Raw genomic sequence first — 55,702 nt, forward strand, 5'->3', positions numbered from 1 at the left:
GGAGATGAGTATAAGAGGCAGCCTCCCACCCCCATGAAGCGCCTGGCCATCTATTGCGGGTCCGCGACCCCCGCCGACCCCGTCTATATCGACTCCGCCCGCGCCGTCGGCCGTGCGCTGGCGGAGCGCGGCATCGGCGTCGTCTATGGCGGCGGCAGGCTCGGCCTGATGGGCGCGGTCGCCGATGGCGCGATCGAGGCGGGCGGCGACGTGATCGGCGTCATCCCGACCGCGCTGGTCAAGGCGGAGGCGGCGCATCGCGGCCTCACCGAACTGCACGTCGTCGACACGATGCACCAGCGCAAGCAGGCGTTTACCGACCTGTCCGACGGCTTCGTCACCATCCCCGGCGGCACCGGCACGATGGACGAATTGTGGGAGGCGATGAGCTGGGCGCAGCTCGGCTATCACGCCAAGCCGGTCGGGCTGCTCAACACCGCCGGCTATTACGACCATCTGATCGCGTTCGTCGACAAGATGGCCGAGGTCGGCTTCATGCGCCCTATGCACCGCGACATCCTGCTGGTCGCCGACACGCTCGACATGCTGCTGGACAAGATGGCCGCGCACACGCCGGTGCAGGCGATCATCCACATGGCTGCCACCGACCTTTGATCCCGCCGCGTGCCGAGCTGGTCGCGCACGCCCGCGACACGATCGCGCGCGGCTCGAAGAGCTTCGCGGCGGCGAGCAAGCTGTTCGATCCCCGGACCCGTGAGCGCGCCTGGCTGCTCTACGCCTGGTGCCGGGCCTGCGACGACCTGGCCGACGGGCAGGATATGGGCCACGGGATGCAGCGGCTGGACGATGCGCCCGCCCGCCTGCTGACGATCCGCGAACGCACCGCACGGGCGCTGGCGGGACAGCCGACCGGCGATCCGGCGTTCGACGCGCTGGGCGTGGTCGCCGCCGAAACCGGCCTGCCGCACGCACTCGTGTACGACGTGATCGACGGGTTTCAGCTCGACGCCGATGGCTGGCAACCGGTGAGCGAAGCCGACCTGTACCAATATTGCTACCATGTCGCCGGCGCGGTCGGCGGGCTGATGGCCGTGGTGATGGGCGTGCCGGCGCACGAAACGGACACGCTCGACCGCGCCTGCGACCTGGGGCTGGCGTTCCAGCTCGCCAATATCGCCCGCGACGTGGCGGAGGATGCGGAGGCTGGCCGCTGCTACCTGCCGCGCGACTGGCTGGCCGAACAGGGCATCGATCCCGCCGATCCGATGGCGACGCCCGACCGGGTGGCGGCGCTGGCCCGGCGGATGGCAACCCGCGCCGCCCTCCACGAAGACAGCGCCCGCGTCGGCGCGGCGCGGCTGCCCTGGCGGTCGGCCTGGGCGGTGCTCGCCGCTGCCGACATCTATGGCGGCATCGCGCGCAAGGTCGCCGCCGCCGGCCCCGCCGCGTGGGACAAGCGGCAGAGCACGTCGAAGGGCGAAAAGATCGCCGCCATCGCCCGCGCCTTCGTGGCCGCCCGCTGGCGCCCCGCGCCGGACACCCCGCGCGACCCGGTACTGTGGACCCGCACCGCCTGACACCCGCGTCACCCCGGGCTTGACCCGGGGTCCCGCTTCTTCTGCTACCATTCGAGAAAAGCGGGACCCCGGATCAAGTCCGGGGTGACGTAGGGGCCGGAGGAAACGTTACTCCTCCTCCTTCACCTTGTCCGTCGCCACGGTAATGTCCCGCCCCAGCAGCGCCTGCACGTAAATCCGCTGCACCAGCACGAACACGACGATCGTCAGCGGCGCCGCCAGCAGCACGCCGATGAACCCGAACAACAGCCCCATGCCGATGACCGAGAACAGCAGCACGGCGGGCGGCACGTCGACCGCATGTTTCTGGACGATGGGTTGCAGGATATTGCCCTGGATCTGCTGGACGATCAGGAACAGCACGATCGTCCACAACGCGGTCGACGGCGACTGGGTAAAGGCCAGCAGCACCGCGGGCACGCCGGCGATGATCGGCCCGACGAACGGCACGATGTCCATCAACCCGGCGATCAGCCCCAGCCCGATCGCGGCCGGCACGCCCAGCAGCGACAGCCCCGCCCCGGTCAGCACCGCGACGACGATGATCGCCACCGCCTCGCCCTTCATCCATCCGCGCAGGCCGCCGGCGGCGTCGTCCACCGCCTTGCGCGCGACGCCTTCGGCCTTGGGCGGCACCAGCGTCACCAGCCCCCGGCGATAGAGTTCGGGATCGGCCGCCAGGAAAATCGCCCCGACCAGCACCAGCACCGCATCCGACAGGCCCGACCCGATCGACAGGGCATAGCCGCCCGCGCGCGACATGATCGTCGACAGGTCGCTGCTGCCCTGCGTCAGCAATTCGCGCGACGGCTCGCCCAGTCCCCAGCTGTCGAGCTGACGCTGCACCGCCTGGAATGCCGCCGGGATCTGTTCCTGGATCGTGTCGAACTGCTGCGCCAGCTGCGCGCCGAACGCATAGAAGATGCCGATCACCGTACCGAGCAGCAGGATGACCGACAGCGCCAGGGCCAACCCGCGCGGCAGCCGCGTCCATCGCTCGATCCGGTTGGCCACCGCGCTGAACAGCACCGCGATCGTCGTCGCGGCGAACACCAGCAGCACCAGCCGCATCATGCTGACCAACAGCCACGCCGCGCCAACGATCGCCAGCACCATCACCGTCATCGCCGCGACCCGGCCGTAACCGGGCGTCGCGCGCTGCGTATCGTTGTCGGCCATCCCGCTTTTCCCCTTATGCGCCCTCCAACGGTCGGAACGCCGCCGCGTTCCGGTTCGGCTGCGTTACAATGTCATCCTTTTTGCGGATCGTTCGCAATTGGATTGCATCCTCCATGTTCGTTCGCTAATGCGAGCGAATTGCATCAATACATCGGGGGTGGTGTGAAGCGGTTTTGGATGTCGGTCGCGGGCGCGGCCATGGTTTCGGTTCCGGCACTGGCACAGGACCGCGCAGACCCGCCCGCCGATGACGAGATCATCGTGCAGGGCCGCGCCCAGCAACTCTACCGCACGCTCATCACCACCGTTGGCAAATCGGCACAGGACCCGCTCGACATTCCGCAGGCGTTGCAGGTCATCAATGCCGACCTGTTCGTCGATCAGGGCGCGCGCGACGCGACCGACATCTATCGCAATATCTCGGGCGTCAGCGCGTTCAGCTATGCCGGCGTCACCTTTCGCGGCTTCCGCCAGGACCAGTCCTTCTACGATGGACAGCGCGGCAATCCGTTCATCGGCTTTTCGGTCCCGCAACTGTTCAACATCGGCCGGGTCGAGGTGCTCAAGGGTCCGGCCGGGCTGTTCTTCGGCCCCGGATCGCCCGGCGGCATCATCAATTACGTGTCGAAGACGCCGTCGGACCGCGCCGCGCTGCGCACCGTCGTCACCGCCGGCAATTACGACCGGTTCGGCATCTCGGCGGAGGCGACCGACCGGATCGATGCCGATGGCGTGGTCAGCTACCGCCTCGGCGGCTTCTACGAAGCGATGCGGCCCTATCGCTTCAACACGCTGAACAAATCGCTGATCGGCGATGCCGGCCTGTCGATCCGCACCAATCCCGGCGGGCTGCTGACGGTGCAGGTCACGACCTATGACAATTATCTGCGCGCCAATCGGCTGCGCGGGGTGCTGGTCGACGATAGCGGGCGCTTCCTCGGCTCGATCCGCTGGAACGCCAATGAAAAGAGCGACTTCCTGCACCTGACCTCGACCGCGACCCAGGCGCGCTATGCGACCGCGATCGGCGACGCGATCACGTTCGATGTCGGCGCCCGCTACTTCAAGGCGACCGAGCGGCAGAAATATCATGAGCCGCGCGGACGCAACGCCGCCAACCCCGATCTGGTGCTGCGCGAATTCCGCGATCAGGTCCGCCCGGTCGACGGCCTGTCCTTCGCCGCCAATGCGACCGCGACCACGACGCTGCTCGGCATGGAGCATCGGTTCCAGCTCGGCGGCGACTGGTTTCGCGAAACCAACATCCTGCAATCGCGCATCCTGCGCAGCGGCGTGCTGCCCTTGAGCCTGAGCCGCCCGGTCTATGGCCGATCGGACGGGGATGCGGCGCGGGCGATGGCGCTGCCCTTCACCGTCACCGACACCCGCTCGACCCGCTACGGCGTCTATGCGCAGGATCAAGTCAGCCTGACCGACCGGCTGCTGCTGGTGGGCGGGCTGCGCTACGACCGGTTCGACGATGGCGTAACCGTCGCCACCGGCAACCGCGTCACCGCCCGCTCGCGCTATGCCGACAGCGACGTCACCTTCCGCGGCGGCGCGATCTACCAGCCGCGCACCGACCTGTCGCTCTATGTCAGCTGGTCGCAGGGGTTCGAACCGCAGGCCAGCGCGTCGCAGGCGACCGATGCCGGCGGCCCGTTCGCGCCGGTCACCGGCAACCAGTGGGAAGGCGGCGTCAAATCGCGCCTGTTCGACGGCCGGCTGCAGGCGAATGCCGCGCTGTACCGCATCGTCCGCGAAAACATCCTGCAGGTCGATCCCGCGCTGCCCCCGGTCAACGGCGTCGATCAGCTGCGCCCGATCGGGCAGGTGACCAGCAAGGGGTTCGAACTCGACCTGACCACCGACCTCACCCGCAACTGGGTGCTGCTGGCCAATTATGGGTATAATGACGCGCGGATCACCGCCACCGCGCCGGGACAGGCGATCACCAACGCGGTCGGCACCCGCTTCGCCAATGCCCCCGCGCACAAGCTCGGCTTCTGGACCCGCTATCAGCTGCCGGTGATCCGGACCGCCCTTGCGTTCGGCGGCGAACATGTCTCGCGCCGCATCAGCCTCGCCGGACAGGCGGTCCGGCCCTACACCATCTTCGACGCGTCGATCACGCAGCAGCTGGGCTTTGCCGAACTGATGCTCCGGGTCGATAACCTCTTCGACACGGTGTACGCCGCCTCGGGCTTCTCGGCCCAGACCGGCCACTTCCCCGGCGACCCGCGCACCGTTTTCGCCGAACTACGCGCGAAGTTCTGACGCGACCTATCTCCCTCCCATCGTCACCCCGGGCTCGACCCGGGGTCCCGCTTCTTCTTCGCCCCCCCGGATCAAACCGGAGGCAACGAACCCCAGGCATCGATCGCCGCCCAGCCGGCAATCCCCTTCAGCGTCCGCGCCCGTGCCGCCGTCATCCCGCCCAGCGCGATGACCGGCACGCGCGCACCCAGGATCAGCCGCTGGAACCGCACCCGCCCCAGCGCCCGCGCATCGGGATGCGACCGGGTGGGAAAGACGGGCGAGACGAAGATGCCATCGATCCCCGCCCGCTCGGCGGCGATGCGTTCGCGCATCGAATGCACCGGCCGCGTCGCCAACCCCTTGGTTTTGCGCGCCTTTCGTCCGTGCACCCCGTCGCCACCCCGCAGCGGCGGCCCGGCGACCAGCAGCACCAGCCCCCGCGCCCGCGCGATCCGCCGCACCTGTGTAAACTTCCGCCGCCGTTCCCCTTCGGGTGTGGCATAATGCCGGAACACGACACCACTCCCCCGCGGCAACTTCGCCACCATCGCCGGCAATGCCTCGCCCAGCCGTTCATCGGTCATCAGCCAGCGGGTCGGCAAAGGGTGGCGGCGGCGCATGGCGGCCTCTATAGCGCGCGCGATGACCAAAACCGACACCCCGCTCGGCCTCGTTCGCGACCGGATCGCCCATGCCGAATCGATCGCCCGCCGCCCCCGCGGCGCGACGACGCTGATCGCGGTCAGCAAGACCCACGACGCCGCCGCGATCCAGCCGCTGATCGACGCCGGACAGCGCGTGTTCGGCGAAAACCGGGTACAGGAAGCGCAAGGCAAATGGCCCGCTTTGCAGGAGCTTACGCCCGGCATCGAACTGCATCTGGTCGGTCAGCTCCAGTCGAACAAGGCCGAGGATGCGGTTCGCCTGTTCGACGCGATCCATTCGGTCGACCGCCCCTCGCTGGTCGCAGCGCTGGCCAAGGCGATCGACAAGACCGGCCGCGCGCCCGCCTGTTTCCTCCAGGTCGATATCGGCGACGAACCGCAAAAGGGCGGCTGCGCGCTGTCCGACCTGCCCGCGCTGCTGGCCGAGGCGAAGGCCGCCGGGCTGCCCGTCGCCGGGCTGATGTGCGTCCCCCCCGCCGGCCTCGACGCCGCCCCCTATTTCGCGCTGACCGCCAAGCTCGCCCGCGACCATGGCCTCACCGGCCTCAGCATGGGCATGTCCGACGATTTCGAAACCGCCGTGACGCTCGGCGCGACCCATGTCCGCATCGGCTCCGCCCTGTTCGGCGCGCGGGGCCAGTAAAGGAACGATGATGACCCGTCCGAAAGCCCTGTTGTTCGACTTTGACGGCGTGCTGCTGGAAAGCGAATTTGCCGGCAACCGCCAGATCGCTGACTTCCTGACCCAGGCGGGCCATCCGACCAGCGCCGCCGATTCCATGGCCAATTTCATGGGCCTGTCGGGCGACCACTTCACCCAGGCGATCGAGAAATGGGTCGGCGGCCCGGTGCCCGACGGCTTCTGGGACGCGCGCGCCATCGAGGATGCCCGCGTGCTGGCAGAGGGGGTCGAGGCGGTGGCCGGGGCGGTCGCCTTCGTCCGGTCGCTCCCCGCCGACCTGCCGCGCGCGATCGTGTCGTCCAGCACGACCCACTGGATCGCGACGCATCTGGACCATCTCGGCATCCGCGACGCGTTCGGCGACCATATCTACAGCGGCAAGGAGCATGTCGCGAACGGCAAGCCCGCGCCCGACCTCTATCGGTACGGGGCGAAGCAGCTCGGCGTCGCGATCGAGGACTGCGCGATCCTCGAGGATTCGCCGGTCGGTGTCACCGGCGCCGTTGCATCCGGCGCCCGCGTGATCGGGCTGTGCGCCGGGTCCCATTGCGGCGTCGGCCATGACGACCGCCTGCGCGCGCTCGGCGTGACCGAGATCGCGCATGGCTTCGACGAGGTGGCGCGGTTGCTCGGGCTGGAACCGGTGTCGGTCTGAGTGTGGCCGGACGGTTGGTCCACGTAATGGCGTAAGCGAGTAGCAGGTGGTTTTCACGCGGAGGCGCGGAGACGCGAAGAAGAAGATTAGATTTCGCGCAGAGGCGCAGAGGCGCAGAGAGGTTGCGTTTGCCGCGTCCTCATCCGCGCCAGCGGCCTCATCTTAAGCCGAAGCGGGCGCGACGGTCTACCGATCGAGCGCAAGGTGGCAGCAAACGCAACCTCTCTGCGCCTCTGCGCGAACCAATTTCTTCTTCTATTCGAGCCAGCGGGAACACTGGAGGGCGGCACCAACCGCAACCCCTTCGCGCCTCCGCGTGACCCCCATTCTTCTTTCCGAAGCCGGGCCGTTACTGGCCCTTCTTCGCCGCCTGTTCCGCCGCGGCCGGATCGACCGACGGCGCGCCCGATGCCGGGGTCGCGGCGTTGACGACGTCGGCGGTGTTGGCCGGAGCCCCCTCCGCGACATTGCCCTCCGCCTCGGCCGGCGCCGCCTCGGCACCCGCGGCGGGAGCGGCCGGCAGCGGCAGGTTCGATCCCTGCGAATTGAGATAGGCGATGACGTTCGCCCGGTCCTCGGCGCTGCCCAGACCCGCAAAGGTCATCTTGGTGCCCGGCGCATATTTGCGCGGGGACGTCAGCCACGCATTCATCGAATCGAAGTCCCAGTTGCCCGGGATACCGGTCAGCGCGCTCGAATAGGCGAATCCCGGAATATGGCCGTGCTTCTTGCCCAGCACGCCCCACAGGTTCGGACCGATGCCGTTGGCCCCGCCCTGGTTCACCGTGTGGCAGGCGGCGCATTTCTTGAACACTTCCGCGCCCTTGGCGACGTCGGCGGTGGCGAGCAGCGTGGCGATCGGCACGGCGGCGGCAGCGCCACCCCCGGCTTCGGCGGCGCCCTCGACCGGATAGCCCGGCTTTTCCGGCGGACCGGAGTGAAACACCATGCCGCTGGCGATGGAAAGTCCGAGGGCAGCGGCGCAACCGGCCAATACCCAACCTGCGATGGTGTTCGTCCGGTCGTCCATGCCCTGAGCCGTCTCACCTAAATGTGGTTCTGTTTGGGGCCATGCTTAGAGGCGGCATCCGATACTGGCAAGACAGGGTTGCCGCCTGCCCCCGCGACCGATAATCGCCGCACCCCATGCAGAAATACGCCGCACCCGCGCGCCCGCTGGTGGCGCAGATGATCGAAGCCGCCGCGCGCGACCCGAATCGCACCGTCGCCTTTCAGGGCGCACCCGGCGCCAATTCGCATGTCGCGCTGACACAGGCGTTTCCCGACGGCCTGCCGCTGCCCTGTTTCGGCTTTGCCGATGCGATCGATGCGGTGCGTGTCGGACAGGCGGACTGCGCGATCATCCCGATCGAAAATTCGCTGCATGGGCGCGTGGCGGACATGCATTTCCTGCTGCCCGAATCCGGGCTGGTCATCACCGGCGAACATTTCCTGCCGATTCGCCATGCGCTGATGGGTCTGGGCCCGGTCGAGGGCATTCGTCAGGCGATGAGCCACGAACAGGCGCTGGGCCAATGCCGCCACTGGCTGAGCGCGCGCGGGATCGAGCCGGTAGCGCATCCCGACACCGCGGGTGCGGCGGCATCGGTCGCGGCGATCGGCGACCCGACGGTGGCGGCACTCGCCCCCCCGGCGGCAGCCGAGCTGTACGGGCTGCAACTGCTGGCCGACGACATTGCCGATGCCGACCATAATACGACCCGCTTCGTCGTCCTCGCCCGCGCCGCGCCGCCCGAACTGCCCGAGGGGCCGTGCATGACGACTTTGGTGTTCGAGGTGAAGAACCTACCCGCCGCGCTCTACAAGGCGATGGGCGGCTTCGCGACCAACGGCGTCAACATGACGAAGCTGGAAAGCTACCAGCGCGGCGGCACCTTCGCCGCGACGGAGTTCTTCTGCGACATCGAAGGACGGCCGGGCGAGCCGCATGTCGACCGCGCGCTCGACGAACTGCGGTTCCACAGCAAATGGGTGCGGTTGCTGGGGAGCTACGGGCGGGCAAGGGAGCGGGGGTAGAATTTCCCTCTGCGCACCCCGTTCGGTTCGAGCAGCTTCGAGCCTGTCGAGAAGCGTCCGTCGAGAACCTATTGCTTGGGGCAACCCCTTCTCGACTTCGGTTCTCGACAAGCTCGAACCTGCGCTCGAAGCAAACGGCGGCGAGGTGAAGGGGGCTTAAGTCACCCCACCACCCACGCCATCAACAGACTCCGCGCAATCGCATGGCCCGGCGGCGCGATGAACCGCGTCGTATCCCCGGCCAGCGCCGCGCGAACCTCGTCCCGCGTCGCCCAGAACGCGTCCTCCAGCTCGGTCGCATCGATCCGGAGTGCATCGTCCGCCGCCGTCGCGATGCACGCGATCATCAGCTGCGACGGAAACGGCCAGGGCTGGCTGGCGACATAGCGCACGCCGGCAACCGCGACACCCGCTTCCTCCAGCACCTCGCGCGCGACCGCTTCCTCGATTGATTCCCCGACCTCGACGAATCCGGCCAGCGCCGAATAGCGTCCTGCCGGCCAGCTCGGCTGGCGACCCAGCAGCACGCGGTCGTCATGCTCGACCGCCATGATGACCACCGGGTCGGTCCGCGGAAAATGCAGCGCGCCGCATCCCGGACACGACCGCGCCCAACCGCCACGCGCGACGACGCTCGCATGGCCGCACCGCGCACAGAAACCATGCCGCGAATGCCAGTCGACCAGGCTGCGCGCGATGCCGTAGAGCGCGACGTCAGCCGCCGGCATCTCCGCCAGCGCGGCCATCAGCGCGGGCGACCGCATAGCCGGCGCGCTGCCGTCGCCCTCGCCCGCCACGAACAGCGGCGCGCCCTCCAGATAGCCGAGCAGCAGCGCATCGCGGCGCGCCGGGTCCATCGCAGCCAGCTGCAGCGCCCCGTCCTCCGCCACCGGCGGCTCCAATCCGGTCAGCACCAGCAGCCGCGCCGCCGGATCGGCCAGGCACCGGGCGAATGCGGCCGGATCGTCGCGCTCATTGTCGGCACGGACCAGCGCCACGCCGGTAAAGCCGATCATCGCACCGGCCCGGCAAGATCGCTGGCCAATGCCTTCACCAGATCGTCGCGCAGCGGCCATTTGTCCGCCGGGAAGTAATTGACCATGAGGGTCCCGCGCACCTGCCGCACCGGATCGACGAACGCGACCGTGCCGGCCGCCCCGCCCCAGCCATAGGTGCCCTTGCCCGGCCGTCCGGGCAGCGTTTCCAGATACACCGAACCGCCCGCGCCAAAGCCCATTTTCGGCCCCGCCTGCCCACCGGTAGCCCCGTCGACCCCGCCAAAGGTCACGCCGGCCGGCAACAGGTTCGACATGCCCAGCGCCACCGTGGCCGGTTTCATCACCCGCTTGCCGTTCAACGTGCCGCCATTCTGGAGCATGTGAAGAAACCGGTCGTAATCCGCCGCCGACATGACGAGACCCGCTCCGCCATAGGGGAAGCTCGGCGGCGACAGCCAGACCGACGTGGCGCCCGGATCGACCGGCACCAGATTGTCGCCGGCCCAGGCATAGTTGGTGACCAACCGCCCCTTCTGCGCCGCCGGGACCGTCCAATAGGTCGACGTCATGCCCAGCGGACCGAACATCCGCGTCTGCAAGAACCGCTCGAACGACATGCCCGAAGCCACCTCGATCACCCGACCCAGTACGTCCAGCCCGATCGAATAGCTCCACTTCGTCCCCGGTTCGGCGATCAGCGGCAGGGTGGCGACGCGGTTGGCGAATTCCTCCAGCGATTTCGGCCGTGCCTGCGCCATCGCGACCTCGGCCTGCGCGTTGACCGCTGCCGGCACGATGCCCAACCGCTCATATTCCTTGAGCAACGGCCCCTTGGTCACGATGCTGTAGCCAAGGCCGGCGGTGTGGGTCAGCAGATGGCGCACGGTGATCGGCGTGGTCGCCGGCCGGCTGGCGAGGCTCTTGTCGGGGTCGGTCAGCACCTTCATCGACTTGAAGCCGGGGATGAAGTCGCTGATCGGCTGGTCGAGCTTCAGCTTGCCGTCCTCGACCAGCATCATCGCCGCCATGCCGGTGATCGGCTTGGTCATCGAATAGACGCGCCACAGCGTATCGACATTGGCCGACGCGGCATTGGCGTCGGTGGCGACCCGGCCGGCGGCATGCGCGCTGGTCCAGTCCGGCCCGCCGACGATCACCACCATGCCCGGCGCCTTCTTCTGCGCGACATAGCTGCGGACCATCCCGTCGGTTGCGGGCAGTGCACGGACCGCCGGGCGGGCGGGCGCGCGCGGCGGAGCGGCCTGTGCCCAAGCCACCGCCGGCTGCACCAGCAACAGCGCGCCGGTCAGCGCCAGCATATTTCGGACCCGGTTCTCACCCCTCATCGCATTCCCTCCACAGCCGTTATCGCCCGCGCGAACAGCGTCGGCATGCCGGCGGCTTCAAGGTCCGCGACCGGCCACCATTCGCCCTGCGCGGTGTCGTCGACTGCATCCGCCACCATGACGGTGCAGGCAAGATCGAAATGGGTAAAACCATGGCGGACCAGACCGATGGCGCGCCAGTCGGCGGCGAACGGCGCGCCTTCGGCGCCCGGATCGCTATCGCTCCACGGCCCGGTCGGCAGCGCGCGCATACCGCCCAGCATCCCCTTGTCCGGCCGCCGCACCAGCAGCACCCGCCCGTCCCGTTCCGCCCAGAACAGCGTGCCGAATCGCTGCGGCTTCGCCTTCTTCACAGCCTTGACCGGAAAGGCGTCGGGCGTGCCCATCGCATAGGCCGCGCAATCGTCGCGCAGGGGGCAGAGCAGGCAGCGCGGCGAGCGGGCGGTGCAGACCATCGACCCCAGGTCCATCATCGCCTGCGCGAAATCGCCCGCGCGGGCGTCCGGCGTGATCGTATCGGTGCCCGCGCGGATCGCCGGGCGGGCACCGGGCAAGGGCTCCGCAACCGCGAACAAGCGCGACACGACCCGCTCGACATTGGCATCGACCACCACCGCCCGCCGGCCAAAGGCGATCGCCGCGATCGCCGCCGCCGTATAGTCGCCGATCCCCGGCAGCTTGCGCAGATCGCTTTCGGTGTCGGGCAGCCCGCCCCGCGCCGCGACGACCCGCGCGCAGGCCAGCAGGTTGCGGGCGCGGGCATAATAGCCCAGCCCCGCCCATGCCGCCATGACATCGGCATCGTCCGCCGCCGCCAGCGCCGCGAACGACGGCCAGCGCGCGGTCCACGCCTCGAAATAGGGCCGCACGCTCGCCACCTGCGTCTGCTGGAGCATCACCTCCGATAGCCACACGCGGTACGGATCGGGCGCTGCCGTTCCGGGCGGGCTGCGCCACGGCAGGGAACGATGGTTGCGATCATACCAGTCGAGCAACCGTTCGGCGACAGAGAGATGCTTGGCGTCCACGTCGGCTCTATGGCATGGGATGCCGACAATGACGACGCGCCCCCGCCCCCATGCGACGATTCCCGAACCCCGCCGGCGTGGCGGTGCGCGGCCCGTGGCCGAATTGCTGCCCGATATCGGCGGCGCGGCGTTCCGCAAGTTCGGTTTCGTCCAGTCGGCGGTGGTGAGCCGCTGGGGCGAGATCGTCGGCGAACGCTTCGCCCGCGTGTCCGCCCCCGAATCGATCCGCTTCCCGCCGGGCAAGCGCGCCGACGGAACGCTGACGCTGATCGTATCGGGCGCGCATGGCACGATGATGCAGCATATCGCGCCCGAAATCGTCGAGCGGGTGAATCGCTTCTTCGGCTATCCGGCGGTCGCCCGGCTCCAGTTCCGGCACGGCGAGGTCCGCCCGCGCCGCCCGGTGCCGCCGCGCCGTGAACCGCCGCCGGTCCCGGCCGAAATGCACGAAAGCCTGCGCGACATCGCCGATCCCGAGCTGCGCGAGGTGCTTGCCGCACTCGCCGGTGCGGTCGCCGCCCCGCCGCCCCCCGCCATTCCGATCCTCGGCAAGGTCCGCTGATGCGTATCCTCATCCTGCTCTGTTCGTTCATCCTCGCGCTGTTCGGGATGCCCCCGGCCAAGGCGCAGGCCCCGGCCAAGGCGGCGACCGCGCGCAACTGGACCAACAGCGTCACGATGCTGCCGACCGGCGGCATCGCGGTCGGCAATCCGATGGCGCGGGTGCAACTGGTCGAATGGGCCAGCTATACCTGTTCGCACTGCGCCGCCTTCGCCCGCGATGCGAAGCCCGAGCTGACCGCGCTGACCCGCTCCGGCAAGGTACGCGTCGAATATCGCACGCTCCCGCGCGACGCGCTCGACCTGACCGCCGCGCTACTCGCGCGCTGTGGCGGGGCGAACCGCTTCCTGGCGGCGCATGACGCGATCTTCGCGCAGCAGAGCGCGATGCTCGACAAGGCCGAGGCATTCGCCGCGACGCCGCCCGCGCAGCAGCCGACCCCGACCATCGGCAAGCGGCTGGAACAGCTCGCCGCTGCCACCGGGCTGCGCACGCTGGTGCGGGGACAGGGCGTGGACGATGCGAAGATCACCGCCTGCCTGAACGACGAAGCCGCACAGAAGCGGGTGATCGCCATTGCCGAAGCGGCGCAGGCGGCCGGCGTCGAAGGCACACCCAGCTTCGAGGTCAACGGCAAGAAGGTCGAAGCCCATGACTGGGCGACGCTCAAGCCGTTCCTGACCGCCTCCTGATCCTTAGAAGAGAGTAGATCCCATGCGTTTCGCCTTCCCCCTGATCGCGCTTGGCCTGTTGTCGGCCTGTGGCGGTGGTGATTCCGGCACCGGCACCAATGGCAGCGCCGCCGCGCCGGTCGCCAATGTCGCCGCGCCGGCCGGCAAGAAATGGACCGACATGGTCGCGGTCACGCCGGAGGGCGGCTATCGCATCGGTAACCCCGACGCGGCGGTGAAGCTGGTCGAATATGGTTCGCGCACCTGCCCGACCTGCGGGGCCTTTGCCCGCGAAGGCAACGAACCGCTCATCAACAACTATGTCTCGACCGGCAAGGTGAGCTTCGAATTCCGCGACTTCGCGGTGCACGGCGCGCCCGATCTGGCGGCGGCGGTGCTCGGCCGCTGCAACGGCACGGCGACCTTCTTCCCGCTACTCGAAGCCATGTATCAGGACCAGGCGGCGACGCTGGAGCGGATGCAGGCGATCCCGCAGGCCGAACAGGCGCGGTTGCAGTCGATCCCGCCCTTGCAGGCGGTTACCGGCTGGGCCGATGCCGCCGGCTTCGTCGATTTCGTCAAGCAGCGCGGCGTGCCCGAGGCGAAGGCGCGCCAGTGCCTCGCCGACCAGAACCTGCTGCAACAGGTGGTGAAGATCACCGAAGAAGGCGGCGCGACCGTCACCGGCACCCCGACCTTCCTGATCAATGGCGAAAAGGTCGAGAATGCGGTGACTTGGCCACAGATCGAGGCAGCGCTGAAGGGCGCCGGCGCCTGACCCCATGGCCGCGGGTGACGACGCGGCCACTTCACGCGCGCCGGGGCTGACGCTCCGACGACTGCGGCTGAGCGGATTCAAGAGCTTCGTCGACCCCGCCGATCTGGTGATCGAACGCGGGCTGACCGGCGTGGTCGGCCCCAATGGCTGCGGCAAGTCGAACCTGCTCGAAGCGCTGCGCTGGACCATGGGCGAGAACAGCGTGAAATCGCTGCGCGGCGCCGGCATGGACGATGTCATCTTTGCCGGCACCGAAACCCGCCCGCCCCGCGACTTTGCCGAGGTCGCGATTCTTGCCGAGGATGCAGCGGGCGACGAGGTCGAGATCGTCCGCCGGATCGAACGCGGTGCCGGCTCCGCCTATCGTATCAACGGTCGCGACGTGCGGGCGAAGGACGTGTCGCTGCTGTTCGCCGATGCCGCGACCGGCGCGCATTCGCCCGCGCTCGTCAGCCAGAACCGGATCGGCGCGGTCATCGCCGCCCGCCCCGCCGAACGCCGCGCGATGCTGGAGGACGCCGCCGGCATCTCCGGGTTGCATATTCGCCGCAAGGATGCCGAGGGAAAGCTGCGCGCCACGGAGACCAATCTCGACCGGCTGGGCGAAATGGCGCAGGAACAGGATGCCCGCGCCGCCGTCCTCCGGCGGCAGGCGCGGATCGCCGCCCGCTATCGCGAACTGACCGACGCGATCCGCATCGCCGAGGCGCGCGCCATCTATGCCCGCTGGCGCGATGCCGCCACCGCCGCCGATGCCGCCAGGGCGGAGGCGAACGCCGCCGAAACCCTCGTCGCCAGCCACGGCAGCGCGCAGGCGGAGTCGCTCGCCGAACAAACCGCCGCGACGCAGGCCTTGGCCGCCGCCCGCGCGACCGCGCAGGAACTGCGGCAGCGCGCGGCCGATGCCGGCCATGCCCGCGAACGGTTGCAGGCGCAGGCCCATGCCGCGACCCGGCGGCTGGCCGATCTGGAGGCGCAGGCCACGCGGCTGAGCGAGGATCGCGCGCGCGAGGCGGCTCTGGCCGGCGATGCCGCCAATGCAGCGGCGCGGCTGACCGACGAGATCGCGCGGCTGACGCAGGCTATCGCCGATGCGGCGGCACGCCTCCCCGAACTGGACGGGGCGCTGGTCCGGGCGACCGAGGCCGCGATGGCCGCCGATGCCGCCCATGGCGAAGCGGTCGCGGCCCAGGCCGCCGAACTGGCCGAGGCTCGCGTCGCCGCCGCCGCACAGGACGCAGCGCGCATCCGCCTCGACCGCGCGCGCCGCGACGAAGCGCGTGCGCTCGCCGAACAGGGGGCATTGCCGGCGCTCGCACCGCTGACCGTCGAGCGGACGGCAGCCGTCGAGCGTCGCGCGGCAGCACTGGCCAGCGCCGACACCGCCCGCACCACCATCGCCCATGCCGATGCCGCCGAACGATCCGCGCAGGAGGCGCGCGGCCGGGCACAGGCCGACCGCGCGACCGCCGCCGCCGAACTCGCCGCGTTGGACGGGGAGATCGGCGCGCTCGAACGCGCGCTCCGGCGAAGCGGGCGGGCGCGGATCATCGATTCGGTACGCGTCGAGCCGGGGTTCGAAGCGGCATTGGCGGCGGCGCTGGGCGACGATCTCGACGCCGGGACCGATCCGGCGGACGACCGCTATTGGGAGGATGCCGGGAACAGGGCCGATGGTCCGCCGGTGCCGCACGGCATCGGGCGACTATCGGCGCAGGTTGCCGCCCCCGCGCTCGCCCGGCGTTTGGCGCAGGTGCTGGTCGTGGAACGCGACGAGGGCACGACGCTGGCGGTCGGGCAACGGCTGGTGACGCTCGACGGGGCGATGCGCCGCTGGGACGGCCTGCGTGCCCGAGCCGGATCGGGGGCCGCCGCCGCCGAACGCCTCGCCCGCGCCAACCGGCTGCGGGCGTTGGGGCAGGAACGCCCGGCACTGATCACCCGCCGCGACACCGCCGACGCGGCACTCGCCGCCGCCGATGCCGCGATCGCCGATGCGCGAACGACCCTCGCCGCCGCCCGCCGCACGCTCGAACAGGCCGAAGCGCAGGCCCGCGAGGCATTGCGCGCCGAAGATCGCGCCACCGCCGCGATCGAACGGGCACAGGCGCGCGCCGACGACGTTGCCGCCCGTCTGCAACGCCTCCGCGCCGACCTGATCGAGGCGCAGGACGAGAGCGACCGCGCCGATGCCGCGCTTGGCCAGCTACCCAATCGCAGCGCGACCGCCGGCCGCGTCGCGGCGCTGGCGGGCGCAGCGGCGACCGCGCGGACGCAGATGGCCGACGCCCGCTCGGCCCGTTCCGCGCTCGACGCCGCCCTCAGGCGCGACCGCGAACGGCTGGAGACGGCGAAGACCGAACTGTCCGCGTGGCGATCGCGCGCTACCGATGCCGATCACCGCATTGCCGAGGTCGAGGCGCGAGCCGCCACGCTCGCCGCCGACCGCGCGGCGTTGCGCGACCGGCCAGCGGCCCTTGCCGCGGAGCTGGCGCAGGTCGATGGCGCGCTCGGCGATCTACGCCGCGCCGCGACCGAGGCGGCTACGCTCGAAACCGCGGCCGAAACCCGCCTGCGCGCCGCCGAGCGGGCGGGCAGTACCATCGCCGAATCGCTCGCCTCGGCCCGCGAACGCCGCGCCGGCGCGTCCGCGCGGGCCGACGCGCAGGAACAGCGCCGGCTGGAAATGGGGCGGTTGTCGGGCGAACGCTTCCAATGCCCCCCGCCGCTGCTGCCGCGCATCGGCTTTGTCGGCACGGAGGTGGGCGATGCGACCGACGAGAGTGCCGCGCACGACCGGCTGCTCGCCGACCGCGACCGGATCGGCCCGGTCAATTTGATCGCCGACACCGAACTGGCCGAACTGGAAGCGGCACAGGGCGAGACCACCGCCGAACGTGCCGAACTGGCCGAAGCGGTACAGCGGCTGCGCGGATCGATCGGCACGCTCAACCGCGAAGGGCGCGCGCGGCTGCTGACGGCGTTCGACGCGGTCGACGGCCATTTCCGCCGCCTGTTCGGCGCGCTGTTCGACGGCGGGCAGGCGCAGCTCGCGCTGGTCGATTCGGACGATCCGTTGGAAGCGGGCCTCGAAATCCTCGCCCAGCCGCCGGGCAAGCGGCTGCAATCGCTGACCCTGCTGTCGGGCGGCGAACAGGCGCTGACCGCCGTCGCGCTGATCTTCGCGCTGTTCCTGACCAACCCGTCGCCAATCTGCGTGCTCGACGAGGTCGACGCGCCGCTGGACGATGCCAATATCGATCGCTTCTGCGACCTGCTCGACCGCATGGCCGCCGATACCGACACCCGCTACCTGATCGTGACCCACAATGCCGCGACGATGAGCCGGATGCACCGGCTGTTCGGCGTGACGATGGTCGAACGCGGGGTCAGCCGGCTGGTATCGGTCGATCTGGGCGGCGCGACGGGACTGCTCGCGGCGGAGTAGAACAGCCCCCCACACAACCAAGAAACGTCACCCCAGCGTAGGCTGGGGTCTCGCGCGGCGAGGAGCGCGTTTCACAACGGGGAGACCCAGCCTGCGCTGAGGTGACGTCGACTTTCGTTACTGCCCCGCCTTCACCACCGCGCGAAACTCTTCCCGCGTGATCCGGCCGTCCTTGTTCTGGTCCATCAGCGCGAAGGCGGTGGCGAGGCCGGCGGCTGCCTGCCCTTTCTGCGACGGGTCCTGCTTCGCCGCTTCGGCATCGATCTGGGCGCTCATCACGTCGAACTCGGCCTTGCTGATCGTGCCGTCCTTGTCCTTGTCGAAAATGCCGAAAAACTCGGTCTCGTCCTCGGCCGCCGGTTCGACCACCGGCGCGGGCGGGGTTGCCGGGGCGGGCGCGGGAGCGGTCTGCAGCGCAAGGGCAAGGACGGCGAGGAACATCGGGTTTCTTTCCGAAAAGGGGAAATGTGCGACACGATTGCACCGCATTCGCGCCTGCGCAAGCGCGTGTCCTTGCGCGGCGGCCCCGCGTCGCCTAACCGCGCGCCGAACCACTGCATTCCCAAGGAGCCGCCCATGGCCGAGTCCATCAATCGCGTCGTCCTCGCCTATTCGGGCGGCCTCGACACCAGCGTCATCCTCAAATGGCTGCAGCAGGAATATAATTGCGAAGTCGTGACCTTCACCGCCGACCTCGGCCAGGGCGAGGAACTCGAGCCGGCGCGCAAGAAGGCCGAGCTGATGGGCATCAAGCCCGAGCATATCTTCATCGACGACCTGCGCGAGGAATTTGTCCGCGACTTCGTGTTCCCGATGATGCGGTCGAACGCGCTGTATGAAGGGCTGTACCTGCTCGGCACCTCCATCGCACGCCCGCTGATCGCCAAGCGCCAGATCGAGATCGCGAAGGCGGTCAATGCCGACGCGGTCAGCCATGGCGCGACCGGCAAGGGCAACGACCAGGTCCGCTTCGAACTCGGCTATTATGCGCTGCAGCCCGACATCAAGGTCATCGCGCCGTGGCGCGAATGGGACCTGACCAGCCGCAGCGCGCTGATCGCCTTCGCCGAACAGCACCAGATTCCGGTGCCCAAGGACAAGCGCGGCGAATCGCCCTTCTCGACCGACGCGAACCTGCTGCACACCTCGTCCGAGGGGAAGGTGCTGGAGGATCCGTGGGACGAGGTGCCCGACTACGTCTTCTCGCGCACGGTGAACCCGGAGGATGCGCCCGATACGCCGCAGGTCATCACCGTCGCGTTCGAACGCGGTGACGCGGTCGCGGTCGATGGTGAGGGCATGTCGCCCGCCACGCTGCTCGCCAAGCTCAACGAACTCGGCCGTGCGCACGGTATCGGCCGGCTCGACCTGGTCGAGAACCGCTTCGTCGGCATGAAGTCGCGCGGCATGTACGAAACGCCGGGCGGCACGATCCTGCACGCCGCGCACCGGGCGATCGAACAGATCACGCTCGACCGCGGTGCCGCGCACCTGAAGGACGAACTGGCCCCGCGCTATGCCGAGCTGGTCTATAACGGCTTCTGGTTCTCGCCGGAGCGCGAGATGCTGCAGGCGGCGATCGACCACAGCCAGCACAAGGTGTCGGGCGAAGTCCGCCTCAAGCTGTACAAGGGCGGGGTCCATGTCATCGGCCGCCGGTCGCCCAATTCGCTCTACAGCGAAAAGGTCGTGACGTTCGAGGACGATCAGGGCGCCTATGACCAGCGCGACGCGGCCGGCTTCATCAAGCTGAACGCGCTGCGCCTGCGCCTGCTCGGCCGGCGGGATCGCTGATCGACGTAAGATTGCCTTAACCACATTTTAGCCACTCGCATGGCACCGACCGTTTCGAACGAAGCGGGGGAGTTGTGCGGGTGGCTAGCGACAATGTGGACGTGGCGATCGTCGGCGCCGGTCCGGCCGGCCTTACCGCCGCCTATCTGCTGACCAAGGCCGGGCTGTCGGTCACCGTCATCGAACAGGACCCGCGCTATGTCGGCGGGATCAGCCGCACCGTCGAGCATGACGGTTTCCGCTTCGATATCGGCGGCCACCGCTTCTTTTCGAAATCGCAGGAAGTCGTGGCGCTGTGGAACGAGATTCTGCCCGACGACTTCATCGACCGCCCGCGGATGAGCCGCATCTTCTATGGCGGCAAATTCTACAGCTATCCGCTGCGCGCGTTCGAGGCGCTCGGCAATCTCGGCCTCGTCACCTCCGCGCTGTGCATGGCGAGCTATGCCAAGGCCAAGCTGTTCCCCCGCCGTACGGTCGCCTCGTTCGAGGACTGGGTCGTCAACCAGTTCGGCCACAAACTCTATTCGATCTTCTTCAAGACCTATACCGAGAAGGTGTGGGGCATGCCGTGCGACACCATGTCGGCGGACTGGGCGGCGCAGCGGATCAAGGGGCTGAGCCTCGGCGCGGCGGTGCTCGACGGGCTCAAGCGGTCGCTGGGTCTCAACCGCAAACCCAATGACGGCATGGCGGCCAAGACCCTGCTCGAAAGCTTCCGCTATCCGCGCAAGGGGCCGGGGATGATGTGGGAAGCAGCGCGCGACCATGTCGTCGCGGGCGGCAATACCGTGCTGATGGGCCATGCGCTGCGCACGCTGGAACATGATGTGGCGGCGGATCGCTGGCGGATGGTGGCGACCGACCGCGCCGACGATTCGACGCGGATTATCACCGCGCGCCACGTCATCTCCTCGGCGCCGCTTCGTGAACTCGCCTCGCGCATCCATCCGCTGCCCGCGACGCTGCCCGACGCCAGCGCCCTGCGCTACCGCGACTTCCTGACCGTCGCGCTGATGATCCGGTCGAGCGACCTGTTCCCCGACAACTGGATCTACATCCACGACAACCGGGTGAAGGTCGGCCGCGTCCAGAATTTCCGCAGCTGGTCGCCCGAAATGGTGCCCGATCCAGCCATCGCGTGCGTCGGCCTCGAATATTTCTGCTTCGAGGGCGACGGGCTATGGGCCAGCAGCGACGACGATCTGATCGCGCAGGCGACGCGCGAACTGGCGACGCTCAAGCTGGTCGATGCCAAGGACGTGGTCGGCGGTGCGGTCGTGCGCCAGCCGAAAGCCTATCCGGTCTATGACGAAGGCTATGCCGACCGGGTCGAGGCGCTGCGCACCGAACTGGAAACCCGTTTCCCGACGCTGCACATGGTCGGTCGCAACGGCATGCACCGCTACAATAACCAGGATCATGCGATGATGACGGCGATGCTGACCGTCCGCAACATCCTCGCCGGCGCGCGCATCCACGATGTGTGGCAGGTGAACGAGGACGCCGAATATCACGAGGCGGGCCGCGAAGGCGAACAGGCCGCCCTCGCCAGCGTCCGCGCGGTGCCGACCGCGATCCGGGCGGCGGCGTGAGCGAGGCGGCGGGGCGCGACACGCCCTCGCCGGTCGCGGTCTGGGGGTTCGTTTCGCTGGTCCTGATCCTGTGCGCGATCCCGCGCATCGGTCCGCTGCGCATGTACGATCCCGACGACATCATGCGCCTGCTCGAAGTACGCGCGCTGCTCGACGGGCAGAGCTGGTGGGACGTCGGACAGCATGGCTTTGCAGGTCCGGGGCTGACGATGCACTGGTCGCGGCTGGTCGACCTGCCGCTGGCGGCGGTCGTCCTCGCGCTGCGCGGCATCGTCGGGGACGCCGCTGCCGAGCGGATCGCGGCGATCGCCGTCCCGCTCGTCACGCTGGGTGTCGTCATGACACTGGTCGCGGCGATCACCCGCCGGCTGGCCGGGCGGCCAGCGGCACTGGCCGCGATGGTCATGGTGCCGCTGACGACGCCATTGCTCAGCCAGCTGCAACCGCTGCGCATCGACCATCATGGCTGGCAGATCGCCAGCGGGCTGCTGGCTGCCGCCGCGCTGATCCTGCGCCGCGACGGGCGCAGCGGGATCGTCGCGGGACTGGGTGGCGCGCTGCTCGTCACGATTTCGTTCGAAGGATTCGCCTTCCTCCTCGCGCTGATTGCCGCGGCGGGGCTGGCCTGGGTATTCGTGCCGGCGCGGGCGGCGCAGACGCGCGGCTTCGGCCTGACGATGGCGCTGGCCACGCTGCTGCTCCACCTCGTCACCCGTGGTCCCGGTTGGGCCAGCCCGGCCTGCGACGCGATCGACCCGGCATGGCTGGCGACGATCGGCATCGCCGGGATCGGCCTCGCTCTGGCGACGCTGGCCCCGCTGCGGTCGCCCGTCGGGCGGTTCGCGCTGCTGGCCGTGACCGGCGCGGCGACGGTCGCGACGATGGCGCTGCTCGCCAGCGAGTGCGCCCGCGGGCCGTTCGGAATGCTCGATCCGCTGACCTACCGCGTCTGGTTCCTCAATATCGCCGAGGGGCTGCCGGTCTGGCATCAATATTGGCCGACGATCGCCGGCAGCTTCACCTTGACGGCGGTCGCGGTCGTGGTGACCCTGCGTCGGGTGCTGGCGGCACCGGGGCACCGGCGGGAGCCCTGGACGATCCTGCTCGGCCTGCTGATCGCGGCCACGCTGTGCGGCCTTATCGTGCTGCGATCCGCCGCGCTCGCCAATGCGCTCGCCATTCCCCCGGTGGCGGCGATCGTCGCCGACCGCCTCGCCCGCGCGCGGGCCATCGTGCCGCCGCTCCGCCGCCTCGCCGCCCTGCTGGGTGTCGCGGCGATCGCGGCGCCGGGACTGGTGCTGACCGGCATCCTGTTGCTGCTGGGCGTGCCGGACCGTGCGGTCGTATCGATCCCGCGGCCCTATCTGACTGGGGAAAAGCCCGTCTGCCCACGCCAGCCCGACGTCGTACCGCTGGCAGCGCTGCCGGCAGGCGCCACGATCCTCGCCCCGCTCGATATCGGGCCGGCGATCGTCGCATCGAGCCGCCTCCGGCCGATCGCCAGCGGCTATCATCGCAACGCCCCCGCCATGCGGTTCGTCATCGCCAGCTTCATGGCCCGGCCCGACCTGTCGCGCAGCGCGATCCTCGGGCGCGGGGTCGATTATGTCGTCGGCTGTCCGGGCATTTCGGAAAATCTGGCCTATGCCAATGCCGCCCCCCACGGCCTGTGGGCGCGGCTGGAGCGGGGCGAGCGTTTCGACTGGTTGCAACCGGTCGCAATTCCCGACTCGCCAATATTGGTATGGCGGGTGGTCCGCCCTCTTGCGAGCCCGCCTGCCTAGCCCGTAAGGACGCAAGGGTATGACCCGATCCGCCGAACAGCTCCGTTGGTGGCAGACGCGCTGGTTCGTCGCACTGATGGCGGTGCTGGCGGCGGTGCCGCTGCTATGGCCCGACATCCCGCCGATGGTCGACCTGCCGGGACATATGGGCCGCTACCGCGTCCAGCAGATGTGGGACACCGGACAGGCGCCCTGGTTCCATGACTGGTATAATTTCGACTGGAGCCTGATCGGCAATCTCGGCGTCGACCTGCTCGTCTGGCTGCTCGAACCGCTGATCGGGCTCGAACCTGCCGTCAAGCTCATCATCCTGACGATCCCGGCGCTGACCGCCGTTGGCCTGTTGTGGATCGCGCGCGAAGTGCATGGCCGCATCCCGGCGACCGCGCTGTTCGCGCTGCCGATCGTCTACAGCTTTCCGTTCCATTTCGGCTTCGCCAATTTCGTGCTTTCGATGGCGCTGGCGCTCAACGCCTTCGCGCTATGGCTGCGACTGGGGCGGCAGGGGCGGCTGGTGCTGCGCGGGGTGGTGTTCGTACCCGTAGCCGGACTGATCTGGCTGACCCACACCTTCGGCTGGGGCACGCTGGGCGTGCTGGCCGCCTCGGCCGAGCTGATCCGCGAGCATGACAAGCGTCGCAACTGGTTCGCCGCCGCCTTCCATGCCGGGCTCCATTGCCTCGTCCTTGCGCCCCCTGCGCTGCTGATGCTGCTGTGGCGCTCGGGCGGCCATGTCGGCGGACAGACCGCCGACTGGTTCAACTGGCGCGCGAAGATGCAGTGGATGACGATGACGCTGCGCGACCGCTGGCAGCTCTACGACCTCGCTTCGGTCGCCGTCTTCTACCTCGTCCTGTTCAAGGGGTTGCGCGATCCGAACATCGGCTATTCGCGCAATCTGGGCCTGTCTGCGCTGTTCCTGATCGCCGTCTATGTCCTGTTGCCGCGCATCGTGTTCGGGTCGGCCTATGCCGATATGCGGCTGGTCCCCTATCTGTTCGGGATCAGCCTGATCGCGCTCCGGCCCAAGCCCGGCCTGTCGATCCGTCATGCCGGGGTGCTGGCGGCGATCGGCCTGGCGATCTTCGTCGGGCGGATGGCTGCGACCACCTACAGCTTCTGGCTGTACGACCGCGATTACGACCGCGAACTGGCGGCGTTGGACCATGTGCCGGTCGGCGCGCGGCTGGTCACGTTCGTTGGTGAGACCTGCTACAACGAATGGCGCATGACCCGGCTGCAGCATCTGCCCGGCATCGCGCTCGCCCGGCGCCAGGCCTATGCCAACGACCAATGGTCGATGGCCGGTGGGCAGCTGCTGACGGTCCGGTACAAGGAAGCACGCGGCTTCTCGCACGATCCGTCCGAACTGGTGACCGACGTCAAATGCCCCCGCGAATATTGGCGGCCGATCGCCGGTGCGCTGTACAAATTCCCGCGCGACGCGTTCGATTATGTCTGGCTGATCCGCCCGCCCCAATATGACCGGCGACTGGAACAGGGGCTGGTGCCGCTGTGGCGGAGCGGCCGCAGCGCGGTCTTCCGGATCGACCATAGCGTCCCGCCGCCCGACCTGACATGGAGCGATCTGGGCAATCGTCCGTTCGCCAAACCCCGCCGTCATCCGTCGCGACAGATGGCGGCCAACGAACCGGTAAGGAAAAACTGATGGACCTGCTGAACAACGCCTTGAAGCTGGCCGGCCAATTCGACCTGCCCGCCATCGCCGAAAAGGCGGGGATTTCGCAGGAACAGGTACAGACCGTCCTCGGCCTGCTCGCCAAGTTCGCCGGCCATGCCGACCCGGCGCAGGAAGCCGCCGACCATAGCGGCGTGTCGCGCCATCAGATCGAGGCGATCCTGTCCGAAGTCGGCGGTCCCGATGCGCTGGGCCAGTTCGCGCAGCTGCTCGGCCTCGACGTCAATCCCGGCGCGCTCGGCGGGATCGGCGACATGCTGCCCGGCGGGCTGGGTGGCCTGATGGGGAAGAAGTAAGGCGAGCTACGCAGCCTGCTTCTCTCCTTGGCCATGGACGTCATCCCGGCGAAGGCGGGGATCTCCCGGTAACAGGGCGAGACAGGAGCCGCTGGAGACCCCAGCCTGCGCTGGGGTGACGTTTTTGGCCGGGGCGACTGGACCCTACGCCCGCCGAAACGGCGTCAGCTCGCTCAGAAATTCCTGTTCCTGCCCAACCGCCGCCCGCTCCCGATCCAGGAAGTCCGCCACCGCGCGGCGAAAGCCGGGATCGGGCAGGAAATGGGCCGACCACGTCGTTACCGGCACATAGCCCCGCGCCAGCTTGTGCTCGCCTTGGGCGCCGGCCTCGACCCGCTGCAACCGCCGCGCGATGGCGGCGTCGATCGCCTGATAATAGCATAGCTCGAAATGGAGGAACGGCACCTCCTCCACCGCCCCCCAATAGCGGCCGTACAGCGCGTCGCCGCCGATCAGGTTCAGCGCCCCGGCGATCGGCCGCCCGCCCCGCTCGGCGAGGATCAGCAACACCGCGTCCGGCATCGTTTCCGACAGCAACGAGAAGAAGGGGCGGGTGAGATAGGGGCGGCCCCATTTGCGGCTGCCGGTATCCTGATAGAAGGTCCAGAAGGCGTCCCAATGCGCCTCGGTCAGTTCGCGCCCGGTCAGGTGCCGGACGGTCAGCCCGTCCAGCGCGGCGGCGCGTTCCTTGCGGATCGCCTTGCGCTTGCGGCTGGCCAGATCGTTCAGGAAATCCTCAAAGCTCTCATAGCCGCGATTGGCCCAGTGAAACTGCGTGCCCGCCCGCGTCAGCCAGCCCGCCGCTTCGAACGCCGGCAGCTGCGCTTCCTCCACGAACGTCGCATGGGCCGACGACAGCCCGTTCTGCCGCACCACTGCCTCGACCGCGCCGATCAGCGCGGCGGCATCGGCCCCGTCGCGCAACAGCAGCCGGGGGCCGGGCACCGGGGTGAACGGTGCCGCGATCTGCAGCTTGGGATAATAATCGCCCCCGGCCCGCTCCCACGCATCGGCCCAGCTATGGTCGAACACATATTCGCCCTGGCTGTGCCCCTTGGCATAGGCCGGCGCGATGGCGGCAGGCACGCCGTCGGCATCGTCGACGATGATCGGCAGCGGTTGCCACCCCGATCCCGGCCCGACGCTGCCCGATTCCTCCAGTGCCGACAGGAAGGCGTGGCGGAGGAACGGATTGCCCGTGCCCGCGCAGGCATCCCACTGGTCGGCAGGCACGGCGCGGACGCCCTCGGCGATACGAGCGGTGATGGTGGTCACGGACGGCAAGATAGGGGGTGATGATGGAGTCCGGTAGCCCTCATACCCATCGTCATCCCGGCGAAGGCCGGGATCCATGGATACGGGCCGCTTCGCAAGGTTCGCGACGTCGGTCTGTCCATCGATTTCGGCCTTCGCCGGAATGACGATCCTGTCAGTCCTTCGCCACCTTCAACGCCTCCTTGAACATCAACTCCCGCCGCGGCACCGGAATCTTGATCCCATGCTCGCCGAACAGGTCCCACAACCGGTTGAGCACGTCGGACCGCACATTGCCCACCCCCTGCTCGGGATCGCTGATCCACGCCAATATCTCATGCTCGACCGCATATTCGCCATAGGAGATCAGCCAGACATTGGGCGCCGGGCTGCGCAGCACGCGCGGGCTTTCGGTCGCCGCCTGCAGCATCAGCTTCTGTGCGAGCCTGAGGTCGGTTTCATACCCTACCCCGACCGGAATGCGCACACGCACGTTGCGGTCGGAAAAGGACCAGTTCTCCACCTCCTGGGTCATCAGGTTTTCGTTGGGGATCAGGTGTTCCTTGCCGTCGCGGGTGATGACCGACACCGCGCGCACGCCGATCTTGTTGACCCAGCCGAAGCTGTCGCCGACGACGATCACGTCGCCCGGCTTGATCGACCGGTCCATCAACAGGATGATGCCCGCGATCAGGTTACCGACCGTCTTCTGCAACCCGAAGCCGACCGCGAGGCCCAGCCCGCCCGAAAAGATCGCGAAGGTCGTGAGATCGATGCCGAGCAGGTCGATGCCGAAGAAGAAGGCGGTGATGACCACCGCGATCGACGCCAGCTTCTGCGCCAGCAGTTTCTGTGCGGGGTCGAGGCTCCGCGCCTGCCCGACCGCATGGCTGACCAGCTTGTTGGCAACGCGCACCACGGCATAGAGCACGACGGCGGTCAGCAGCGCACTGACCAGCGCCAGCAGCGACAGGCGCCTGCGCCCTACCGAGAAACCGATCGCGTCGAGCGTGGTGGTGATCGGCTCCAGCCCGCCGACCGATCCGGCCAGCACCGCGACGAACAGGATCGACGCCACCGCCCATGCCAGCCACCGGGCAAGGTTGACGCCGCGCAGCAGCTGCATCGCCAGCCGCGCAACGGCCGCCGCCAGCGCAACCCCGACGACGATATCGCCCAATGCCCCCCAGTCGCGGACCTGCGCCACCAGCGCGAGCGCCACGACCGCCACCAGGTGCCGGACGATATCGCACATCCGCGATGCGAGGCCGACGGCATGGTCGCCGACCCGCTGCCGCCACAAATCGGTCAGGTGCGGCCCCGCCCAGCGCCCGGCCAGCCAGCCAAGCAGCAGCGACAGCAGCACCAGCCCCAGGACGATGCCGGCTTCGATCAGTTCCCGCCCGTCCGCCACCGGCAATCCCTGTCCGGCCAGCCCGGCGGCAAGGTCGTTCACGGCGCCGCCCGGAACCGCGCGAGGCCCGCGGCAAGATCGGCCATCAGATCGTCACTATTCTCCAGCCCGATCTGCAACCGGATCATCGGTCCTTCCGCTTGGCGCCGCGTGACGCTGCGATAGCGATGCGGATCGATCGGCAGCGCGAGGCTTTCGAACCCGCCCCAGCTATAGCCGATCCCGAACAGCTTCAGCCCGTCGATCAGCGCTACCCGACCGGCATCGCTGCCACCGTTCAGGACGAAGGCGAACAGCCCGGCGCTGCCCCGGAAATCGCGCCGGAAAATGTCGTGCCCCGGACAGCCGGGCAACGCCGGATGCAGCACCCGCGCCACCTCGGGCTGTTCGGCCAGCCACCGCGCGATGCGGATCGACGATTCTCCATGCTGTTTCAGCCGCACCGCCATGGTGCGCAGGCCTCGCGCACCGAGCGCCGCATCGTCCGGCCCGACATGCTGGCCCAGTTGATAGGTCGCATCGCGCAGGCGCTGCCAGTGCGATGCGACGGCGGTGGCCGATCCCAGCATCGCGTCGGAATGGCCGACGACATATTTGGTGCAGGCCATAATCGTCACGTCGACGCCATGCGCCATCGCCGGGAACAGCAGCGGCGTGGCCCAGGTGTTGTCGAGGATGGTCGTGATGCCGCGTTCGCGCGCGATCGCCGTCATCGCCGGCACGTCCTGCACTTCGAAGGTGAGGCTGCCCGGGCTTTCGAGGAACAGCACCTTGGTCGCCGGCGTCATCAGATCGGCGATCCCCGCGCCGACGACCGGATCGTACAGCGTCGTCTCGATGCCGATCGTCTTCAACATGCCGTGTGCGAAGGCGCGGGTCGGGTCATAGGCGCTGTCGGGCAGCAGCAGATGATCGCCGGGCTTCAGGAATGCGAGCAACGCGGTGGTGATCGCCGCGACGCCCGACGGATAGAGCAACGTGCCCTCGGCCCCCGGCTCCAGTTCGGTCAGCGCCGCGGCCAACGACCATTGCGTCGGGGTGCCGCGCCGGCCGTAATAGAGCCGGTGATGGGTATCCTTGCCCGCCGCCGCGCGCAGGTCGGCGACGTCGTCGTACAGGATCGTCGAGGCCCGCCAGACGGGAACGTTGACCACCCCGCCGGTCCATTCGTCGCGGCGTCCGCCGGTGACGACCTGTGTCTCGGGCGCGTGGCTCGGGTCGGAAGCGCTCATGCCGTCACCTTCGGCGTCTGCGGATCGGCGGCCCATTCGGTCCAGCTGCCGTCATACAGCGCGGCATCGCGGCCGAGCAGATGCAGCGCGAAGGCGGGGATCGCGGCGGTGATGCCCGACCCGCAGGTGGTGGTGATCGGCCGGTCGAGATCGATTCCCGCTTCGGCGAACAGACCGCCGAGTTCGTCGGGCGACCGCCACGTCCCGTCCTCGCGAAAGAAGCGGGCGTAATGCAGGTTGATGCTGCCCGGAATATGGCCCGACGGCAGCCCGCGCGGATCGGCCTCGCTCCCGTCGAACCGTGCCGGCGATCGGGCATCCACGAGTTGCGTGCCCTCTTTCTCCAGCCCCGCCAGCACCATCGCCTTGGTCCGCACGGCGGCCAGATCGGGATCGGCCGCGACGCGGGTCGGGGTCGTCACGCTCTCGCCTGTCTCGACCGGTCGCCCCTCGGCCTGCCATTTGCCAAGGCCACCATCGAGGATCGCCACCGGCAGCCCGCGGGCGAAGCGCCGCAGCAGCCACCAGCCCCTTGCCGCGGTGCGATGCGGCGAATTGTCGTACAGCACCACCTGCACATCGTCGGTCAGGCCCAATTCGCCCAGCCGTCCCGCCACCTTGTCGGCGGCGGGCAGCGACGTCGCCTGCCCGGTCGACAGCGCGCGCAGGTCAAGGAACCGCGCACCCGGAATGTGGGCCACGGCGAATTCGGCGGCTTCGTCGCGGGGCGGATCGGGCTGAACGGGCACGAAGGTCGCGTCGAGGACGACGAGGCCGGGGGTACCGAGCCGATCGGCGAGCCATGCGGTGGAGACGAGCGGTTGCATGGGAGGAAGGCTTAGGCGTGCGACGCGGCGGGTCAAGCGCCGGAGCAAAAGACGGCAGCGTATCGTACCCCTGCGCAGGCGAGATCCAGGGCCAAGTAAGCCGCTGGCCCGTTTTGGCTCTGGATCCCCGCCTGCGCGGGGATACGCTTACCCCGCATATTTCGGTAGCTTGTCCAAGGCCTGCAAAAACCCCTTCGCCTGGCCGCGCAGTTCCTGCCGGGTCTCCTCAGCCATCTTGTCCCACGTCCGGTATGGCATCGCCATGCGCGGATTGTTGCCCAGCTTCTCGCGATTGCGCGCGATGAAGTCCCAGTACAGCGCGTTGAACGGGCATGCATCGGGACCGGTACGCTGCTTCACGTCATAGCGGCAGGGACCGCAATAATCCGACATCCGGTCGATATAGGCCCCCGACGAGGCATAGGGCTTCGACCCCAGCAGCCCGCCATCGCCGAACTGGCTCATCCCCAGCGTATTGGGCAGTTCGACCCATTCATAGGCATCGGCATAGACCTCCAGATACCAGCGATGCACCTGTTGCGGCTCGGCGCCGATCAGCAGCGCGAAATTGCCGGTGACCATCAACCGCTGGATATGATGGGCATAGGCATGGTCCAGCGTCTGCCCGATCGCCTGGGACAGGCAGTGCATGTCGGTCTCCCCGGTCCAGTAGAAGCCCGGCAGGTCGCGTTTGGCGCCGAGAAAGTTGCGGGTGACATAGTCCGGCCCCTCACGCCAATAGATGCCGCGGACGAATTCGCGCCAGCCGATGATCTGCCGGATGAACCCTTCCGCCGCGTTGATCGGCACCTTGCCCGCATCATATTCCTTCTCGACCGCCTTGCAGAGGTCGAGCGGATCGAGCAGCCCGGCATTGATGTATGGCGAAAGAACGGCGTGCCACAGATAGGGCTCGCCGGTCAGCATCGCGTCCTGATTGTCACCGAAGCCGGGCAGCGCATGGGTGAGGAAGGCACGTTGCTGGCGCAACGCATCCTTGCGCGTCACTGCGAAGTCGAACCCGTCGAGCGTGCCGACATGGTCGCCGAACCGGTCGGCGACCAGCGCCAGCACGTCCTGCGTCACCGCATCTGGCTTGAACGACAGCGGGCGGGGGATCAGCAGGTCGCGGCGTGCGGGTTTGCGATTGTCGCGGTCGAAATTCCATTTGCCCCCGACCGGCTTCGCCCCGTCCATCAGCAGCCCGGTCTCACGCCGCATCTCGCGATAGAAGAACTCCATGCGCAGCTCGCGCCGGTCGTCTGCCCAGGCGTTGAACCGGTCGTGCGAGCAAATGAAGCGCGTGTCGGGGCGGATCGCGACGGGAATGCCGAAGATCGTCTCCCACGCCTCCAGCATCACCTGCACCCGCCATTCGCCGGCTTCGGTGACGACGATCCGCGTCGGATCATGCCGCTCGACCGCGCGGGCAATCTCTCCGGTAAAGCTGCCGGCATTGTCGGGATCGTCGAGCCGGACATAATCGACGCTCCAGCCCGCCTCTTCCAAGGCGGCAGCATGGTGGCGCATCGCGGCGAACAGGAACGCGATCTTCTTGGGGTGATGGCGGACATAGGTCGCTTCCTCCACCACCTCCATCATCAGGATCGTGGTGTCATCGGGGTCGGCATCGGCCAGCGACGACAGATGGAACGACAATTGGTCGCCCAGTATCGGGATCAGCACCCGTTCCATTTGTGCGCCGTCCCTTCTACATGGGGGCCATGGACCCGAAATTCCTTGGCCAGGCCAGCCCGCTTCCGACCACTCCGGAAGCCGCCGAACTCGATTATGTTCCCAACCCGCGCAGCACGCCCTATCTGGTGCGCTTCACCGCGCCGGAATTCACCTCGCTCTGCCCGGTGACCGGCCAGCCGGATTTCGCGCATCTGGTGATCGACTATGTGCCCGGGGAGACGATCGTCGAATCGAAATCGCTGAAGCTCTTCCTTGGCAGCTTCCGCAACCATGCCGCCTTCCACGAGGATTGCACCGTCGGCATCGCCGAACGGCTGGTGGCGGAAATGCAGCCGGTATGGCTGCGCATCGGCGGCTATTGGTATCCGCGCGGGGGCATTCCGATCGACGTGTTCTGGCAGTCGGGGGAACCTCCCAAGGCGGTATGGATTCCGGATCAGGACGTGCCGGGATATCGCGGCCGGGGCTGATCGTCGCAGCCGCGACACGGTTCGCCACGGAATCGTGTCGCAGCGCACAATGGTATGCAACCATTCATCCTGTCGAAATGTTTCTGTTTGCGGACACCGCCGGTTATCGCGCGGATATTGCAACGCACAGAGGAACGCAGATGGACCACGGGGTCGCCCTGGATTCGCTTGATCGCATCGCGCTGATCGGTAATTTCCTGCCGCGCAAATGCGGGCTCGCGACCTTTACCACCGATACGTTCAACGCGTTGCGCGATCGCTATCCCGCGCTGGCGGTCGACGTCTATGCGATGGACGACCGGCTCGGCGCCTATGCCTATCCGCCGGAAGTTACCCACGCGATCGCGCAGAACGACCGCATCGCGTATCTCGACGCGGCACGCCGGATCGAGGCGAGTGGCGCGCAGGCGGTGTGGGTCCAGCACGAATATGGCATTTATGGCGGTCCGGCGGGCGAGCATATCGTCGCGCTGCTCGACCGGGTGAACGTGCCCGTCGTCGTCACGCTGCACACCATCCTCGAACATCCCAATGCCGACGAACGCCGCGTGCTCGAAGCGCTGCTGCGCCGCGCGTCCAAGATCATCGTCATGGCCGACAAGGGTCGCGACATCCTGATGCGGGTGCACGGCACCGACGCGCGCAAGATCGCGATGATCCCGCACGGCGTGCACGACCGTCCGTTCGTCCAGCCCGAATCGATGAAGGCCCGCTTCGGCTGGAGCGGTCGCCCGGTCATCCTGACCTTCGGCCTGCTCGCCCCGAACAAGGGGATCGAGACGATGATCGAGGCGATGCCGACGGTCGCTGCGTCGCATCCCGATGCACTCTATGTCGTGCTGGGCGCTACCCACCCCCATCTGGTCGCCCATGAAGGCGAAGCCTATCGCGACCGGCTGAAGGCGCAGGCGGCGTCGCTGGGCGTGGCCGACAATGTCTGCTTCCTCGACGGCTTCGTCGAACAGGACGAACTGCTCGATTATCTTCAGGCCGCCGACCTGTACGTTACTCCGTACAGCAACCCGGCGCAGATCACCTCGGGCACGCTGTCCTATGCCGTCGGCGTGGGCAAGGTCGTGGTATCGACCCCTTATGTCCACGCGACCGAAATCCTGGCGGACGACCATGGCGTCCTCGTCGATTTCGGCGACTCGGCGGCATTCGCGCGTGAGATCGTCGACCTGCTGGGCAATGACGCCCGTCGCGACGGCCTCGCTGCCCGTGCCTATGCCCGCGGTCGGACGATGCTGTTCCCCTGCCTTGCGGAAGCCGCGATGACGGAGGTTGCACGCGCCGTCGCGGCGCGTCCCCGGCGGGTGCGCACCAGCGCCGACCTGACCGCGCTGAAGCCCGACTTCGCGGCGGTCGAGCGGATGAGCGATGCGACCGGCATGTTGCAGCATTCGATCTATTCGGTGCCCGACCGCCGGCACGGCTATTGCATTGACGATAACGCCCGCGCGCTGATCCTGATGTCGCAGATCGAGGACCTTGACCCTGTCGTCCGCGACAAATGGACAACCATCTATGCGTCGTTCCTGCAATATGCGTGGAACCCGGACCGTCGCCGGTTCCGCAACTTCATGAATTTCGACCGGACCTGGTGCGAGGATGAAGGGTCGGAGGACTCCAACGGCCGCACCTTGTGGGCGCTGGCGATCACCGCGCGCGATGCGCAGGCACGCAAGCATCGCGACTGGGCGATGTCGCTTTACGAACAGACCGCCTCGATCGCGCTCGACCTCGACAGCCCGCGCGCGCGTGCCTTTGCCATGCTCGGCGCGGTAGCGATGCTGGAGGTCAATCCGGGCCATGCGCTCTCCACGGAGATCGCGACCCGCTTCGGCGAGGAACTGGTCACCCTGCTCGACGCGAGCCGTCGTCCCGAATGGGGCTGGTTCGAAATCGTGCTGGCCTATGACAATGCCCGCCTGCCCGAAGCGATGATCCGCGCCGGCAAGGCGCTGGGGCGCGAAGATTTCGTCAAGGTCGGGATCGACACGCTCGACTGGATCGTCGCCCGCCAGACCTCGCCCGAAGGCCGCTTCCGCGCGGTCGGCACCGAGAGCTTCGGCCGGCCCTTCGCCGAACCGCTGCCCTTCGACCAGCAGCCGCTGGAGGCGCAGGCGACGGTCGAAGCCTGCGTCGCCGCATGGGACGCGACCGGCGATGCCAAGTGGCGTGACGAGGCGGTGAAGGCCTATAACTGGTATCTCGGCGCCAACGACCTCGACCTGCCGCTGGCGACCGCCCATGATGGCGGCTGTTTCGACGGGCTGATGCCCACCGGATTGAACCGCAATCAGGGGGCGGAGTCGATTCTCGCGCTGCAATTGGCATCCTGTGCGATTTCCGCCCTTTCAAAGGGCCGCGCTTCCGTGGCAGACCCGCGCCGCGCCGTGGCCTGAATCCGGCCGCGGCTTCGGCCGGGAATAGTTGGACGCGCGAATGCTGGAACTCTACAACCACCCCCTCCGGCTGTACGCCGATCCCTCGCGCGTGGTGGTGCGCCCGTTTCACATCGCTTGGCAGCGCAATGGTTCGGCCCCCAGCCGGACCGAGCGGCTGGTCGGCGAAGTGCTGGCGATGACGCCTGCCGAAACGCGCGCGCAACTCGAAACCGTGCTCAAGGATTTCGAGGCACGTCACTGGCAGACGCGCCGGGTGTTCATGACTCGCTATGACGAGATCGAAGCGGTGCTCGGCCTCGACGGCAGCACGATCAGCGATGAGAAGCGCCAGCTGATCGGTGCCTATTTCTGCCATGAATATAGCTATGCCGCCGCCGCGCTGATGAATCCTAGCGCGGTGCCGCATTTCGACCAGTCGGGCATGCCGGAAGGGTCGCTCCGCATACTGATGTCGCTGCGCGCGGTTGGCGAAGGCCATATCTCGTCAGTGGCGTTCCGCGAAGGCATCATCACCGACGAGAACGAACTGGTGCTGGCGCCCGAGCCGCCCTTCGCCACCGCCGCCGATGCGGTCGGCGACGAGGACGAAGCACCCGAGGGCGAAGTGACCGTCTATCGCCACCGCGACTCGACGCTGTCCGGCACGGTGATCTTCCCGATCACCCAGGCGCAGTCGAAGGGGCTGGAGGACATGCGCCTCGTCCACTTCACCCATGACGACGGCACCGCCGAGTGGCTCGGCACCTATACCGCTTATAACGGGTCGATGATCCAGTCGGAGCTGCTGCGCACCCGCGACTTCCGCGCGTTCGACCTGGTGCCGATGACCGGCAGCGCGGCGCGCAACAAGGGCATGGGCCTGTTCCCGCGCAAGGTGAACGGCCAATATATGATGATCGGGCGGCAGGACGGGGAAAACCTGTTCCTGATCAAGTCCGACACGCTGACCCATTGGGACGAGGGGGAGCTGCTGTTGAAGCCCGTCTACCCGTGGGAGCTGGTGCAGATCGGCAATTGCGGCCCGCCGATCGAGATCGATCAGGGCTGGCTGCTGCTGACCCACGGCGTCGGCGCGATGCGCAAATATGCGATCGGCGCGGTGCTGCTCGACAAGGACGATCCGTCCAAGGTCATCGGTCGCACCCGCGAACCGATCCTCGCGGCGGCGAACGAGGACCGCGAGGGCTATGTGCCCAACGTCGTCTATTCGTGCGGCGCACTGCGCCATGGCGACCGGATATTCATTCCCTATGGCGTGGCCGATAGCTCGGTGGCGTTCGCATTCGTGACGATCGAGGCGCTGCTCGCCGCGATGTGAGGCGCCATCGGGCGGTGGCTACAACCGGTGCAGCGCCTGCGTCGCGCTGCCCAGCACCGCCGCCCGTGCGCGCAGGCTCGCGACCAGAAACTCGGTCTGCGCGTGCAGGAAACGGCGCGGCGTGGTGCCGAGCACCGCATGGGCATCGCGCAGGAAATGCGACGCGCTGACATAGCCCGGATCGATCCGCGAATAGTCGAGGTCGCCTTTCGCCTCGATCAGCGGCACCAGCGACCGGAGGAAGCGCGCGCGGATCAGCAGCGTCTTCGGCACGAAGCCGAAATGCCGCTTGCACAACCGCCGCAGCCGTTCGGGCGACAGGCCCCATTCCGCCGCCGTGTCCGCCACCGCATTGGGACGATCATCGGTCACCATGCGGGCGATGCTGCGAATCTGGTCTTCGTCGGCGACCCGTGGCCCGAGTTCGGCGAGCAGGAAGCGGTCGAGCGCCGGCTTCACGCCATGTTCGTCGCGCACCGCCGACAGCAACGTCACCAGCCGGTCGGCAAAGCCCGGTCGCGCGGCGGCCGATAGCGGCTCGATCCGGTCGGCATAACGATCCGCCGGCCCGTCGAAGAAACGCGACCAGCCGAGCGCACTGATGCCGAAACCGATCATCGCCCCGCCATTCGTGACGGTGTGGATCGCATGGCTGGTCGGCCCGAACAGGCTGGCCTGCGGCAACGGGTCGCTGCGGAACCGGCCGATCGATACCGCGATCGGACCGGCGTTCAGCGTGACGCGGACATTCGCCGTACCGGGCAGGAACCAGTTTTCGAGGCCCATCGCACCCGGCCCGCTAGCGGCGTACAGGTGATAGCCGGTAACATAATCCGCCAGCCGGGGATCGGGCGCGTCATAGCGGATCGCCATGCCGGGTCGCATGTCGAACAGCGATGGGGGGATGCCGGGCGTCTCCGTCCCGCCGGTGATATCCTGTACATCCATGACGTTACCCGCGGAACAACCCGCCCAGAACGCCGCGCAGCAGCCCCCCGACCAGGCCGCCGCTCTTGGCGCGACCGCCGCGCGTCGTACCGAACACCTGCTTGCCGATCTCGTTGACGACGATGCGCCCGACCGCCGACCCGGCCGATCGGGTCGCCGATTGCGTGGCGCGGGTCCATGGGTTGTTCGCCGCCTCGCGCTCGGCAGCACGTACGGCGCGTTCCTCTTCTCGCGCGGCGCGGTCGGCGTTGCGTTGGTCTGCGATGCGCTGGCGCTCCGCTTCCTTGGCGAGGCGGGCGTCCTCCTTCGCCTTGAGCGCAGCTTCCTTGTCGGCGGCGGCCTGCGCCTTGGTCGCGGCGGCGGCGGCGGCAGCCTCGTCGGCCTTGGCGTCCAGCAGCTCGGCGGCGGATTCACGATCGATCGCGGTGTCGTAGCGGTCGCCGACCGCGTCGGTCTGCATCAGTATGCCGCGTTCGACCGCCGTGACCGGCCCGACGCGCGAGCGGGGCGGCCGGATCAACGTGCGTTCGACCGGGCTGGGTGAACCATCGGCCTGCAAGACCGACACCAGCGCCTCGCCGGTCTTCAGTTCGGTGATGGCCTGTGCCACGTCCAGCCTGGGATTGGGGCGGAAGGTTTCGGCGGCGGCGCGGATCGCGCGCGCTTCCTTGGGCGTGAAGGCGCGCAGCGCATGCTGCACGCGGTTGCCCAACTGTCCGGCGATCGCGTCGGGAATGTCGATCGGGTTCTGCGTCACGAAATAGATGCCGACGCCCTTCGACCGGATCAGGCGGACGACCTGTTCCACCTTGTCGACCAGCGCATCGGGCGCATCGTCGAACAGCAGATGTGCCTCGTCGAAGAAGAACACCAGCTTCGGCTTGTCGGGGTCGCCCACCTCGGGCAGCGTTTCGAACAATTCGGACAACAGCCACAACAGGAAGGTGGCGTAGAGCCGGGGCGAGGCCATCAGCTTGTCGGCGGCGAGCACCGACACGATGCCGCGCCCATCGTCGGCGACACGCATGAAGTCCGCCAGGTCGAGCGCGGGTTCGCCGAAGAAGCGGTCGCCGCCCTGCCCCCGCAGCTGCAGCAGCGCCCGCTGGATCGCGCCGACCGATTGCTTGCTGACATTGCCGTAGCGGGTGGTCAGTTCATCGGCCCGTTCGGCGACATGGGCCAGCATCGCTTGCAAATCGTCGAGGTCGAGCAGCAGCAGCCCTTCCGCGTCGGCGACATGGAAGGCGATGGTCAGCACCCCGTCCTGCACGTCGCTCAGGTTGAGCATGCGCCCGAGCAGCACCGGCCCCATTTCCGACACGGTGGCGCGGATCGGATGGCCCGCCTCGCCGAACAGGTCCCAGAACACGACCGGGGTGTCGCGATACTGCCAGTCGCTGTCACCGATCGCGGCGGCGCGTTCGGCAAAGGCGGCATGCGGCATGGCGGTCGAGCTGCCCGCCATGGCGATGCCCGACAGGTCGCCCTTCACGTCCGCCACGAACACCGGCACCCCGGCGGCGGAGAAATTTTCGGCCAGCCCCTGCAACGTCACCGTCTTGCCGGTACCGGTCGCGCCGGCGATCAGGCCGTGGCGATTGGCGCGTTTCAGGACCAGCGACTGGCGGATGCCGTCGGCGGTAGCGCCGATAAAGAGTTCGGTGTCGGTCATGGCCTGCCCTTCATACTGCGCCGATATGTACCGCGTTTCGGGCAAGGGTCCATCATGGCTGGCGGACAAAGAAAAGGGGCGGTGGATCGCTCCACCGCCCCCATCGCCACCGTTACTTGGCGGCGTCGATGCCGACCGGCACGAACTGCGCGAAGAGCGATCCGGGCAGCTGGGCATAGATCAGCACCTGCTTGGCACCGGATGCGCGCGCCTGCTGAATCGCACGGGCCAGTTCAGCTTCGGACGTCACCGGCTGACGATTGACGCTCTGGATCACCACGCCACGGCGCAGACCCTTGGTCGCGGCATCGCTGTTCGGATCGACATCCGCGACGACGACACCGCGGATGGTCGAATCGAGCCGCAACTGCCGGGCGATCGCCGGGGTCAGCGGCTGTACGACCAGCCCGGCGGTCGCCGCCAGATTGGTGCTGGCGCGCGGCGTCGTCGGCGCGGTGTCGGGATCGAACTGTTCGGTCTGCGCCGCCAGCTGATCGTTCGAGGGGCGAGTGCCGAGCGTTACCGCAATCTGCTGACGACGGCCGTCCCGCAGCACGTCGAGGTTGACGCGGCTGCCCGGCGCCTCGTTGCCGACCAGATAGGTCAGCGACTGCTGCGGCGTGATTTCCTTGCCGTTGACTGCGAGGATGACGTCGCCCGGACGAATGCCGGCACGCGCCGCCGGTTCGCCCGGCGAGACGCCGTTCACCAGCGCACCGCGATCCTTGGTGATGTTCAGCGCGGTGGCGATGTCGGCGCTGATTTCCTGCTGCGTCAGACCCAGATAGCCGCGCGCAACGGACTGTCCCTTCATCAGCTTGTCGACGATCGGTTTGGCCTGTTCGGCCGGGATCGCGAAGCCGATGCCGATATTGCCGCCGGTCGGCGACAGGATCTGCGAATTGATGCCGATGACATTGCCCTGCATGTCGAACATCGGCCCGCCCGAATTGCCGCGGTTGATCGCGGCGTCGGTCTGGATGAAGCGATCATACGGCCCCTGTCCGACGCGGTTCAGTGCCGACACGATGCCGGCGGTGACCGTGCCCGACTGGCCCAGCGGATTGCCGATGGTCAAAATCCAGTCGCCGACCCGCGTCTGGCGCGAATCACCGAAGCGCACATAGGGGAAGGTCGCGCCGTCGATCTTCAGCACCGCGAGGTCCGACAGCTCGTCGCGGCCGACCAGTCGCGCCTTATATTCCTTCTGATCGGCCAGCGTCACGGTGATCGATTCGACCGTGGCACCCTGTGCGCCCGCCGACACCACATGGTTGTTGGTGACGATATAGCCGTCGCTGGAGATCAGGAACCCCGAGCCGAGCGACTGCGCCTCCTGCGTCCGGGGCGTCGCCCCCCCGCCACGTCCGCCGAAGAACTGCTCGAACGGCGTGCCCGAGAAGGGGTTCGCCTGCTGCGGCACGGTGATGCGCTGCGTGGTCGAGATATTGACGACCGCCGGCGACAGGCGCGTCACCATGTCGGCAAAGCTCATCGGCGCGCCGGCGCGCGGGGCGGAGACTGCGTTGATCGCCCCCGGCTCGTTCTGCGCGGTCTGGGCGTCCGACGGGTTGAGGGTCAAGGTGGCGGCAGCGCCGCCCAGCAAGAGTGCGGAAGTAATGGCGTAGGCGTAACGCACGGTTGGATGGTCCTCTCGAATATGGCTCGCAACCCCTTCGGGAACGAACCTGCCACTACGTTGCTGAACGCGGTTTGAATGTCCGGGAGCGCCCTAGCGTTCCCGGCCACCGAATTCGCGGAGATAGCCGTTCTCCGGCGACAGGATGATCGACGTCGTTCCGCTCTGCCCCGGCGCGCCGGCAAAGGTCGCGCGATAGGACTGCATCGCCCGCCAGAAGGCGTAGAAATCGGCGTCCTTGCCGAAGCTGGCGGCATAGATGCGTGCCGCTTCCGCCTCGGCATTGGCGCGCACGACCTGCGCGTCGCGCTGCCCCTGTGCCTGGATCGTCGCCGCTTCCTGTTCGCGGGCCGACCGCATCCGCGCCAGCGCCGATTGCAGCGGGCTGCCATCGGGCAGGTCGGCATGCTTGATCCGCACGTCGACGATTTCGGCACCATATTGCCGAGCGGTCCGCTGCAGCGCGTTCTGGATATTGTCCATCACCGCGCCGCGTTCCGGGCTGAGCAGCGCCGCGAACGGACGACGGCCCAGTTCGGCGCGCAGCGCCGACGACAGCAGCGGTTCGAGCTGGTTGGCGACGCGTTCCTCGGTATTGGCGGTCGAACCGGTCGAGATCACCGCCTGCAACGGATCGACGATGCGGAACCGGGCAAAGGCGTCGACCTCGAGCCGCAGCTGGTCGGTCGACAGCACCGGCTGGTTGTTCAGCTCGATGTCCAGCACCCGCTTGTCGATCCACACCACGCGGTCGAAGAACGGAATCTTGGCGACCAGCCCGGCCCCGGTGCGGCCGAACGGCTGTTCGGCGCGATAGGGATTGAGGATGCCGACCGGCTGCTGGAAGCGCAGGATCACCGCCTGGCGCGTTTCCGGCACGATCACGATCGTGCTGAACAGCAGGATGACCAGCACCAGCAGCGCGATGCCCGCCGTCATCGGATTGCGGAGCGCGCGGTTCATCGTGCCGCTCCCGTCGCTTGCGTGGACTGGGCCTGCGGCGCCGGGGCCGGCGCCTCCGGCTCGGGGGTCGCCTGTTGCTGGCGACGGACCTCGGGCAGCGGCAGATAAGCCTGAACGCCGGGCTGGACGATCGTCTTGTCGGCGCGGTTCAACACCTGCTCCATGGTCTCGTAATAGAGCCGCCGGCGCGTCACGTCGGGGGCCATGCGATATTGTTCGTAGATCTTGTCGAATTCGGTCGCATCACCTTGCGCCCGCGCGATCACCTGCTGCGCATAGGCGCGCGAGCGGTTGAGGTTCGACTGCGCCTCCTGCTGCGCCGCCGTCACCGCCTTGAACGCGTCGTCGACCTCGGCCGGGGCCTGCGCCTTCTGGATGCTGACGCCCAGCACGCGCACGCCCGACTGATATTCGTCGAGCAGCGTCTGCATCCGGGTCTGGACGTCCGCCTCGATCTCGCCACGGCCCGAACCGATCGCCTGCGTCAGGTTCTTGCTCGCGACCGCCGCGCGCATCGCGCTTTCGGCCACCGCGCGAACGGTTTCCTGCGGGTTCTTGATCTCGAAGACATAGTCCTCGGGGCTCTTGATGTTCCAGCGCACCGAATAGGCGAGGTCGACGATATTCTGGTCGCCGGTCAGCATCAGATTCGCCTGATTACCGCCCGCCGGGAAACTTTCGGTGCGGGTGTTCTGCACGTCCTCCACCTGCACCCGCATGATCGGTGCTGGCAGCGTGAACTGGATGCCGGGATTGAGCGTGCCGGTATATTTGCCGAACATCGTCACGACGCCGCGTTCCTGCGGGCCGATCGAATGGAAGCTGGTGAAGGCGATCCATACCAGGATCAGCGCGGCAACCGCCGCCAGCCACAGCCGGCCGGCATTCGCCGGAAAGGACGGGCCGCCGCCCGGACCGCCGCTGCGCGCGCGCTTCAGGAAATCGTCGAGCGAGGTCGATCCGCCGATCTTGCCGCGCTTGCCCGCCGGCGGCATCGACCAGGGATTGCGCGGGCCGTCATCGCCGCCACCGCCGCCCGATCCATTACCGGAATCGCCTCCGCCGCCCCATGGGCCCTTGTCGCTCATCCCCAGCACTTGCGCGCGTGCGCGCCGCCCCATGATCCATCGCATCCATCCTTTATAGGGGGCCGCCTTGCGTTTTACAGTGGTAACGCGCCGTTCGAACGCTACATCGCCGCCATGGCTTCCGCATCGAACCCCGCCGCCGCGCTCGACGCGCTGCTTGGCCCCATCGCGGCCGGACGCGCCACGGTCCGCGTGACCGGCGATTCGGCGAGCATCATCCTCGACGTCACCGGCCTGCCCCCGGCGGCGCGCGACGCGCTGGAGGCCGATGTGAAGGCGGCGGCCTCGACCGCGCCCGGCATCGCCAGCGTGCGCGTGGCGCAGACCAGCGAACGGGTGCAGCAGCGGATCATTGCCGTCGCCAGTGGCAAGGGCGGGGTCGGCAAATCGACGCTGTCGGCCAACCTCGCCATCGCGCTGGCGCGCAGCGGCCGGAAGGTCGGAATGGTCGATGCCGACATCTACGGCCCGTCGCAGCCGCGCCTGCTGGGCGTCGAAGGAATCAAGGCCGAGGCGCATGACAAGAAGCTGGTCCCGGTCGCGACCGGGGTCGGCGTGCCGCTCTTGTCGATGGGGCAGCTGGTCCCGGGGGGCCAGGCGATCGCGTGGCGCGGACCGATGGCGGCGGGCGCGCTGACCCAGTTGGTCGACGCCCATTGGGAGATGGTCGACGCGCTGGTCGTCGACATGCCGCCGGGCACCGGCGACGTGCAGCTGACCATGATCCAGAAGCACAAGCCGGCCGGCGCGGTGATCGTGTCGACGCCGCAGGACCTGGCGCTGATCGACGCGACGCGCGCGATCGACCTGTTCACCAAGGCCGGGGTGCCGATCATCGGGCTGGTGGAGAATATGGCCGGCTATTGCTGTCCGCATTGCGGGGGGCTGTCCGATCCGTTCGGGACCGGCGGGGCGGAGGCGAAGGCCGAGACGCTTAGCATCCCGTTCCTCGGGCGCATTCCGCTGACGATCGACATCCGCACCGCGTCGGACGCCGGAACGCCGCCGGCCGCCGGGAACGGGGCGGAAGCAGAGCCGTTCCTGTCGATAGCCGCCAAGGTCGGCGACTGGCTGCAGAGGAACTGACATGCTCGACGACGATGGCATCCGCACCCTGCTCACCGAGGCGCGGACCATCGCGCTGGTCGGTGCGTCGGACCGGCCCGACCGGGCATCCTATGGCGTGATGGCCTATCTCCAGCAGCGCGGCTACCGCGTGATCCCGGTCAATCCGCAGATCACCGGCGAGCATCTGCACGGCGAGTTCGTGTTCCGCGACCTCGACCAGATCGGCGAGTCGATCGACATCGTCGACATCTTCCGCAATTCGGCCGCCGCGGGTGAGGCAGTCGACGCGGCGATCGCGGCGGGCGCGAAGGCGGTGTGGATGCAACTGGGGGTGGTCAATGCGGAAGCCGCTGCGCGGGCGGAAGCTGCGGGGTTGCAGGTGGTGATGGATCGTTGCCCGAAGATCGAGATTCCGCGGTTGGGGATCGGGAAGGTCGGGTAGCTGCACCCACCCGTTCGGTTCGAGCAGCTTCGAGCTTGTCGAGAAGCGTCCGTCGAGAACCCGGCCGCTTTGGGCACGCCCTTCTCGACTTCGGTTCTCGACAGGCTCGAACCTGCGCTCGAAGCAAACGGGAGTGGTTTGGTTGTACCTCAAACCCGCCCGCCCAGCACCCGCGCGAACAATGCCAGCATCCACCCCGTCGTGCTCACGAACAGCGCCGGATCATAGCGCGGCCCCTCGTCGCGCAGGAAGGCATGCTGTGCATTCACCTCATGCCATTCGTACCGCGTCCCCGCCGCCTCCAGCGCGTCGCGGATCGCCTGCCTTCCGGCATAGGGCACATGCGGGTCCTGCCGCCCCCACACGAACAGCATCTCCGCGCCGATCTCACCGATCCGCGAAAGGCTGTCGTCTGAGCGCCCTTCGCCCAGCGTCCCCGAATGGATATCGGTCGGGTAGAAACAGGCCGCCGCCAGCACCCTCGAATCGAGCGCGGCGCGATAGGCCAGGTGCCCGCCAAGGCACACGCCCGCGACGCCGATCCGTCCCGAGCAGGCGGGATGCTGCGTCAACCAGTCGATCACCAGCGTCGCATCGGCGTCGAACCCTGCGACCGGCTTGGTGAATTTCAGGTCGTTGCCGCGATCGGTGCCCGGCTGGTCATAGGCCAGCACCGTGCCGGGCGCTTCATATTCGTGATACACTTCCGGCACCGCGACGACATAGCCGTGCCCCGCGATGAACGCCGCCAGCCGGCGGATCGGTGCGGTCACCTGATAGATTTCGGAATAGAGCACTACGCCGGGAAACCGCCCCTCGCCCACCGGACGAAAGACATGGGTACGCATCACGCCGCCTGTCGCGCAGGGCAGGTCGGCAAATTCGTCGCTGAGCAGGATCATGCGCGTGCCGTGCCGCCGGCGGGATCGACTGGCAAGGGGGGAACCGGGTCGCCGGGCATCGTCACCAGTTCCAGGCGCTGCGGCACCGTGCCCATCTCGATCCCCTCCGCCCGGAAACGGGTGAGCAGTTCGAGCAGGATGTTGCTGCGCGCGCGGTAGGCGGCGCGCGGCGATTCGACATGCGCGAAACAGTTGAACGCGATGCGATCGTTGACGATCGCGTCGATGAACGCACTGGGCGCGGGGTCGTCCAGCACCGCCTCTTCGCGTGCAAACGCATCCAGCACCAGCTGCTGCACCGCCGCCGCATCGGCGTTGATCGGAACCGAGAACTGGATCTGGATGCGCCCCAAGGGGCTGGCCAGCGTCTTGTTCAGCACCGATTTGGTGATGAGTTCGGAATTGGGCACGATCAGCGTCGAATGATCGGCGAGCGTGATCTCGGTCGATCGCACGCTGATCCGCTTCACATCGCCCTCGTCGGTGCCGACCCGGATCAGGTCGCCGATCTTGATCGGGCGTTCTGCGAGCAGGATCAGCCCGGAGACGAAATTCTGGGTAATCGCCTGCAACCCGAACCCGATGCCGACCGACAGCGCGGAGAGCAGCAGCGCGATCCGCTCCACCCCGATGCCCAGCGACGCCAGCGCCCAGATCACGGCCAGCGCGATACCGACATAGCGCGCGACGAGGCTGACCGAATTGCGCCCGCTGCCATCCAGGTCGGTGGCGGGCAGGTAGCGCCCCTCCAGCCAGCGCATGAAGCCGCGCACCAGCGCCAGCCCGATCGCCAGCACGACGATGCTGCGCAGGATCGCACCGGGCGAGATGGTGACACCGCCGATCTGCACCCCGCGCGCAAGGTCGCCCAGCCGGGTCAGCGCGTCGGACACGCCGCTGCCGCCGAACGGCAACAGCCACAGGGCGACGGCGACGACCGCGATCAACACCCGCAGCACGCCCGAGAGCAGCACCCCGAACTGGTCGACCGTCCCGCCGCGCAGGCCGAGGCCCCGGGTCAGCGCGGCGCCCAGCCGGCTGCCCCGTTCGAACACCGATGTCGCGACATCGTCGGTCGCGGCGAGCACCAGATAGACCGCCGCGCCCAGCACCAGCGTCCATGCCGCCATCTGCCCCACGAACAGGCTGAACCCGACATAGCCCGCCGCCAGCGCCAGCAACGCCACCCCGGCGATGCTCCACGCGAACAGCTGCATCGCCGCCAGCCCGGTATGCGCCGGGGCGTCGGCGGCGCCCTCCTCCGCCGCGTTCGCCTCGGCCCGCATCCGGCCCAGCGTGAACAGGCTGCCGGCGATCAGCAGGATATGCGCCAGCGCCAGCAGCGAATGGGTCGCTATGCGGATCGCCGGACTGGTGCCGATCGCGGTGTCCGCGGCATCGAGCGCGATCACACAGCCGGCCAACCCCGCCAGCACGAAGGAATAGGGCCGGAACCGCGTCGCCACCGCATCGCTGACCGGCGCGATCCGCCAGCTGGGGCTGCGCCGCATCAACGTCGCGCCCAGCACCGCGCTGGAAAAGGCCGCAAAGCCGATCGCCACCAGCCATTGATCGAGCATCGGGTCCCAGCGCGACGCGACCAGCCCCGCCCAGCGCGCACCGGTCAGCAGCGCGGCGGCGGCCAGCAGCGGCGCGAGCGTGCCGACGAGGATACGGCCGAGCGCATTGGCCGACCGCCGCACCCGCCGCCCCGGTGCACCCTCGATCAGCAGGCGCTGCCCGACCCGTGCCGCCGCCAGCCGCGCAGGGCCCAGCAACAGGATCGCGATGGCGAAACCCAGCAGCGCCGGCCAAGCCTGTGCCCAGGGCGCGGCGCGGATCGTCGCGACCTCGGCCGCGACGAAGCGTTCGATCCGGTGCAGGTCGCGCGGCATCGACCGCAGGATCGCGCTCCAGAATGCCGGCGTCAGCGGCGATGCACCGCGCCCGAACAGCTTCTGGTTCAGCTCCGCCGCCTGCCCTTCCTGAATCTCGTCGATCAGCTGCTGCGCCTCCACCGACAGCAGTTTCGCGCGCTTCGTCGCCGAATCGATCGTCGTGCGTTGTCGGGTGAGTGCCGCACGCTCGTCGCGGATCGCAGGGTCCTCGCCCGACGATGCCGGACCCAGCTGCGCCAGCCGCGCCTCGATCCGTGCCATGTCGCCGGTCAGCTGTTGCGCGGTGTCGAGCGTGCTCGCCCGCACCGCCTGTGCCCGGGCGCGCAATTCGTCGCGGTCGCTGCGTTCCAACCGGGTATCGAGCGCGCCGTCGACCCGGCCCAGTTCGTCGGCCGCACGGTCGAGCATGCTGCCATAGTCGGGGGCGGCCACGGTCTGGGCCAGCGCGGGCACACTCGCCGCCGCCAGCAGCAGCGACAGGAGGCAGCGGAGCAACGTTCCGATCATGCCCCCTCGCTATCGCGATCGACGGCCGCGGACAATCGCGGCCATGGCGATGTGCGGCGGCCCACGCTAAATGGCCCGATGCTGCGCATCACCGAATTGAAACTACCGCTCAACCATCCCGAAGAGGCACTGGCCGCCGCGATCCGGGAGCGGTTGCGCATTACGCCGCGCGACCTCGTTCGCTACACCATTGCGCGCCGGGCGCATGATGCGCGCGACAAGGATGATATCCAGCTCGTCTATTCGGTCGACGTGACGGTCAGGAACGAAGGCCAGGTGCTCAACCGCACCAAGCGCGACCGCAATGTCGCCACGACGCCCGATACCGGCTATCGTTTCGTGACCAAGATGCCCGCCGATTATGCCGGGCCGCGCCCGATCGTCGTCGGCGCGGGGCCGTGCGGATTGTTCGCCGGGCTGATCCTGGCGCAGATGGGGTTCCGCCCGATCATCCTCGAACGCGGCAAGGTTGTGCGCCAGCGGACGCAGGATACCTGGGGCCTGTGGCGGCGGAGCGAGCTGAACCCCGAATCGAACGTGCAGTTCGGCGAGGGCGGCGCCGGCACCTTTTCCGACGGCAAATTGTGGAGCCAGATCAAGGACCCGCGCCATCTGGGCCGCAAGGTGCTGACCGAATTCGTGAAGGCCGGCGCGCCGGAGGAAATCCTGACCGAGGCGCATCCGCATATCGGCACCTTCCGCCTCGTCACCATGGTCGAATCGATGCGCGCGACCGTCGAGGAACTGGGCGGGGAATATCGCTTCTCGCACCGGGTCGACGATATCGAACTGGAGGAACGCCCGGACGGCACCCGACGGCTGACGGGGCTGAAGCTGTCGACCGGCGAGACGCTGGCGGCGGACGGTCCGGTGGTGCTGGCGCTGGGGCACAGCGCGCGCGACACGTTCCACATGCTGCACGATCGCGGGGTCTTCCTCGAACCCAAGCCGTTTTCGATCGGCGTACGTATCGAGCATCCGCAAAGCTGGATCGACCAGGCCCGCTTCGGGGCGTGCGCCGGCCATCCCGACCTGGGCGCGGCGGCCTATACGCTGTCGCACCATTGCGCCAACCAGCGCACCGTCTACAGCTTCTGCATGTGTCCGGGCGGCACGGTGGTGGCGGCGACGTCCGAACCGGGCCGGGTCGCGACCAACGGCATGAGCCAATATTCGCGCAACGAACGCAACGCCAATTCCGGCATCGTCGTCGGCATCGATCCGGCGCGCGACTATCCGGGGCACCCGCTGGCGGGAATCGCGTTCCAGCGGCAGCTGGAGGAACGCGCCTATGCCGCGGGCGGCGGCGATTATCGTGCGCCGGCGCAGCTGATCGGTGATTTTTTGGCCGGGCGGCCATCGACCGCGCTGCGCAGCGTGCTGCCCTCCTACCGGCCGGGGGTGACACTGACCGACCTGTCCGAATGCCTGCCCGAATTCGCGATCACCGCGATGCGCGAGGCACTGGTCGCGTTCGGGCGGACGATTCCGGGCTACGACCATCCCGATGCGGTTATGACCGGGGTCGAAACCCGCACCTCGTCCCCGGTGCGGATCACGCGGGGGGAGGATTTCCAGAGCATCAACACCGCCAACCTGTTTCCGGCGGGCGAAGGCGCCGGCTATGCCGGCGGCATCCTGTCGGCGGCGGTGGACGGGATCAAGGTCGCCGAAGCGGTCGCCCGCGCCATGATCGCCAAAGGCTGAGGTCAGGCGATCGGCACGACCGGCGCAGCGACCGACAGCAACAGCGTGGAGACGAGCAGCGCACCGAACAGGGCGGCGACGTGCTGGCGAAGGGTTTCGGTACGGATCATGGTGGCTACTCCCTGGTGCCGTGCGAGCCATCTCGCCGGCTATGCACATTGCATTGCAGGGGGCGTGCCAATTAATATGTTATTGATTTGTAACAATAGTTTTTACAAAGTGCACGGTGTTGGCAATTCTTGCCGGCGCATTACCCCATTTATCAGCCATTTTCGCCTACCGATTGGTTGCGGCCATGGCGCTTCGCCTCGTACAAGAGGGCATCGACCCGCTCGATCGCCGACAACAGCCTTTCGCCCGGCGTCATCGTGACCAATCCGGCCGACAGGGTGATGCCGTTGACCAGCGTATCGCTCTCGCGCAGGCGATAGCGGCGCTTGCCGACCGCGATCCGCGCCTTTTCCAGGAGCGCCCGGGCCGCGCCGGTGCCGATGCCGGTGATCAGCACGGCAAATTCCTCCCCGCCATAGCGCGCGACCAGATGGCCGGGGCATTCGCGCGCCAGCGTCGTCCCGATGGCGCGCAACACGCGGTCGCCGACCGGATGGCCGTGCTGGTCGTTGATCGCCTTGAAATGATCGACATCGCACATCGCGATATGGACCGGCCCATGCTGGGCAGCCTCGACCGCTTCCTCGAAGGCGCGGCGATTGGGCAGGTCGGTCAGCGGGTCGCGGCGCGCATCGTCATGCGCGGCGGCCAGTTGTTCGCGCAGGTCGCTCGCCTCGCGCGTCGCCTGTTCCAGCCGCGCCTCGGCAATCTCGACCCGCGCGCGCATCGCGGCGGTGATCCGTGCCAGTTCGGCAACGGCGGCATCGGTGCTGGCGATGGGGGTCGAGCGTTGCAACGCATCGGCGCTGGCGGCCAGGTCGCGGCCGAAATCCTGCGTTTCGCTGCGGATTTCCGACACCATCGTCGCAAAGCCCGCGACCTGGCGCAGCGTTTCGGTGACCAAAGCTTCGGCGGCGGCGATGTCCGGTTCGGGGGTCGCGGGAGCGGTCGGCGTCACGGGCGGAGCATTGGGTCGCCCGGCGGCGACATCCGCCGCCCCGTCGATCGCATTGCCCAACTGTTCGACCTCGCCGCCGGTCAGGCGGATGCCGCCATCGGTCCGCCGCGCAACCTCCAGCGCCAGCGCGCCCGCCGGTTCGCTGACGACGCGGTAGGCGAAGCTGTAGTTGAGCGGCGTGGGATCGAGCCGCTGGTCCTCCAGAAAAGCGAGGACGGCATGGATCAGACCGTGTCCGGCCGATGCCCCACCGTCGCCGATTTTTTCCAGATACACGCCCGGCCCCTCTGCCCCCACCCCGCACCCGATGTGCCGGATTGTACGGAATGGGCGTAGCGCGCCTTTGCTAAAATCGGGTTTCGCGGAAATTTACCCTAAATCCACGATTGCGGCGGGCGGCTCAGCCGCGCCTGCCCAACGCGCGCACCGCCTCCAAAGTCGAGCGGACATGATCGGCCGGGTTCATGTCGGAATGGACGAAGGCGATCTTGCCATCGCGGTCAATGACATAGCTGGTGCGCGTGGTCATGGTGCGCGGCTTGCCATCGGCACCCGCCGGGCGGTTGAGGGCCACGTCGAATCCCTGGATCACGCGCGGCCCCGCGCTCGCGACAGCGAACCGGCCGGCGCAATGGGCCTTCGAAAATTCCTGCAGCTTGCCGATATCGTCGGCCGACATGCCGATGACGGTCGCGCCGGCCGCCTTGAAATCGTCGACCGCGTCGGCGAACGCCTTTGCCTCCGCATTGCAGCCGCCGGTGAACGCCGCCGGGAAGAAATAGAGCACCACCGGACCTTTACGCAGCTGCGAGCGCAGGTTGAGCGTGAACGCCTTGCCGGCGATCGCGGCCTTGGTCGTGAAGTCGGGCGCGCGAGCACCGGGCGCCAGCGCGGCGGACAGCGGGGCAGCGAACGGCAGGGTCAGGGCAGCGGCGAACAGGGCGAGACGCATCGAGTAGGTTCCTTGCGCGAAGTTGCCTCATTCTAGCAGCTTGGCCGCGGCGCGCCAGCGGCTGGCCTCAGCGGGTGAAGGCGACTCCCAGCCGCGCGCTGGACGAGCGCAGGGCGTAATCGTCGATCGCCTCGCCATAACCGGCAAAGGCCTGTCCGAAAACGTACAGACCGGTGCGCCCGACGGGAAAGGACAGGAACAGCTCGCCCGCGCGGCGGCTGCCCAGCGGATTGCGCAGCGTGGCGGCGATGCGCAGCCCGTCGACCTGTCCGATCGCGCCACCCAGCGACCAGTTGCCCCAATAACGGTCGAGATCGCGATAGCCGGTGCCGACATAGGTCCATGCCCTGGGCGTCGCCTCGACCCGCCAGTCGTCGCCCAGCGGCAGGACATAGCTGGCCGAAGCGAAGATCCGGTTCACGTCGATCGACCCGGCATCGCGCCCGTTCGAATCATGCGCATAGCCCGCCGCGGCGACGATCCGGTCGTCGATCTGCCGCTGATAATAGACTTCGGGGCTGTAGTTGGTCGATCGGAACGGCCCCGACGACCGGTCGATGGCCCAGAACATCGTCTGCGTCCACGCCAGCCGCACCCCGTCCAGCGCGCCGGCACCGTCGAACGGGCGGAAGGCGAGGCTCAGTTGCAGCTTGGCGCCGTCCGACCCCAGCCCGAACGCACCATAGATCGGTTGGTGCGGTTCGAACCGGGCGAGCAGGCCCGACGCCTGACCGCTCGCGGTCGCGACCACCGTTTCGCCCTTTGGCGAGGCCGGTGCCGAAGTCGCCGCGACCGCCACCGGGGCAATGCGGTAGCGGATCGCGCGGAAGCCGCCCGGCGCGACCCGGGCGGGGGCGGTGTCGACCGGCACGATCCTGAGCGGCACCTGATCGGCGGTGACGACCTCCATCGGCGCCGGCGTGGCGTCTGCCTCGCTCGCCCCTTCGTTCAGGACGAACACCGTCACGCCGCCTTCCGCCGCCGCGACCGAGGCGGGCGGTTCGGCGACGATGCGCAGTTGCGGCTGGGCGGCGGCGGCGAGCAGGGTGAGAGCGATCATGCACGTGATGTGACAGGCATTTGCGACAACCGCGAGCATCGTTTGCGCTTTGTCGGCGTCACCGCCTATCTGGGGGTTCCCAACGCAAAGGCCCGCCATGCCCGTCACCGCCGCCGACCTGACCCTTGCCGCCCAGCTGGCCGACGCCGCCGGCGCCGCGATCCGCCCGCGATTCCGCAGCAATTACGGGCTGGAGATCAAGGACGATGCCTCGCCGGTGACGCTGGCCGATCGCGAAGCGGAGGCGGCGATGCGTGCGATCATCGAGCGCGAACGCCCCTCGGACGGCATCCAGGGCGAGGAATATGGCGTGTCGGAGGGGACCAGCGGGCGCGTATGGGTGCTCGACCCGATCGACGGCACGCGATCGTTCATCGCCGGGCGGCCAATCTTCGGCACGCTGATCGCGCTGGTCGAGGACGGCTGGCCGGTACTGGGCGTGATCGATCAGCCGATCATCGGCGAACGCTGGGTCGGCGCGGTCGGGCGCGGCACGACCTTCAACGGGCAACCGGCCCGAACCCGTCGCTGTCGCGATCTTGCGGATGCGCTGCTGGCGACCACCAGCCCGGCGCTGTTCGACGACGGGCAGCTCCACGGGTTCGAACATGTCGAGGCCAAGGTCCGATCGACCGTGCTCGGCGGCGATTGCTATTCCTATGGCACGCTGGCGTCCGGCCATATCGACCTGGTGGTGGAGGCGGGGCTGAAGCTGCACGACTTCGCCGCGCTGGTGCCGGTCGTCGAGGGCGCGGGCGGCACGATGAGCGACTGGTCGGGCGATCCGCTCCATGCCGGCAGCATCGGTGAGGTCATTGCACTGGGCGACGCCGCGCGGCTGGAGGATGTCGTCGACCTGCTCGGCTGTCGCGGCCACTGACGATTTTCTTCGCAACCGGGCGCGCGCCGCATCGTTGGGACGGCACGCCCCCCTTTGCGAAGGATCACGTCATGGGATTGTTTTCCAAGGATATTGCGACGCTCGACGATCTGTTCGTCCATCAGCTGCAGGATGTCTATTATGCCGAGAACCAGATTCTGAAGGCATTGCCCAAGATGGCGGCCAAGGCGACCGACCCCGAATTGAAGGCCGGGTTCGAACGCCATCTGGCCGAAACCGAAGGGCAGATCCGCCGGCTGGAGCAGATATTCCAGCTGCACGGCGCGACCAAGAAGGCGGTCAGCTGCCCCGCCATCGACGGCATCATCAAGGAAGCGAACGAGGTTGCCGGTGAAATCGGCGACAAGAAGGTGCTGGACGCCGCGCTGATCGCCTCGGCACAGGCGGTCGAGCATTATGAGATCACCCGCTACGGCACGCTGATCGCCTGGGCTCGGCAGCTGGGCCGCGAGGATATCGCCGCGCTGCTCGCCGAAACGCTGGCCGAGGAACGTGCCACCGACGAGAAGCTGACGACCATGGCCGAGCACAAGGTCAATGCGCAGGCCGAACTGGCCGAGGCATGAGGTGGGCGGGGCGGTCGCGAGGCCGCCCCGGTTACTGCGGGCGACTGGTCAGGATCGGACGCCCGTTGCTGGGGCACACCGGCATCCCCATCAGTCCGCAACGCGGCGTTCCCTGCCGCAGGCCGTCGGCCTTGTGGTCGAATTCGGGCGTGTCGTCGTCGAGGCGATAGCGGTCGTTCTTGCGATCCGGACAGCCCAGTGCCCGGGGCGTCACGATGCAGTTGACCGGATCGGCGACGCCGAGCTTGGTCGGTGTTGGCGCCGCCTGCGCCATCATAAGCAGCACGGATAGCAACATCGACGCCCCCATCAAAGATCGTTCGTTCCGAACGTCTTGGCGAAACTTTGGTTGCTACCGCGCCAGCGGTCGCGCACGGCCGATGCTGCCGCCCCTGCGGGTCGAGGCGGTCACCCCGACAAAGCCACACCCTTGCAGGAACGCCGCGGTTCCGCAGGCCGGTTGCGGCACGGCGAGCAGGCGCTCCCGCTCGCCCAGCGCGTCGACCGCCTTGGGATCGCCTTCTGCCGGAGGGGTGACCAGCGGAACGCGGAACCGGTCGGCGGTCCGCGCGGCGCACACCACGATCTCGTCCGGATCGGCGTCGATGCGACAGGGCTGGACGACCTGGGTCATGCTGCGCGCCCGCGCCATCATCGCGGCGGCGGCTCCGCCATCCTGCGCCATCGCCAGAAGCATCGCCCACGCCGTCATGCCCGTGCCTTTCGTCGCCGATACACAAGGTTATCCACAACATCCCTTGCCCGACAAGGGCAGGTCGCCTATCGCCGCGTTTAATCCGTTTAACGGCCGGGAGCTTCGTCCAATGCAGCCTGTCAGCAACACCCTCGATCGCGTGCTCGTCCTCGAAATGGTGCGCGTCACCGAAGCGGCGGCGATCGCCGCGTCGACGCTGGTCGGGCGGGGCGACGAAAAGGCGGCCGACGCCGCCGCGGTCGAAGCGATGCGCGCCGCGCTGAACGAACTTTACATGGACGGCACCGTCGTCATCGGCGAGGGCGAGCGCGACGAGGCACCGATGCTGTTCATCGGCGAGAAGGTGGGCCTGGGCAAAGGCCCGGAGATCGACATCGCACTCGATCCGCTGGAGGGCACCACGATCTGCGCCACCGCCGGCCCGAACAGCCTGGCCGTGCTGGCGATCGCCGAAAAGGGCGGCCTGCTCAACGCCCCCGACGTCTATATGGACAAGATCGCCTGCGGTCCGGGCTATCCCGCCGGGATCATCGACCTCGACAAGTCGCCGACCGAAAATGTGAAGGCGGTGGCGAAGGCCAAGGGCGTCGATCCGCACGACATCATCGTCTGCGTCCTCAACCGTCCGCGCCACGAAGCGATGATCGCCGAACTGCGCGCGGTCGGCTGCGGCGTGATGCTGATCGGCGACGGCGACGTGGCCGGCGTGATCGCGACCAGCGACCCCGACACCACCATTGACCTCTATATGGGCCAGGGCGGCGCGCCGGAGGGCGTGCTGGCCGCCGCCGCGCTGCGCTGCACCGGCGGGCAGTTCAAGGGGCGGCTGGTGTTCCGCAACGACGACGAACGCGCCCGCGCGGCGAAGTGGGGCGTGACCGACCTCGACAAGCAGTACGACCTGACCGAACTGGCGCGCGGCGACTGCATTTTTGCCGCGACCGGCGTGACCGACGGGTCGCTGCTCGCCGGCGTCAAGCGGATGCCGGGCAAGATGACGACCGAGAGCGTCGTGATGCGCGCCAGCTCGGGCACGGTGCGCTGGGTGAAGGGCGAACACCGGCTGTAAGGGGCGGCTGCAAAGCAACCACCGTACCCCCGCGCAGGCGGGGGTCCAGGGTTCCACGCGCCGCGCTGCGTTGTTGGCTCTGGACCCCCGCCTGCGCGGGGGTACGCGATTCAGTATGGCCACGACCGCGCAACCCATGGGTTCACGCCGCGTTCAATGCGCCGATCCTACCCCTGCCCCATGATCTGGAGACGCCCCATTCGCCCGCTCGCGCTCGCGTTCGCCCTTGCCGCCCCCGTTGCCCTGCATGCGCAGGCACCGCAGAACGACCTTGCCTCGGTCCAGCGGCATCTGGCGGCGACGCAGACGATGACCGCGGATTTTTCGCAGACCGACCGCAACGGCCGGGTGCTGACCGGCAAGCTGACGCTGAAGAAGCCGGGCAAGATCCGCTTCCAATATGAGAAGGGCGTGCCGATCCTGCTCGTGTCGGATGGCAAGTCGCTCTACTTCCTCGATTATCAGGTCGGGCAGAAGCAGCGCTGGCCGATCGGCAACTCGCCGCTCGGCATCCTGCTGAACCCCGAACGCGATGCGTCGAAATTCGCGAAGGTCGTGCCGTCGAACGATCCGCGAATCGTCAGCGTCGAGGCCTATGATCCGAAACGCCCCGAATATGGCCGGATCACGATGATCTTCGCGCGACAGCCATCCGCGCCCGCCGGGCTGATGCTGCAGGGCTGGGTCGCGCTCGACGCGCAGGCGAATCGGACCACGGTGCGGCTGACGAATCAGCAGTTCAACTTGCCGGTCGCGGACAATGCCTTCCGCTTCAACGAACCGCGCCGCGTGCGCCGCTAACGCCTGATCCACTGACGTGGAGGCGGTACCGGCCCGCTCCCCCGCCCCGCCACCCGCGCAGTATCCTGACGGGTGACGGAGTGGGGGAGTGGGGGAG

The 55,702-nt window shown here is 68.2% G+C and carries 49 protein-coding genes; 25 read left to right on the forward strand and 24 right to left on the reverse strand.

Annotation, left to right across the window (positions count from 1 at the left end; genetic code table 11):
* Positions 1 to 33 precede the first annotated feature (33 nt).
* Both CA237_RS12260 and CA237_RS12265 read left to right on the forward strand, forming a co-directional pair.
* Positions 34 to 615: a TIGR00730 family Rossman fold protein gene (locus CA237_RS12260; protein WP_126014236.1), complete on the forward strand. Its 582-nt coding sequence runs from the start codon at positions 34 to 36 to the stop codon at positions 613 to 615.
* On the forward strand, positions 612 to 1,538 hold the full coding sequence (locus CA237_RS12265) for a phytoene/squalene synthase family protein (RefSeq protein ID WP_126014238.1): 927 nt from the start codon (positions 612 to 614) through the stop codon (positions 1,536 to 1,538). The genes CA237_RS12260 and CA237_RS12265 overlap by 4 nt, the downstream gene beginning before the upstream one ends.
* A 108-nt stretch (positions 1,539 to 1,646) precedes the next feature.
* Here the strand turns inward: CA237_RS12265 and CA237_RS12270 are convergent, their stop codons facing one another.
* The gene (locus tag CA237_RS12270) at positions 1,647 to 2,717 is read right to left on the reverse strand and encodes an AI-2E family transporter (protein WP_066689954.1); all 1,071 of its coding nucleotides are present in this window, start codon (positions 2,715 to 2,717) and stop codon (positions 1,647 to 1,649) included.
* Between the two features lie 162 nt (positions 2,718 to 2,879).
* On the opposite strand from CA237_RS12270, the gene CA237_RS12275 reads away from it, so the two are divergent.
* The gene (locus CA237_RS12275) at positions 2,880 to 4,994 is read left to right on the forward strand and encodes a TonB-dependent receptor (protein WP_241215488.1); all 2,115 of its coding nucleotides are present in this window, start codon (positions 2,880 to 2,882) and stop codon (positions 4,992 to 4,994) included.
* A 71-nt stretch (positions 4,995 to 5,065) separates the two neighbouring features.
* On the opposite strand, the gene CA237_RS12280 is transcribed toward CA237_RS12275, so the two are convergent.
* Complete coding sequence (locus CA237_RS12280) at positions 5,066 to 5,596, reverse strand: thiamine phosphate synthase (RefSeq protein WP_126014240.1); 531 nt, start codon at positions 5,594 to 5,596, stop codon at positions 5,066 to 5,068.
* A gap of 22 nt (positions 5,597 to 5,618) precedes the next feature.
* Here CA237_RS12280 and CA237_RS12285 point away from each other — a divergent pair, with 22 nt between their 5' ends.
* Positions 5,619 to 6,284 carry a YggS family pyridoxal phosphate-dependent enzyme gene (locus CA237_RS12285; RefSeq protein WP_066689948.1) on the forward strand — a complete coding sequence of 222 codons (666 nt, stop codon included), beginning with the start codon at positions 5,619 to 5,621 and terminating at the stop codon, positions 6,282 to 6,284.
* A 10-nt stretch (positions 6,285 to 6,294) separates the two neighbouring features.
* Positions 6,295 to 6,978, forward strand: a complete 684-nt coding sequence (locus CA237_RS12290; protein WP_066690002.1) for an HAD family phosphatase — start codon at positions 6,295 to 6,297, stop codon at positions 6,976 to 6,978.
* Positions 6,979 to 7,327: 349 nt separating this feature from the next.
* Here the strand turns inward: CA237_RS12290 and CA237_RS12295 are convergent, their stop codons facing one another.
* Positions 7,328 to 8,008 (reverse strand): cytochrome c family protein, encoded by a 681-nt coding sequence (locus CA237_RS12295; RefSeq protein WP_066689946.1) that lies wholly within the window; start codon positions 8,006 to 8,008, stop codon positions 7,328 to 7,330.
* Positions 8,009 to 8,124: 116 nt separating this feature from the next.
* Here CA237_RS12295 and CA237_RS12300 point away from each other — a divergent pair, with 116 nt between their 5' ends.
* Complete coding sequence (locus tag CA237_RS12300) at positions 8,125 to 9,015, forward strand: prephenate dehydratase (protein ID WP_066689944.1); 891 nt, start codon at positions 8,125 to 8,127, stop codon at positions 9,013 to 9,015.
* Between the two features lie 161 nt (positions 9,016 to 9,176).
* On the opposite strand, the gene nudC is transcribed toward CA237_RS12300, so the two are convergent.
* From nudC to CA237_RS12315, 3 genes are read right to left on the reverse strand one after another with little or no spacing between them, the layout of a single operon-like run.
* On the reverse strand, positions 9,177 to 10,031 hold the full coding sequence (gene nudC, locus CA237_RS12305; protein WP_066689942.1) for an NAD(+) diphosphatase: 855 nt from the start codon (positions 10,029 to 10,031) through the stop codon (positions 9,177 to 9,179).
* Positions 10,028 to 11,332, reverse strand: a complete 1,305-nt coding sequence (locus tag CA237_RS12310) for a serine hydrolase domain-containing protein (protein ID WP_084401524.1) — start codon at positions 11,330 to 11,332, stop codon at positions 10,028 to 10,030. Before CA237_RS12310 ends, nudC begins: the two co-directional genes overlap by 4 nt.
* Positions 11,333 to 11,355: 23 nt before the next feature.
* Complete coding sequence (locus CA237_RS12315; protein ID WP_232307938.1) at positions 11,356 to 12,387, reverse strand: A/G-specific adenine glycosylase; 1,032 nt, start codon at positions 12,385 to 12,387, stop codon at positions 11,356 to 11,358.
* Positions 12,388 to 12,415: 28 nt separating this feature from the next.
* Between CA237_RS12315 and CA237_RS12320 the strand changes: the two genes are divergently transcribed.
* The 4 genes from CA237_RS12320 to CA237_RS12335 are packed head-to-tail and all read left to right on the forward strand — an operon-like array spanning position 12,416 to position 17,846.
* Positions 12,416 to 12,949, forward strand: coding sequence for a DUF721 domain-containing protein (locus CA237_RS12320; protein WP_198158535.1), 534 nt, complete (start codon positions 12,416 to 12,418; stop codon positions 12,947 to 12,949).
* The gene (locus tag CA237_RS12325; RefSeq protein ID WP_066689936.1) at positions 12,949 to 13,641 is read left to right on the forward strand and encodes a thioredoxin domain-containing protein; all 693 of its coding nucleotides are present in this window, start codon (positions 12,949 to 12,951) and stop codon (positions 13,639 to 13,641) included. Before CA237_RS12320 ends, CA237_RS12325 begins: the two co-directional genes overlap by 1 nt.
* Positions 13,642 to 13,663: 22 nt before the next feature.
* Entirely contained in the window at positions 13,664 to 14,398 is a 735-nt protein-coding gene (locus CA237_RS12330) for a thioredoxin domain-containing protein (RefSeq protein WP_066689935.1), read from the forward strand.
* A 46-nt stretch (positions 14,399 to 14,444) separates the two neighbouring features.
* A complete protein-coding gene (locus CA237_RS12335; protein WP_126014254.1) occupies positions 14,445 to 17,846 on the forward strand; it encodes an AAA family ATPase in 3,402 nt (1,133 codons plus the stop codon).
* A gap of 117 nt (positions 17,847 to 17,963) precedes the next feature.
* Here CA237_RS12335 and CA237_RS12340 read toward each other — a convergent pair whose 3' ends face one another.
* Positions 17,964 to 18,287: an EF-hand domain-containing protein gene (locus CA237_RS12340; RefSeq protein ID WP_066689934.1), complete on the reverse strand. Its 324-nt coding sequence runs from the start codon at positions 18,285 to 18,287 to the stop codon at positions 17,964 to 17,966.
* A 135-nt stretch (positions 18,288 to 18,422) separates the two neighbouring features.
* On the opposite strand from CA237_RS12340, the gene CA237_RS12345 reads away from it, so the two are divergent.
* From CA237_RS12345 to CA237_RS12365, 5 genes are all read left to right on the forward strand, one after another.
* Positions 18,423 to 19,640, forward strand: coding sequence for an argininosuccinate synthase (locus tag CA237_RS12345; protein WP_066689996.1), 1,218 nt, complete (start codon positions 18,423 to 18,425; stop codon positions 19,638 to 19,640).
* A gap of 74 nt (positions 19,641 to 19,714) precedes the next feature.
* On the forward strand, positions 19,715 to 21,235 hold the full coding sequence (locus tag CA237_RS12350) for an NAD(P)/FAD-dependent oxidoreductase (RefSeq protein WP_066689933.1): 1,521 nt from the start codon (positions 19,715 to 19,717) through the stop codon (positions 21,233 to 21,235).
* Positions 21,232 to 23,019 carry a hypothetical protein gene (locus CA237_RS12355; protein WP_066689931.1) on the forward strand — a complete coding sequence of 596 codons (1,788 nt, stop codon included), beginning with the start codon at positions 21,232 to 21,234 and terminating at the stop codon, positions 23,017 to 23,019. Before CA237_RS12350 ends, CA237_RS12355 begins: the two co-directional genes overlap by 4 nt.
* Before the next feature lie 19 nt (positions 23,020 to 23,038).
* The gene (locus CA237_RS12360; protein WP_066689929.1) at positions 23,039 to 24,688 is read left to right on the forward strand and encodes a hypothetical protein; all 1,650 of its coding nucleotides are present in this window, start codon (positions 23,039 to 23,041) and stop codon (positions 24,686 to 24,688) included.
* The gene (locus CA237_RS12365; RefSeq protein WP_066689927.1) at positions 24,688 to 25,014 is read left to right on the forward strand and encodes a hypothetical protein; all 327 of its coding nucleotides are present in this window, start codon (positions 24,688 to 24,690) and stop codon (positions 25,012 to 25,014) included. Before CA237_RS12360 ends, CA237_RS12365 begins: the two co-directional genes overlap by 1 nt.
* Positions 25,015 to 25,158: 144 nt before the next feature.
* Here CA237_RS12365 and CA237_RS12370 read toward each other — a convergent pair whose 3' ends face one another.
* The 5 genes from CA237_RS12370 to CA237_RS12390 form a co-directional block, all read right to left on the reverse strand.
* Complete coding sequence (locus tag CA237_RS12370; protein WP_066689924.1) at positions 25,159 to 26,289, reverse strand: GNAT family N-acetyltransferase; 1,131 nt, start codon at positions 26,287 to 26,289, stop codon at positions 25,159 to 25,161.
* A 154-nt stretch (positions 26,290 to 26,443) separates the two neighbouring features.
* Positions 26,444 to 27,724 carry a mechanosensitive ion channel domain-containing protein gene (locus CA237_RS12375; RefSeq protein ID WP_084401518.1) on the reverse strand — a complete coding sequence of 427 codons (1,281 nt, stop codon included), beginning with the start codon at positions 27,722 to 27,724 and terminating at the stop codon, positions 26,444 to 26,446.
* Positions 27,721 to 28,914, reverse strand: a complete 1,194-nt coding sequence (gene metC / locus CA237_RS12380) for a cystathionine beta-lyase (protein WP_241215489.1) — start codon at positions 28,912 to 28,914, stop codon at positions 27,721 to 27,723. The genes CA237_RS12375 and metC overlap by 4 nt, the downstream gene beginning before the upstream one ends.
* A complete protein-coding gene (locus CA237_RS12385; RefSeq protein ID WP_066689921.1) occupies positions 28,911 to 29,741 on the reverse strand; it encodes a sulfurtransferase in 831 nt (276 codons plus the stop codon). Before CA237_RS12385 ends, metC begins: the two co-directional genes overlap by 4 nt.
* A 147-nt stretch (positions 29,742 to 29,888) precedes the next feature.
* Positions 29,889 to 31,436, reverse strand: coding sequence for a cryptochrome/photolyase family protein (locus CA237_RS12390; RefSeq protein ID WP_066689920.1), 1,548 nt, complete (start codon positions 31,434 to 31,436; stop codon positions 29,889 to 29,891).
* 29 nt (positions 31,437 to 31,465) lie between these two features.
* Between CA237_RS12390 and queF the strand changes: the two genes are divergently transcribed.
* From queF to CA237_RS12405, 3 genes are all read left to right on the forward strand, one after another.
* The gene (queF, locus tag CA237_RS12395) at positions 31,466 to 31,909 is read left to right on the forward strand and encodes a preQ(1) synthase (RefSeq protein WP_198158534.1); all 444 of its coding nucleotides are present in this window, start codon (positions 31,466 to 31,468) and stop codon (positions 31,907 to 31,909) included.
* A 140-nt stretch (positions 31,910 to 32,049) separates the two neighbouring features.
* Positions 32,050 to 34,317 (forward strand): glycosyltransferase family 4 protein, encoded by a 2,268-nt coding sequence (locus CA237_RS12400; RefSeq protein WP_066689993.1) that lies wholly within the window; start codon positions 32,050 to 32,052, stop codon positions 34,315 to 34,317.
* A gap of 40 nt (positions 34,318 to 34,357) precedes the next feature.
* Positions 34,358 to 35,638 carry a glycoside hydrolase family 130 protein gene (locus CA237_RS12405; protein ID WP_126014244.1) on the forward strand — a complete coding sequence of 427 codons (1,281 nt, stop codon included), beginning with the start codon at positions 34,358 to 34,360 and terminating at the stop codon, positions 35,636 to 35,638.
* Positions 35,639 to 35,656: 18 nt separating this feature from the next.
* On the opposite strand, the gene CA237_RS12410 is transcribed toward CA237_RS12405, so the two are convergent.
* From CA237_RS12410 to CA237_RS12430, 5 genes are all read right to left on the reverse strand, one after another.
* Positions 35,657 to 36,586: a helix-turn-helix domain-containing protein gene (locus tag CA237_RS12410; RefSeq protein ID WP_066689917.1), complete on the reverse strand. Its 930-nt coding sequence runs from the start codon at positions 36,584 to 36,586 to the stop codon at positions 35,657 to 35,659.
* 4 nt (positions 36,587 to 36,590) lie between these two features.
* Entirely contained in the window at positions 36,591 to 38,258 is a 1,668-nt protein-coding gene (locus CA237_RS12415) for a helicase HerA-like domain-containing protein (RefSeq protein ID WP_126014246.1), read from the reverse strand.
* Between the two features lie 112 nt (positions 38,259 to 38,370).
* The gene (locus tag CA237_RS12420) at positions 38,371 to 39,897 is read right to left on the reverse strand and encodes a Do family serine endopeptidase (protein WP_066689915.1); all 1,527 of its coding nucleotides are present in this window, start codon (positions 39,895 to 39,897) and stop codon (positions 38,371 to 38,373) included.
* 93 nt (positions 39,898 to 39,990) lie between these two features.
* On the reverse strand, positions 39,991 to 40,860 hold the full coding sequence (locus tag CA237_RS12425; RefSeq protein ID WP_066689914.1) for a protease modulator HflC: 870 nt from the start codon (positions 40,858 to 40,860) through the stop codon (positions 39,991 to 39,993).
* On the reverse strand, positions 40,857 to 41,993 hold the full coding sequence (locus CA237_RS12430) for a protease modulator HflK (RefSeq protein WP_066689913.1): 1,137 nt from the start codon (positions 41,991 to 41,993) through the stop codon (positions 40,857 to 40,859). The genes CA237_RS12425 and CA237_RS12430 overlap by 4 nt, the downstream gene beginning before the upstream one ends.
* Positions 41,994 to 42,062: 69 nt before the next feature.
* Here CA237_RS12430 and CA237_RS12435 point away from each other — a divergent pair, with 69 nt between their 5' ends.
* Both CA237_RS12435 and CA237_RS12440 read left to right on the forward strand, forming a co-directional pair.
* Positions 42,063 to 43,034 (forward strand): Mrp/NBP35 family ATP-binding protein, encoded by a 972-nt coding sequence (locus tag CA237_RS12435; protein WP_126014248.1) that lies wholly within the window; start codon positions 42,063 to 42,065, stop codon positions 43,032 to 43,034.
* A 1-nt stretch (position 43,035) separates the two neighbouring features.
* Entirely contained in the window at positions 43,036 to 43,458 is a 423-nt protein-coding gene (locus tag CA237_RS12440) for a CoA-binding protein (protein ID WP_066689912.1), read from the forward strand.
* A gap of 149 nt (positions 43,459 to 43,607) precedes the next feature.
* On the opposite strand, the gene CA237_RS12445 is transcribed toward CA237_RS12440, so the two are convergent.
* Complete coding sequence (locus tag CA237_RS12445) at positions 43,608 to 44,360, reverse strand: dienelactone hydrolase family protein (protein ID WP_066689911.1); 753 nt, start codon at positions 44,358 to 44,360, stop codon at positions 43,608 to 43,610.
* On the reverse strand, positions 44,357 to 46,765 hold the full coding sequence (locus CA237_RS12450; RefSeq protein ID WP_066689910.1) for a DUF3772 domain-containing protein: 2,409 nt from the start codon (positions 46,763 to 46,765) through the stop codon (positions 44,357 to 44,359). Before CA237_RS12450 ends, CA237_RS12445 begins: the two co-directional genes overlap by 4 nt.
* A 78-nt stretch (positions 46,766 to 46,843) precedes the next feature.
* On the opposite strand from CA237_RS12450, the gene CA237_RS12455 reads away from it, so the two are divergent.
* Positions 46,844 to 48,472, forward strand: a complete 1,629-nt coding sequence (locus tag CA237_RS12455; RefSeq protein ID WP_066689909.1) for an NAD(P)/FAD-dependent oxidoreductase — start codon at positions 46,844 to 46,846, stop codon at positions 48,470 to 48,472.
* Positions 48,473 to 48,734: 262 nt separating this feature from the next.
* Here CA237_RS12455 and CA237_RS12460 read toward each other — a convergent pair whose 3' ends face one another.
* From CA237_RS12460 to CA237_RS12470, 3 genes are all read right to left on the reverse strand, one after another.
* Entirely contained in the window at positions 48,735 to 49,817 is a 1,083-nt protein-coding gene (locus CA237_RS12460) for a GGDEF domain-containing protein (RefSeq protein WP_066689908.1), read from the reverse strand.
* 124 nt (positions 49,818 to 49,941) lie between these two features.
* A complete protein-coding gene (locus CA237_RS12465) occupies positions 49,942 to 50,493 on the reverse strand; it encodes a peroxiredoxin (RefSeq protein WP_066689907.1) in 552 nt (183 codons plus the stop codon).
* A 67-nt stretch (positions 50,494 to 50,560) separates the two neighbouring features.
* Positions 50,561 to 51,553 (reverse strand): phospholipase A, encoded by a 993-nt coding sequence (locus CA237_RS12470; RefSeq protein ID WP_066689906.1) that lies wholly within the window; start codon positions 51,551 to 51,553, stop codon positions 50,561 to 50,563.
* Positions 51,554 to 51,650: 97 nt separating this feature from the next.
* Here CA237_RS12470 and hisN point away from each other — a divergent pair, with 97 nt between their 5' ends.
* Together hisN and CA237_RS12480 are read left to right on the forward strand one after the other, a co-directional pair.
* Positions 51,651 to 52,433, forward strand: coding sequence for a histidinol-phosphatase (gene hisN, locus CA237_RS12475; RefSeq protein WP_066689905.1), 783 nt, complete (start codon positions 51,651 to 51,653; stop codon positions 52,431 to 52,433).
* Between the two features lie 71 nt (positions 52,434 to 52,504).
* Positions 52,505 to 53,020: a ferritin-like domain-containing protein gene (locus CA237_RS12480; protein ID WP_066689904.1), complete on the forward strand. Its 516-nt coding sequence runs from the start codon at positions 52,505 to 52,507 to the stop codon at positions 53,018 to 53,020.
* Between the two features lie 31 nt (positions 53,021 to 53,051).
* On the opposite strand, the gene CA237_RS12485 is transcribed toward CA237_RS12480, so the two are convergent.
* Both CA237_RS12485 and CA237_RS12490 read right to left on the reverse strand, forming a co-directional pair.
* On the reverse strand, positions 53,052 to 53,318 hold the full coding sequence (locus tag CA237_RS12485; protein ID WP_126014250.1) for a hypothetical protein: 267 nt from the start codon (positions 53,316 to 53,318) through the stop codon (positions 53,052 to 53,054).
* Positions 53,319 to 53,372: 54 nt separating this feature from the next.
* Positions 53,373 to 53,732: a hypothetical protein gene (locus CA237_RS12490; RefSeq protein ID WP_066689902.1), complete on the reverse strand. Its 360-nt coding sequence runs from the start codon at positions 53,730 to 53,732 to the stop codon at positions 53,373 to 53,375.
* 112 nt (positions 53,733 to 53,844) lie between these two features.
* On the opposite strand from CA237_RS12490, the gene glpX reads away from it, so the two are divergent.
* Together glpX and CA237_RS12500 are read left to right on the forward strand one after the other, a co-directional pair.
* The gene (gene glpX / locus CA237_RS12495) at positions 53,845 to 54,804 is read left to right on the forward strand and encodes a class II fructose-bisphosphatase (RefSeq protein ID WP_066689901.1); all 960 of its coding nucleotides are present in this window, start codon (positions 53,845 to 53,847) and stop codon (positions 54,802 to 54,804) included.
* Between the two features lie 180 nt (positions 54,805 to 54,984).
* Positions 54,985 to 55,605: an outer membrane lipoprotein carrier protein LolA gene (locus tag CA237_RS12500; RefSeq protein WP_066689900.1), complete on the forward strand. Its 621-nt coding sequence runs from the start codon at positions 54,985 to 54,987 to the stop codon at positions 55,603 to 55,605.
* Positions 55,606 to 55,702: the final 97 nt, after the last annotated feature.

The sequence above is a fragment of the Sphingomonas sp. ABOLH genome, assembly GCF_003951715.1.
GTDB lineage: Bacteria > Pseudomonadota > Alphaproteobacteria > Sphingomonadales > Sphingomonadaceae > Sphingomonas > Sphingomonas hankookensis_A.

Coding starts and splice junctions, on each gene's coding strand:
- CA237_RS12260 (WP_126014236.1), top strand. CDS start 34: ATGAAGCGCCTGGCCATCTATTGCGGGTCCGCGACCCCCGCCGACCCC.
- CA237_RS12270 (WP_066689954.1), bottom strand. CDS start 2,717: ATGGCCGACAACGATACGCAGCGCGCGACGCCCGGTTACGGCCGGGTC.
- CA237_RS12280 (WP_126014240.1), bottom strand. CDS start 5,596: ATGCGCCGCCGCCACCCTTTGCCGACCCGCTGGCTGATGACCGATGAA.
- CA237_RS12285 (WP_066689948.1), top strand. CDS start 5,619: ATGACCAAAACCGACACCCCGCTCGGCCTCGTTCGCGACCGGATCGCC.
- CA237_RS12290 (WP_066690002.1), top strand. CDS start 6,295: ATGACCCGTCCGAAAGCCCTGTTGTTCGACTTTGACGGCGTGCTGCTG.
- CA237_RS12295 (WP_066689946.1), bottom strand. CDS start 8,008: ATGGACGACCGGACGAACACCATCGCAGGTTGGGTATTGGCCGGTTGC.
- CA237_RS12300 (WP_066689944.1), top strand. CDS start 8,125: ATGCAGAAATACGCCGCACCCGCGCGCCCGCTGGTGGCGCAGATGATC.
- nudC (WP_066689942.1), bottom strand. CDS start 10,031: ATGATCGGCTTTACCGGCGTGGCGCTGGTCCGTGCCGACAATGAGCGC.
- CA237_RS12310 (WP_084401524.1), bottom strand. CDS start 11,332: ATGCTGGCGCTGACCGGCGCGCTGTTGCTGGTGCAGCCGGCGGTGGCT.
- CA237_RS12320 (WP_198158535.1), top strand. CDS start 12,416: ATGACGACGCGCCCCCGCCCCCATGCGACGATTCCCGAACCCCGCCGG.
- CA237_RS12325 (WP_066689936.1), top strand. CDS start 12,949: ATGCGTATCCTCATCCTGCTCTGTTCGTTCATCCTCGCGCTGTTCGGG.
- CA237_RS12330 (WP_066689935.1), top strand. CDS start 13,664: ATGCGTTTCGCCTTCCCCCTGATCGCGCTTGGCCTGTTGTCGGCCTGT.
- CA237_RS12340 (WP_066689934.1), bottom strand. CDS start 18,287: ATGTTCCTCGCCGTCCTTGCCCTTGCGCTGCAGACCGCTCCCGCGCCC.
- CA237_RS12345 (WP_066689996.1), top strand. CDS start 18,423: ATGGCCGAGTCCATCAATCGCGTCGTCCTCGCCTATTCGGGCGGCCTC.
- CA237_RS12360 (WP_066689929.1), top strand. CDS start 23,039: ATGACCCGATCCGCCGAACAGCTCCGTTGGTGGCAGACGCGCTGGTTC.
- CA237_RS12365 (WP_066689927.1), top strand. CDS start 24,688: ATGGACCTGCTGAACAACGCCTTGAAGCTGGCCGGCCAATTCGACCTG.
- metC (WP_241215489.1), bottom strand. CDS start 28,914: ATGAGCGCTTCCGACCCGAGCCACGCGCCCGAGACACAGGTCGTCACC.
- CA237_RS12385 (WP_066689921.1), bottom strand. CDS start 29,741: ATGCAACCGCTCGTCTCCACCGCATGGCTCGCCGATCGGCTCGGTACC.
- CA237_RS12390 (WP_066689920.1), bottom strand. CDS start 31,436: ATGGAACGGGTGCTGATCCCGATACTGGGCGACCAATTGTCGTTCCAT.
- queF (WP_198158534.1), top strand. CDS start 31,466: ATGGACCCGAAATTCCTTGGCCAGGCCAGCCCGCTTCCGACCACTCCG.
- CA237_RS12400 (WP_066689993.1), top strand. CDS start 32,050: ATGGACCACGGGGTCGCCCTGGATTCGCTTGATCGCATCGCGCTGATC.
- CA237_RS12405 (WP_126014244.1), top strand. CDS start 34,358: ATGCTGGAACTCTACAACCACCCCCTCCGGCTGTACGCCGATCCCTCG.
- CA237_RS12410 (WP_066689917.1), bottom strand. CDS start 36,586: ATGGATGTACAGGATATCACCGGCGGGACGGAGACGCCCGGCATCCCC.
- CA237_RS12415 (WP_126014246.1), bottom strand. CDS start 38,258: ATGACCGACACCGAACTCTTTATCGGCGCTACCGCCGACGGCATCCGC.
- CA237_RS12425 (WP_066689914.1), bottom strand. CDS start 40,860: ATGAACCGCGCGCTCCGCAATCCGATGACGGCGGGCATCGCGCTGCTG.
- CA237_RS12430 (WP_066689913.1), bottom strand. CDS start 41,993: ATGCGATGGATCATGGGGCGGCGCGCACGCGCGCAAGTGCTGGGGATG.
- CA237_RS12435 (WP_126014248.1), top strand. CDS start 42,063: ATGGCTTCCGCATCGAACCCCGCCGCCGCGCTCGACGCGCTGCTTGGC.
- CA237_RS12440 (WP_066689912.1), top strand. CDS start 43,036: ATGCTCGACGACGATGGCATCCGCACCCTGCTCACCGAGGCGCGGACC.
- CA237_RS12445 (WP_066689911.1), bottom strand. CDS start 44,360: ATGATCCTGCTCAGCGACGAATTTGCCGACCTGCCCTGCGCGACAGGC.
- CA237_RS12450 (WP_066689910.1), bottom strand. CDS start 46,765: ATGATCGGAACGTTGCTCCGCTGCCTCCTGTCGCTGCTGCTGGCGGCG.
- CA237_RS12455 (WP_066689909.1), top strand. CDS start 46,844: ATGCTGCGCATCACCGAATTGAAACTACCGCTCAACCATCCCGAAGAG.
- CA237_RS12465 (WP_066689907.1), bottom strand. CDS start 50,493: ATGCGTCTCGCCCTGTTCGCCGCTGCCCTGACCCTGCCGTTCGCTGCC.
- CA237_RS12470 (WP_066689906.1), bottom strand. CDS start 51,553: ATGATCGCTCTCACCCTGCTCGCCGCCGCCGCCCAGCCGCAACTGCGC.
- hisN (WP_066689905.1), top strand. CDS start 51,651: ATGCCCGTCACCGCCGCCGACCTGACCCTTGCCGCCCAGCTGGCCGAC.
- CA237_RS12480 (WP_066689904.1), top strand. CDS start 52,505: ATGGGATTGTTTTCCAAGGATATTGCGACGCTCGACGATCTGTTCGTC.
- CA237_RS12485 (WP_126014250.1), bottom strand. CDS start 53,318: ATGTTGCTATCCGTGCTGCTTATGATGGCGCAGGCGGCGCCAACACCG.
- CA237_RS12490 (WP_066689902.1), bottom strand. CDS start 53,732: ATGACGGCGTGGGCGATGCTTCTGGCGATGGCGCAGGATGGCGGAGCC.
- glpX (WP_066689901.1), top strand. CDS start 53,845: ATGCAGCCTGTCAGCAACACCCTCGATCGCGTGCTCGTCCTCGAAATG.
- CA237_RS12500 (WP_066689900.1), top strand. CDS start 54,985: ATGATCTGGAGACGCCCCATTCGCCCGCTCGCGCTCGCGTTCGCCCTT.